Here is a 57,671-nt window from a genome sequence, read left to right as displayed (position 1 = left end):
CCACATCTTTGTATCGAAATAAACTTTTAACCAAAAATCGATACCATGAAAAATCTTATTTATTTACTAGTACTTCTTATAGTAACAAATTCAAATAGTCAGACAAGCTATAAAGCATTGCCAAAAAAAGCAAATTATAGCTTCTTGACAGATAGTTTAAAGATTGACGAGCAATTAGAAAAATACAAACTTGCCGGATTCAGTCTTGTAGTTTTTGAAAATTACGAAATTGTATATTCAAATCAATTTGGTGTGAAATCAATAGATTCTAAAGAAAAAATAGACCAGAATACTGCTTTTTCTACAGCCTCAATTTCAAAACCAATCACGGCGCTTGTTTGTTTTATGCTTGAAGAGAAAGGACTAATTAATTTAGATGATCCAATTGAGCCTTTCTTAAAACGCTGGCATTTGCCAAAAAGCAAGTTTACTGAAAATAACAGTCCAACATGGAGACAATTTCTAAATCATACCGCTGGAACAAATCAGGGAGGTTTTGAAGACCATTATGAAGGAGAAGGAATCCCGACATTAAAACAAAGTCTTTTAGGGCAGATCCCAAGATATGACAAAGAAATAGAATTTTTGTTTACGCCAGGTACTAGTTGGGAATACAGTGGTGGTGGTTATACAATTATTCAAATGGCATTAGAAGACACGTTTAATAAATCTATGGCGGAGCTTGCGGCAGCATATGTTTTTTCGCCTCTTGGCTTGAAAAACACTACAATGATTCAGCCAAATGAAAGTGGCTTTCCAACAAATGTAGCTCTGGTTCATGATAAAGATGGAAAAGTAATTAAAACAGGTTTGCCAATTACACCACAAGTTGGACCATCAGGAATGTGGTCTACGCCAACTGATTTAGCGAAACTTGCCATCGAAATGCAAAATGCCTTACGCAATAAAAACAACAAAGTGATTTCTCATAATGTGGCAAAAAAAGTAACAGCAGTAACCGCTCTAAAAAATGCTGTTGGAGGCTGGAGTTACGGATGGCAAAAGTCTTTTGGTTACAATAACTATGAATGGTTTTGGTGTAACGGTTCCAATACCGGAGTCGGTGGTACTGTTGGTGCTACCATGACAGATGGAAATGGCTTTGTATTTTTTGCTAATGGAGAAAAACCCAATCGTTTTCCTGTAATGGGTCAAACTCAAAAAACGATTCTGAAGTTGATGAATTGGAACAATGAAACAACTACCGAAAGCATTCAGGAAATGCCTTTGTCTCTAAAAGAAAAACTAATTGGAACTTATGACGATTTTCTTTATGGACAGGGAGTAGAAACCAAAATAGTAGAAAGAAATAATCGCCTTTATGTTGAATCTATGCTATTGGAACATTTTAAAGGGAAAAATGATAATGAGTTGGTGTATTTGAAAAATGGTTTATTTAAAATTATTGATTATCCAAACTTGTTACAATTTGAATTTATTGATGGAAAAGCAACTACTGTAAATTTGATAAGAGGGAATCTGAATACTAAAGTTGAACTTATTCGTAAAGAAAAATAAATAATTCTGAAATCAGGTTATATCAGAACAAGCCAATAATAAAAAAGCACTGAAATCAATCATTTTCAGTGCTTTTTTGATTCTTTATAATTTACTTACGTTATTTCAATTGAGTAGTATCTACTCTTGTTGGAGTATCTTTTCCACTAATAATCGAAGAAGAACTTAAGGCAATTGATTTTATTATTTGGGTCATGTTATCAATATCTAACGTTTCAAATTCATCATCGGCTGTGTGATACGTTAGTTCATTATCCATTTTTGAAGTAGAAATGGTATGAGCAGGAACTCCAAGCTTAGCTAAAGTAGCGTTGTCTGATCGGTAAAATAATTGTTGGTCGGGATAAGGATCTGAATAAAATGTAAAATTTGTTCCTTTTAAATTAGTTTGTAAAATGGAGCCCATATTCGACTTTTCGAAGCCTGTAATGTAAGCAGAATTTTTACCCCATTTCGATTCTGTTCCTATCATTTCAATATTGAACATCGCAATCACTTGTTCTGGCGCAAGCTGTTTAGAAAAATATTTGGCTCCATAACCACCTATTTCTTCAGCTACAAATGTGGTAAAAATAATAGTACGTTCGTTATTATTTAGTTTTTTAAAATATTTTGCAAGCATAATTACTGCTGTTGTTCCAGCGGCATCATCATTAGCACCATTATAAATAGAATCTGTTGCAGGATGCGCAGCACCTTCTTCGGGAGAGCCTACTCCTAAATGATCATAATGCCCTGAAAAAATCACATACTCATTTGGTTTAGTTTTTCCCGGTAATATTCCAACAACATTATTCAATGTTTTTTTGGAGATTGTATTCGTTAATTCAACAGAAAAAGTGGTCGCTTCTACGGTACCAAAAACAAATATAATCGTATTGTTTCCAGGATTAGAATTTATTCTTTCAATATGCTGAATATTCGGTAAAACATTTGCAAATGAAGGGTCAACTAGTACCAAAAGATTTTTGGGACTTTTATAATACTCGTTAAATTTCTGGCCAATGTTATCCCCTTTATTGATTTTTACAATAGAAATATCGCTTTTTTCGGTTAGAGAAACTTGAGGAAGGTATGAGAATGTTACAACTTGATTATTATTTATTTCTTTGCCATCAATAGTAATTTTTGAAGAAAGGGCGCTAGAGGCCGTCATCGAAAATTCTTGTCTGTAATTCGTTGCTGCATTGAAAGTTTGCAGACCAATTGCTTTAAACTCTGATTCTATAAAGGCTGATGCTTTGTCAATACCGGGAGTAAAAGTTCTCCTACCCTGCATATCATCAGCTGAAAGTATTTTCTCTATACGAGTTACTTCCTTGTTCGTAATAATTTTATCAATCGATTGTCCCTGTACATTAAAACATTGACTTAGAACAAACATACTTACAATAATTTTTTTCATATTTTACTTTTATAAATAACATTTTGGTTAAACCAAAAGTACATTAATTATTTGCAAAAAAAATGGTTCTGTCGCATCTGCCAGAATCAAATACAAGAATTTAAGTAATTTAAAAGTTAGCCACCTGCTGACAAAAGTGTCCTACTCGTGAACGTAAAGATCTACAAAAATATAGCATAAAAAAAACTCCTTAATTTCTTAAGGAGTTTTTTGGTGGGCGATGATAGCTTGTTCCGATTTTTCATCGGAAGGTTCGAACCCCCGACTACTTCCGATGAAAAATCGGAATGCTCTGAACCAGCTGAGCTAATCTTTTTTAGAAATCAGTCCTTGAATTTTGATTCTACTTTTCCATGATTTAATTTCTAATTCTCTTCCGTGTGCAAGTTCTTTGGTTTCATAGTTTTCTGTGTAAACAACTTTCCAATCATTTACATTTCCCGTAAAACTTTTACTTTTTTGATTATGGCGAATAACTCTTTCTTCCAGATTAGAAGTAAAACCGATATAGAATTTATTCTTGCTTTCGCTAAATAGAATGTAGACAATGAATTCCATGAGTTTATAAAATAAAAAAACTCCAAAATCAAATGACTTTGGAGTTTTTAGAAATTGGTGGGCGATGAGGGGTTCGAACCCCCGACCCCCTCGGTGTAAACGAGGTGCTCTGAACCAGCTGAGCTAATCGCCCTATTTTACTAGGTTGCTATCATTTCGTGATTGCGAGTGCAAATATACGCTAGTTTTCGAGTTCTGCAAAGAAAACACACTAAAAATTTAAAGTTTTTTTAATGTATTTTCTATCTCATTGGGGTAGAATTTGTTATGGGCATGAATTTTTAGGTTAAATTTCTATTTTGATAACGACGGAATGTTCCTGTAGATGTAATCACTGTGTTTTCCGGTAAAAGATTTTTCCAACTCATCAAAAAAAGCATCGGCATCTTTTTCATTAGGCCAGGTCGATTTGATCAGTTCGTCTATTTTTTCGCTGGATTTTTCTAAATCGGCCAAAGAATCATAGAAAAATGCCTCCATAAAATCAGTGCTGTTAGAGCCCCACAAATGTCTAAAAGGATAATAAGCTTTTATAAAAGGATCTTTGAAGGTGATTTTTTCATTAAACTCTTTTACATTTTTTCCCTTACCTTCCATGCTCATTTGAGATTTTCTAAGATAAACAATCATTGGTTTTTTAGTTTGGTCTTTATAAGGAATTTCACCAATAGAAGTAATGCTTTGGTAGATTTCATCGGAGTGCACGGGAGTGTAGAATTTTTCATATTTGTCGAAAAAAGCAGTTCTGGCTTTCTCATCCGGCCAGCCTTTTTTGGTCAGATCATCGCTTATCGTTTTTGCTTTTTCAATATCATCCCAACTTTTGTAGACATTCACCAGAATAACCTCGGTATTGTCATCTGTATAATAATGGGTCATGAGTTCTGAGCCAATGATTAGGTCGTTTTTGCTGGTTACTTTATCAAAGTATTCCTGTTCAGCTGCTTTCCAATCTTTTGCTTTAACATCCATACTGCGATGCAAAGTTGTCATGGTAATAATTACGGGTTTTGCTTTTTCTTCTTTTTCTTGTGCGTTGCCAATGACGCACCCCAGGGTCATGCATAGAACGAGCCCCAGAAGTGTACTTCTTGTTTTCATGATTTAAATTTGTATTGGTTATTAAAAAACTGAACAAATTTAAAGTATTAATAAACAGGTGGTTACGAAATAGTTGTTTAATCGATAAACGTTAATTTTTGCTGTTTAACGGCAGTTCTGCGACTACAAAAGTGCTTCCGCCAACATAAATAAAATCATTTTTAGAGGCATTTTTCTTTGCTTCCGCGAAAGCGATTGCAACAGACTGGTATTTTTCGCCTCTTAAATCATATTTTTCTGCAGCTTCTTTTAGAATTTCAGTTGGTAAACCACGAGACGAATCGGGTCTGCAAAAATAATATTTTGCTTTTTTAGGGAAGAGCGGTAAAATAGAATCCAGGTCTTTATCATTAACAACACCCAAAACAATATGTAAGTTTTCAAAAGTCTCTTTCTGAATCTGATTCATCACAACTGCCAATCCATGTTTGTTGTGTGCCGTGTCGCAAATGATTTTCGGGTTTTCACCAAGCTGTTGCCATCTTCCTTGTAAGCCAGTATTCTTTACGGTATTTAATAAACCCTTTTTCAGGTTATCAACAGAAACTTTAAAATCAGTTTGTGAATTTAAAACAACAACAACCTGTTGAACCGTTTTTTTATTATGAAACTGATAATCGCCCAACAAATCAGAAGGAAAAACTCCGGAAATTAAATCAGCAGCAAAATAAATCGGCGCATTGTTTTCTTTCGCTTTAGCTAAAAAGACAGCTTCCGTTTCCTCCGTATATTCTCCAATTACAACCGGAACATTTGGTTTTATAATTCCGGCTTTTTCTCCGGCAATCGCAGTAGGTGTATTGCCTAAAAACTGTGTATGATCCAAATCGATGTTGGTAATGACCGAAACCAAAGGCGTGATAATATTCGTCGCATCCAATCTTCCGCCCAAACCAACTTCAATAATAGCAATATCTGTTTTTTCAGAAGCAAAATAATCAAAAGCCAAACCAACAGACATTTCAAAGAAACTCATATCATTGGCTTCAAAAAAGCTTTTATGTTTCGCTACAAATTCAATAACAAAATCTTCAGAAATATCCTCCCCGTTGATTTTGATTCGTTCCCTAAAATCTTTTAGATGAGGTGAAGTGTACAGTCCAACTTTATATCCCGCTTCCTGCAAAACCGAAGCCAGCATATGCGAAGTCGATCCTTTACCATTGGTTCCGGCAACATGGATACATCTTAGCTGATTCTGTGGATTATCAAGATGAGCCGCCAGTATCTTAATATTGGTCAAATCTTCTTTGTATGCCGAAGCGCCTTGAAGCTGATACATCGGGAGCTGATTAAACATCCAGTTTGTGGTCTCTTGATAGTTCATTTATTTTATATAAAATGGTTGCAGATTGAAATAATTTTCGTTTTTTTTAGTTTTATAAGGGAGTGAAAATTATCTTTATTGCAAATTTCAAATATTTTTTACAATTAATTATTAAAAACCAGAATTAATATATGTTTAGTTTTATTCAACAACAAACAGATACCATTGCAAATGCCGCATCTAACGTAGTAATCGAAAAAATTGCACCAAATACCGAAATCTCAGTTTTAGGATTTATCTTAAAAGGAGGTTTTTTCCTGATTCCAATCGCTATCCTATTATTCTATACTATTTATATCATTTTTGAACGCTATTTATACATCAGCAAAGCGTCTAAAATTGACAGCCGATTAATGCAGGATGTTGGTGATAAACTAAACGCAGGAAATATTGAATTGGCCAGAACAATTGTAGAAAGAAGTGATACTGCTGCAGCAAATATTCTAAAAGAGGGTGTATTAGTTATCGGAAGACCAATTGCTGAAATTGAATCCAACATGGACCGCGCTGCCGATATTGAAATTGGAGAAATGGAAAGACGTTTAGGACATCTTGGGCTTATTGCCGGTATCGCGCCAACGCTTGGTTTCATCGGAACTATTTCTGGGGTTATCAAGATTTTCTACAGCATCTCAGTTACAGAAAATATTAGTATCGGAAACATTTCCGGAGGTTTATACGAAAAAATGATCAGCTCAGGTTCTGGATTAATTGTAGGTATTATTGCGTATAGTGCTTACCATTTATTGAACGAAAAAATTGATGATTTTGCCTTAAAAATTCAGAAACAGATTTTAGAATTTGTCAATATAATTCAAAGAGCATAAGCTATGTCTATTAAGAGAAAAAGAAGATTTCATGCCGAAGTGGCGACGTCATCCTTAAGTGATATTATGTTTTTCTTGCTGTTGTTTTTCCTTATTATCTCAACGCTTGCAAACCCTAATGTTATTAAAATGACTTTGCCAAAAGCGAAATCAAATGAAAAAACAAACAAACAGCTAATCAGCTTATCTGTTACAGAAGATAAAAAATTCTACATCGACAAAGAACCCGTTGATTTCGAAAACCTCGAAACCAGTTTAATGACTAAAATTGGAACAGACAAAGATCAAACCGTTGTCGTTCGTATTCCGTTCAACCTTCAGGTACAGGATTTAGTTGATGTATTACAGATAGGAGTGAAGAACAATTTGAAGTTCGTAATTGCTACAAGTCCTAAGTAGATGTATCATTAGGGCGTGACCACAATAAAAAAATGGGCCAATCAGCATAACGTTGATTCGCCCATTTTTTTATTGTGGTCGGGCTATCCGCGCTACTTCGGTAGCTTGCTCCTATCCCTCACGCGGAGAAAAGAGAGTATAGAGTATAGAATATAGAGCATAGAATATAGAGTAAAGAGGCAAGATTAAAGATTACAGGAAAGTAGCCTAAAGTAAGTCATTGCGAGGAAAGAAGCAATCTCACTAACATTTTTATCGTCTTGTTTGTCATTCCGAGGAACGAGGAATCCCCGCAAGTAGCTCCGCACAGAAAAGTAGCCAATCTTTGTAGAGCTTCTTGCGGGGATTTCTCCTCCGTCGAAATGACAACTGAGCGAAACTCTGAAACCTAAAAAAAAAATCAAACGCGATATTGTCATTGCGAGGAACAAAGCAATCTCTCTAAAAATGTAACACAATCTTGTCATTCCGAGGAACGAGGAATCCCCGCAAGTAGCTCCGCACAGAAAAGTAGCCAATCTTTGTAGAGCTTCTTGTGGGGATTCCTCGTTCCTCGGAATGACAAACTGGGCGAAAACATAAAACTTTAAAAGACATTGAACCTGATGGTTTAACGCAATATTGTCATTTCGACCGAAGGGAGAAATCACATAAAGTAAAGACATACGTACGTCGCTCCCTAGTGTGATTTCTCCCTTCGGTCGAAATGAAAAAAAACGAATAAAAAAGGCTTTCTGAAGTATTTCAGAAAGCCTTTTTTATGTTATTATAATTAGTGTAAATCTGTGAAATCCGTGTTTTAATTCAAACTAAAATTATAAGTAATAGTTCCCGTTTGTTTTGCCGGGGCATTGCTGTCGGCATCCCATTTAGTGTTCATAGCGGCCATTTTAGCCTGTTCTCTTAAACATTTAGCAGCAATTGTAGTTCCTTTTACTCCTGGAACGGCACTGATAGTATTACCATTTTTATCAACTGTAATTTGTACAACAACTGTACCTGTTTCGTTGCTGCAGTCGCTATTTGGTTTGGGTTTCGAAAGTGCTTTTCTACCATTTAACGAATACCCCGATCCGCCGCCAGAACCTCCGCCGCTTCCGGCTCCGTAACCACTTCCGGTACCAATGCCATTTCCGGTTCCGTTTCCACCACCTGTTCCGCCACCAGAACCTCCGCTGCCGTAATAACCATTAGAACCTAAACTTCCGTTAGCTTTTCCTTTGTTTCCTGCCACTTTATCATCTCCGTCTCCGCCTTTGTTCGATCCTTTCATAATGCTCGATAAAGCATCGTTGGTAGAATTCGAAACTTTAGGTTTTTGCGGAACTGGTTTTGCTTCCGGTTTTACAACTGGAGTTGGTTTTTTAGGTTTTTCCTTTACGGGAATAACGACATCATTAGCATCATCTGCAGTATTTTCCTGCGTTATGATTGCTTCCTCCGGAGTTGATTTTGCCGGAGTTGCTTTTGCCTGGTTTTTTACGTTTAAAACTTCGCTTTTATAATTGGCTCCAGAGCCCAAATCACTGTCTCCAAAATTCACGGTCAAACCACCGCCACCACCGCCTTCAGCAAGTGCTACGTTGTTTTCCGGGTTGTATGGAGGCCAAAAGCGTATAAAAAACAGTAATACTAAAATGACTGCATATATCGCCGTGGTGAGTAGTAGAGATTTCTTTTTATCTGAAGAAATAGTGGAACTCATTATGATTCTGAATTTTGTATTGTATCTTATTAAAAACGTTTAAAAGTACTAAAAATTGTTTACAATGAAAGGGCTTGAATGATTTTATGAAAAGGAGGGTTAGCTCGCAGATTTGGCAGATTGAGCAGATTTTTAATTTTATATGAATCTGCGCAAATCTGCTTAAATCTATTTAAATCTGCGTGAAATTCTAACCACAAACCAAAATCTGCTCAATCTGCCAAATCTGCGAGAGAAAAATTAATCGAAAAGCAGTAAATCATTAAAATCTGTGGCAAAAAAAAACGAGCCAAAGATTATTTGGCTCGTTTAAAAGAAAAGTATAAAAAAATTACACTAATTGTTTCAATGCAATTTCAAAAGCAGTTGCACTAATGTTTGTTTTTGATGGATTCAAAGCGTGAGCCTTAACAATCGCATTTTTTATAATTTCTGAAGTATCATTAAAGATCGCCTCATCCGTCATTTGCACTTTTTTCTCCATGAAATAAGCAAAAACTCTCGCCATTCCACAGTTTGAAATAAAATCCGGAATCAAACTTACTTTATGATCTACTTCTTCCATGATCGATCCAAAGAAAATTTCCTTGTCAGCAAAAGGAACATTCGCACCACATGAAATAACTTCTAATCCGTTTGCGATTAAGCTGTCAATTTGAGTTTGCTGTACCAATCTTGAAGCAGCACAAGGCGTGAAAATTTCAGCACCAATAGTCCAGATTTTAGAATTGATTTCTTCAAACGGAATCATATTCTCGGCAACCAATTTGTTTCCGTCTTTATTTAAAAACAACGTTCTGATTTCTTCAAAAGAAAAACCTTCTTCATTGATTAATCCACCATCGCGATCAATAATTCCGATTACTTTGGCTCCCATTTCAGCTAAATAAAAAGCAGCAGCAGATCCAACATTTCCAAATCCCTGAACAATTGCTTTTTTTCCTTTAATATCTCCACCATAAGTATTGTAGAAATGACGAACCGCTTCGGCAACGCCATAACCTGTAATCATATCGGCAACAGTATATTTTCTGGTTACGTCTGGTGAGAATTTAGGGTTTTCGATTACCTTGATAACACCTTGACGCAATTGACCAATTCTATTGATTTTATCAGCTTCAGTTGGTTTGAAGTGTCCGTTAAAAACACCTTCCTGCGGATGCCAAACACCACATTCTTCCGTCATCGGAATAACTTCGTGAATTTCATCAACATTTAAATCACCACCCGTTCCGTAATAACTTTTTAACAAAGGCGAAACCGCTTTGTACCAACGTTGTAAAACACCTTTTTTACGAGGATCGTTCGGGTCAAAATTAATTCCAGATTTAGCGCCTCCAATTGCAGGTCCGGAAACTGAAAATTTAACTTCCATTGTTTTAGCCAAAGAAAGAACTTCGTTCATATCCAGGCCTTTTCTCATTCTTGTTCCACCTCCTGCGGCTCCTCCACGAAGTGAATTAATTACTGTCCAACCTTCTGCTTCTGTTTCAGAATCTTTCCAGTTAAAAACAATTTCAGGTTCTTTATTTTCAAATTGCTGTAATAAATCTTTCATTTTGTTGTGATATGTTTATTTTGCGTAAAAGTATAAAATAGAATAATGCGAATAATGTATTTTGATGCAATTTTATTTAAAGAAAAAAAGAAAGCCGAAAACATAACGCTTTCGGCTTTAAAATTTTATGATTACAGGAGATTATATTCCTAATAAATGCTTTTTTAGATTTTCGTCAACTGGTTTGTCAGATAACCAGATTCCGAATAATGCTTTTTTGAAATCAAATCCAGGAACTTTTCCTTTTACAACTTCATTTTTAATAACGTTTACCGTTTGGTCAAATGGATTGTACCATAATACAAAAACGTCTTTTTCTGTAATTGGATCGCTTAAAAGTGTTTTGAATTGTTCAATTCTTGGTCTCAATTCTTCCAGATTGCTTCCGGCAGATTTTTCAAAACCGGCGTTCATGGCTTTTGTTAATTTGTTTGAAGAAACCATAGAAGAAGTAATTTCAATTCTGATCGCCATTTCAGTATCACTATCAATAATGAATTTTGGATCCTGACTTAACTGCGATAAATATAGGGCCTGAACGTAAACTTCTAACCACATTTTTGATCTTCCGCCAGCACCGTTAAGTTGCATTGTTTTATTTTGTACTTCAATTTTTCTTGGAACAGTTACGCCATTAACTTCTAATTGAGTTTGAGCAGAAACTGTCGAAAATTGTAAACTTAAAAGGAGTGTAAGTGCAAGTAAAGTCTTTTTCATAAGCTGTCGATATAATAATTTTTAGGCAAAAATAATGTTAATTTCTTAATATTGAGTTGTTAAACGGCATGTTTTTTTATTTGATATTTTTATTTTTTATAACGTATAAGATTAGTAATCAAATTAGTAAGAGTAATTTTACGTACAATTACCTGTTTTAAGAAGTGTTTAGCCTTTTTTTGGTCATTTTTTTACTAAAACTTTTTAGTAAAGCACTTTTTATGTGCAATTTTATTCTTAAATTTTAGAGAAAACATTGCGGACTTTATGCTTACAGGCTTAAAATGCAATAGTATTACGAAAACGTTATCGTAATTGTTGCTGATCTATTAATTTTATATGCATGCATTGTTAATTTAACTTTTAAAAATTATCTTTGAAAGCCTTTTTGAAGAAAAAATGGCAAGGAAAAACAAAAAACCACTGACCTAACCAAAATGCTGAATTTTGGTTTCAAAAAACAATAAAATAAATTTAGACTATGGATTTCAATCTTACCGAAGAGCATTTAATGATTCAACAAGCCGCCAGAGATTTTGCCCAAAACGAATTGTTGCCAGGTGTTATTGAGCGTGACGAAAAACAAATTTTTCCGACCGAGCAAGTAAAAAAAATGGGGCAATTAGGATTCATGGGAATGATGGTTGATCCTAAATACGGAGGAAGCGGACTTGATGCTATTTCATATGTAATTGCAATGGAAGAAATTTCTAAAGTTGATGCATCAGCTTCAGTTGTAATGTCTGTGAATAACTCTTTAGTTTGTTGGGGTCTACAGGAATTTGGAACTGAAGAACAAAAACAAAAATATTTACCAGGTTTGGCGTCTGGAGAAATTCACGGTGCTTTTTGCTTAAGCGAGCCAGAAGCAGGTAGTGATGCCACTTCTCAAAAAACTACTGGTATTGATATGGGCGACCATTATTTAGTAAACGGAACAAAAAACTGGATTACAAACGGAAATACAGCTTCTGTTTATTTGGTGATTGTGCAAACGCATCCGGAGAAAAAGCACAAAGGAATTAATGCTTTGATCATGACGAAAGACATGCCAGGATTTTCAATTGGACCAAAAGAACAAAAAATGGGAATCCGTGGTTCTGATACTCACTCTTTAATGTTTAGTGATGTAAAAGTTCCAAAAGAAAACAGAATTGGTGAAGATGGTTTCGGATTCAAATTCGCAATGAAAACGTTAGCTGGAGGTCGTATTGGAATTGCATCTCAAGCTTTAGGAATTGCCTCAGGAGCTTACGAACTGGCTTTGAAATATTCTAAAGAAAGAAAAGCTTTCGGAACAGAAATCTGCAACCACCAGGCAATTGCTTTTAAATTGGCAGATATGGCAGTTAATATCGAAGCGGCACGTCATTTATGTATGAAAGCGGCTTGGGATAAAGACCAACATAAAAATTATGACGTAAGTGGAGCAATGGCAAAATTATTTGCTTCGCAAGTAGCAATGGACACGGCTGTTGAAGCAGTTCAGATTCATGGTGGAAACGGTTACGTAAAAGAATATCATGTTGAACGTTTTATGCGTGATGCTAAAATTACTCAGATTTATGAAGGAACTTCTGAAATTCAAAAAATCGTAATTTCAAGATCAGTTATCGCAGGATAATTTTAGATCATTTTATATAAAAAATGCCCTTTCAGCTTTTGGCTCGAAAGGGTTTTTTTATGAAATATTTTTTTTACTCTTCAGAAGTTTATACTTTTAAACCAACTACTTAGCCTTCTAAAAATTTAAATCATGAAAAAACTTTGCTTTCTTCTTTTTCCGTTAGTTTTATTAAGTTGTAAATCGAATCCTTCTACGACAACCGAAAAGGCATCCCAATCAGATTCAAAACCTTTAGCAATTTCGTATAAAGTTAAAGAATCAGATGTTTCAGATTTTTTAAAATATCTTTCTTCAGATGAATTAGAAGGCCGTGAAACAGGGACTAAGGGAATTGAAAAGGCGGCCGTGTTCTTAGAAGATTTCTTTAGGAAGAATAATGTAAAGCCTTATTTTAAAACGTATCGCGATACTTTGGCCAATTTTAAATCGCCAGCATATAATATTGTCGGGGTTTTAGAGGGAACAGATCCGGAGTTAAAAAAGGAGTTTGTAGTTTTAAGTGCGCACTATGATCATATTGGTATAGAAAAAAAACAACAGGCTGATGTAATTAATAATGGAGCAAATGACGACGCTTCCGGCGTAACAGTTGTTGCAGAAATGGCTAAATATTTTGCAGAGACAAAATCAAATAAACGCAGTATTCTTTTTGTGTTTTTTGCAGGTGAGGAAAAAGGATTATTAGGTTCCAAAAGTTTAGTGCCGAAACTTCAAAAGCTTAATTTTAATTTATATACCCAATTGAATATTGAAATGGTGGGTGTACCAATGAAAAGAGATTTCCTGGCTTACGTAACAGGCTTTGATAAGTCTAATATGGCAGAGAAAATAAATGAATATACCGGAAAAAATACGATTGGTTTTTTGCCAAAAGAAGCAGAGTATAAGTTGTTCTACAGATCTGACAATTATTCCTTTTATGAAGCTTTTAAAAAACCTTGCCAATCGATAAGTACTTTTGATTTCGAAAATTTTGATTTTTATCACCATGTTTCTGATGAATTCAAAGTGATGGATATTCCGCATATGACTTCTTTTATACAGGAATTATTGCCGGCTGTAACCCAAATTTCGTCAACTCCAACAGAGGAAATTACGATGAAATAATAATCTTTCTTTTTATTGGATTTGCTTACTTTTGCTTCATGAAATAGCTACGATTCCAAATAAAAAAGGGAACTCAGAATGGCGATTCCATATTCCATTAAAAAAGAACTATTATCTCCATATGAAAAATATTATCGTTACCGGAACAAGCAGAGGAATTGGATATGAATTGGCTTTGCAGTTTGCGAATGCCGGACATCAGGTTTTGGCTATTTCCAGAAAAATACCTCAGACGCTTTTAGCGCATCAAAATGTTACTTGTCTTTCAGTTGATTTATCTGATGAAACTGCTTTGCAGGAAGTGGACAGTTTTCTTTCATCAACCTGGAAAAAAGTAGATGCCGTTGTACATAATGCTGGTGCTTTATTATTGAAGCCTTTTGCAGAAACTACTCAGGCCGACTTTGAAAGCATTTATAAAGTAAATGTTTTTGCAGTAGCTAATCTTACCAGAATTTGTTTGCCTTATCTTCAAAAAGGAAGCCATGTCGTAACAATTAGTTCAATTGGAGGTGTACGCGGAAGTTTAAAATTTGCAGGATTAGCTGCTTACAGTTCTAGTAAAGGCGCTGTTATTACCCTAACCGAATTGTTAGCCGAAGAATATAAAGAACAAGGAATCTCCTTCAATGTTTTGGCTTTAGGTTCAGTTCAGACAGAAATGCTAAACGAAGCTTTCCCAGGTTATCAGGCGCCAATTTCTGCAGAAGGAATAGCAGCTTATATTTATGATTTTACCTTGAATGGCAATAAATATTTTAATGGAAAAGTGTTAGAGGTTTCTTCGACCAATCCATAAATTCCATTATTTAACCCCAAACCTTATAACCAAACTAATGAAAAAAAGAATCCTGATTCTTGTAATTGTATTACTTACCGTTTTTTCTAATCAGAAGGTTTCCGCTCAGTCCTATAAATCAGAACATCTGAGTTTTTATAATTTTGTTTTTCCTGATTCCTATATTCCTAAAGGTTATAGAACGTACACGGTAAAAATGAATCTTTCCAACAGACCAATTGCTATTTTGATTGATGGTGAAAAAAAAGGAGGCAGGGGACCGCTTTCCTATAATGAATTTTTCAAGGAAGAATATTTAGTTCGCCCACTTTCGGGTACAGAAACAGAGATTAATTATAAAGGAGAAGTTATTCCTTCAATTGCTGATTTAGGATATAGAAATCCGTCTTCTGCTAAAGCTGAAGATCACCTTGTTCTTGATGTTCTTATTGATCATATTGCCTATGCTGCAGAAATACAAGAAACGAAATCGGCAGAAAAACCTTTTGGATATGAAATGTATTACCAATATAATGTCTTTTTTAAATTTAAAAATAGTGTTACTGATGCTGTAGTTTTAGAGAAATCGTTCTTTGTTAAGCAGAGAATGAGTGCTACCAGCGCATCTCAAGGAACTATTTTCAATTTTAAAACAAGACCGGAAGCCGTAAATTATTTAACTGAAAATGCAGATAAAAATCTTATTTACAATGAACTTGTAACCGATATTCAGCGCTATATGAAAAGCAGGGTTGTCTCATGGGTGGGAGTTGCGTACTATCAGGATACTTATCTTTTTTCAAGAATTTCTAAAGAAGATAAAAATCCTCTATTTCAAAAGTTAAACCAGGATGTTGATGCTATGGAAAGCTGGTCTAAATCAAAGCCTGAGCCTACAGTTGACGATGCACTTTTAGCTTCAAATACTGACTTTATTGAAAAAAATAATTTGATAATTCAAGACAATTCAGAAGCTTTTCATGGTGACGTAAATTTACGGGACTATAAAAATTTTATAAATAAAAAACGAATTTTTACTGATTTCATTCTAAAAATGGATGGCTATTCTAAACAGTTAGACGCAAGCGATAAAGGACAAAAAGCGGCTATTTGGGCGTGTTATATCAATATTGCTTCAAGCTTCGCTGTTTTAAATAATTATAAGAGTAGTTTAGAATTTCTTGAAAAAGCACGTTCTTTAGATTATCAGGAACGTAAAGTACAAGAAGTTGAAAAAGAAATAAAAGACAAGCAAGCAAAACTAAATATTTTCTATGCTGCTGATGGTGCTGTCAAAAATGATGTAAACAATAGTTATATAAAATATCTAAACTTATAATACGATTCATTTTTGTAGTGGTTTACAAAATGTTTTGTCTGATTAAATCGCTATGAATAAAATGTTTTCTTAGATTTGTTTTTTGATATATTAATACGTAATCGATTTGAACGAAACTTTAGCAAGATACATCCCCGAACATGCCGTAAAGCCTGTTTTTGAATTGATTGTTGCCAATCAGGTTCATCTTAAAATTGTAAATGAGCGCCAGACGCGTCATGGCGATTACAGACGCGGACTTAGTGGTAAACATGAAATTACTGTAAATGCCAGTCTCAATAAATATCGTTTTTTGATTACCCTGATTCATGAAATTTCGCATTTAGTGGCTTTTGAAAAGTTTGGAAGAAACATCAAGCCACACGGAAATGAATGGAAATTTACTTTTCAAAGAATGATGGTTCCTTTTATCCGGCCTGAAATATTTCCGGGACATTTATTGCCATTGTTAGCAAGGCATTTTAAGAACCCAACAGCAAGCAGTGATACCGACACTACTTTGTCTCTGGCTTTAAAACAATACGATGCTGGAAATGATAAAAACTACGTTTTTGAAATTCCCTACGGAAGCGTTTTCAGAATTAAAAATGGTAAAATATTTAAGAAACTTGCGGTTCGAACAAAACGTTTTGAATGTATTGAAATCAGCTCCGGTAAAACTTATCTATTTAATCCAAATGCTGAAGTTGAATTAATCAATATTCAATAAAAAATTCCAAAAAAGAAATCCCAAATTCCAAACTGCAAGAAATTTCAATAAAAAAATCCAAATTCCAATCTTAGTAAAAATTGGAATTTGGATTTTTTTAATATTGAAGTTTTCCAAGTTATTGGAATTTGGAATTTTTTATATTGGAATTTAAAAAGGTTTTATCCTTTTAAATAAGCTTCTCTTACTTTTTTAAACAGGTTTGAAGAGTAAACAAACTTAACAATATCTTTATTATCCGTTCTAAAGATTTCTTCTTTAGTTCCCTGCCAGGCTTTTACTCCTTTTTTTAAGAATACAATATTCTCTCCAATTTCCATTACAGAGTTCATATCGTGCGTATTGATTACCGTTGTAATATTATATTCTTCAGTAATTTCCTTAATCAAATTATCAATCAAAGTTGAAGTGTTTGGATCTAAACCAGAGTTTGGTTCATCACAAAACAAATATTTTGGATTATTTACAATCGCACGTGCAATCGCTACACGTTTTTGCATTCCTCCAGAGATTTCCGAAGGTAATTTTTTATGTGCGTCAACCAGATTTACTCTTTCTAAAACAAAGTCAACACGCTCTTTAATTTTAGCCCTGTTGTCGTTGGTGAACATTCTTAAAGGAAAAGCAACATTTTCTTCAACTGTCATCGAATCAAATAAAGCACTTCCCTGAAAAACCATTCCGATTTCCGTTCTTAGTTCTCTTTTTTCATCCGGATTTAAATCAGAATAAATACGTCCGTCAAATTCAATTGTACCAGAGTCTGGCGCGTGAATTCCTAATAACGTTTTTAATAAAACAGTTTTCCCAGATCCACTTTGTCCAATTATTAGGTTGGTTTTTCCAGTTTCAAAAACAGTCGAAACGCCTTTTAAAACTTTACTGTCGCCAAATGATTTTTCTATGTTTTTTACTTCGATCATTATCCTAATAGTAATTGAGTTAATATATAATTGAAAAGAATAATACAAACAGATGTCCAGACAAATGATACTGTACTAGCCTTACCAACTTCAAGTGCGCCACCTTTCATGTAATATCCGTGAAAAGATGGAATGGTCGCTAACAACATTGCGAAAATTAGCGTTTTAATAAAAGCATATGTAATATGAAAAGGAATAAATTCCATTTGAGCACCCTGAATAAAGTCCTGACTAGTTGAAAATCCACCATATGCACAAGCCAGCCAGCCACCAAAAATACCCAGAAACATACTAATTCCGATTACGAACGGATACATTAATAAGGCTACTATTTTTGGAAAAACAAGATAGTTTAAGGAATTAACTCCCATAACCTCTAAAGCATCAATTTGTTCTGTAACACGCATTGTACCAATACTTGAAGTGATATAAGACCCCATTTTTCCGGCCATAATTACCGAAATAAAAGTAGGAGCAAACTCCAGAATTACAGATTGACGTGTAGCAAAACCAATTAAATATTTTGGAATTAATGGGTTCGTTAAGTTTAATGCCGTTTGGATAGCCACAACTCCTCCGATAAAAAAGGAAATAAAGCAAACGATACCAAGAGAGTCGATTATTAAGTCATCGATTTCTTTGAAAATCAATTTTTTCATAACAGACCATTTAGTCTGTTTATTGAAAATTTCTTTCAGCATTAAAAAATATCTTCCTATTTGAGATAAATAACGAATTAGCATCATAGTTTTTGAAATATTGGCTAAGGTAAAAAGAAGTTACGAGTTTTGGGTTATGAGTTTTGGATTTTCGCCTGTTTTCCGAATCAAATTAACTTTTCTTTCATTTTTTTGAAACGATAATTTCGGATAAATTTGCCTTGTTCAGGGGTAACTAATAAAGGAGTTTTTGCTTTTTTGGCTTTCCAGAATCCTTTTATGTAGTCCAAAAATAGGAAAGGTTTTTTCTTCATCATCGCCAGTTTTGCCGAAGCAATTGCCGTAATCCAGAAACCGTATCCTAAAGTATAAAAAGCTTCTCCTTGTTTGTAACGTGCTGTTTTATTGTAATTGGCACCTGTTGGTTTAAGGTGTTTTACATGTAAAGATTCATCTGTAACGACTTTCCAATCGTAATATTTACACAATAATTCGTCTACCGTGTCCCAACCCATAGCAGGTTTTAAACCTCCAATTTGTTGAAATGTTGCTTTTCTATACGCTTTCAAAGCACCGCGAATATGATCTTTATCAGTTAGGTTTTCTAAAACCCAATCGCCATTTTTTTCGATGTAACAAAATCCGCCCACCATTCCGATTTTTGGATCGGATTTAAAGTGTTTTATGATTGTTTCGAAATAGTTGGGAGGGAAAATTAAATCACCGTCAATTTTGACAATTATATCGTATTCAGAATCTAAAGTTTCAAAACCTTTTTGAAAAGCCTGAATTACCTTGCTTCCCGGCATATGAATCGCATCTGAAGTCTTGTTTACCACAGAAATATACGGATTGTCTTTAGCAAAACCCAAAACAACTTCTTCTGTTTTATCTGTAGAATTGTCGTTTACTACGACAATTTTTGAAGGTAAAACCGTTTGTGAAACCAAAGATTGCAGGGTCAGCCCGATTAAATCCTGTTCGTTGTGAGCCGGTATAACAATATAGTACTTCATAAATTTCATTTTAAATTCCAAATTATTTAAAAATAAATTCCAATCTTTAAAAACTCCAAATTCCAATCCTTACCGATATGGTTTAAATTGGAATTTGGATTTTTTTTTGAAATTTTCCAAATAATTGGAATTTGGGATTTAAATATTGGGATTTTGTTTAGGCTTTTATTTTCTCAGCGTAAACAATGTAATATCTGTTGGTAAAACTTCTTAAAAACGGACGAAGACCAAACTTTTTAACGGGGTTTGTCCATTTTTGTCTGTCGATGATTTTCCAGCCTGTTTTTTCTAAAAGCCAGTCTAATTGCCAATCTTCGAATTCATGATAATGTCTGTCCCACATATCCGTTTTAGAACGATATGCCGGAGAAAACCATAAACGCATCGGGATTGAAATTAAAAGCTTGTCGGATTTAATTTCGCTTAAAATTGTAAATGGATTTAATAAATGTTCAAAGATTTCAAAAGCCGTTACAACATCCTGGTTATCTGTTTTGAAAACGTTTTGATCCAAATCTAAATCTTCGCCAGTAGTATTTTTTACTGAATAACCAGCTTCTTTCATGATTTTCGAAAACGGATTTTCAACTCCTAAATCAAGGATTGTTTCAGAGGTTTTGATATGCTTTTGTAAAAATTCTAAAGTAAGTTTGAATCTTTTATTTGGAAACGTTTTTTCGTACATAGTCTTTGCGAGGAACGAAACAATCTCTCGTTCTTAATTTTATATTAGGTCGCAAATATACAAAGATTACTTCTTTTTTGCGTTTTTTAATTCGAATGAAAAAATGAAAAGTCCGCATTTAAAATGTTGTTTTTAAATGCGGACTAGATTTCTTTTATGTAATTTGATTGTAGCTTCATAGAAGCGTAATATTTATAGATAAAATGGCATGGTCAATTTATTAAAGCTCCATCGGAGCGATATTTCTAATTGTCAGATAACGCTCCAATGGAGCTTTTCCTGAACCGCATTTATTATTCTATAAACATGGCGTCCCAATGGGACTTCTTAAATTGGACTTAGGATTAATGTCTATATACAAAAGCATTAACGTTCATTCCGGCTCCAACAGAAGCAAAAATGATAACGTCGCCTTTGTTGATTTCATGACCTTCGATTTTTCCTTTTAGGATTAAATCGTATAAAGTTGGAACAGTTGCAACACTACTATTTCCTAAATCATGAATACTCATTGGCATGATGTCTTTAGGTGCAGTCTTGTCGTATAATTTGTAGAAACGCTCGATAATCGCTTCATCCATTTTTTCGTTTGCCTGGTGAATTAAGATTTTCTTCACTTCGTCAATTCCGATACCGCTTTTATCTAAACAGCTTTTCATGGCACACGGAACCTGGCTCAATGCAAATTCGTAAATTTTACGACCGTACATTTTAATGTATTTGATATCCGGATCTAAATCTGGATTGTATGATTTACCGAAGTATAAAAAGTTGGCTTCATCATTAGCGAAAGTAGCACTTTCGTAAGATAACAAACCAGATTCGCCTTCAGTTCCTTCTAAGATTGAAGCTCCTGCGCCATCAGAATAGATCATGGAGTCACGATCGTGATCGTCAACAACCCTTGATAAAGTTTCAGCTCCAATAACTAAAACTCTTTTTGCCATTCCGGATTTGATGAATGCATTAGCTTGTAAAACACCTTCGATCCAGCCCGGACATCCGAAAAGAATATCGTAAGCCACACATTTAGGGTTTTTGATTGCCAATTTGTTTTTTACACGAGTTGCTAAACTTGGTAAAATATCGGTTTGATGGGTTCCTGATTTTACATCTCCAAAGTTATGGGCAAAAATGATATAATCTAAAGTTTCGCGATCGATTCCTGCGTTTTCAATTGCTTTTTCAGCAGCGAAAAAAGCTAAATCTGAGGCGTTATGTTGAGTTTCGGCATAGCGTCGGTTTTCGATTCCGGTGATGCCTTTGAATTTTTTGATTACAACTTCATTTGGGTAGCCAAAAGGAGTTCCGTCTTCATTTAAAAATACATGTTTGTCAAAATCAGTATTGCTTACTGCCTTATTCGGAATGTAACTTCCGATACCTATTATTTTTATTTTCATTATTCCTTAATTATCCAATAAATTTATTGCTAAATTATATAAAAAATTATGATAACTATCATAAAAAATACTATGCATGCATATAATTATCAAATAATAATTATTTGTGAGATATATTGTTAATTTTTTAATGAAATTTAAGTTTTACCGAGATTTCAAACGTTTGAAATGAGATTTTGAGGAAAGTTTTTTTTGTTTCAGGTTTCAGGTTTCAGGTTTCTCCATTGCGGTAATTTCACAAAGTATGTCATTCCGAGGAACGAGGAATCCCCGCGAGAAGCTCGACAAGGATTGGCTATTAGGAACGGAGCTACTTGCGGGGATTCCTCGTTCCTCGGAATGACAAACTTACTGTTTTCTTTGATTAGACCATTTGAGAACTTGATGAAAATATAAACGATACTCTTCTTCAAAACCTGTCGTTTCTTCCGCGTGAGGGATAGGAGTAAGCTACCGAAGTAGCATGGATAGCCCGACAGTATTTAAGAAAAGGCCTCATAAGCGCAAAGTTGATTAGGCCTTTTTTTAAATACTGGCACGCACTCATTATGATTTTAGATTTTAGGGATTTTAAAATTGGGATTTAAAAAAGAAACCCGACAAGTCTTAAGACCTGTCGGGTTTTGATATAATTAGAAGAACTTATTTCTTAGTTTTCCATGTAAGCTTCGATTGGCGCACAGCTACAAACTAAATTTCTGTCACCGTATGCATCGTCAACACGACGAACTGATGGCCAGAATTTATTATCAGCAATGTATTCTAATGGGTAAGCCGCTTTTTCTCTAGTGTAAGGGAAAGCCCAGTTGTCAGTAGTTAACATTGCTAATGTGTGAGGCGCATTTTTTAATACGTTGTTTTTATCATCGGCTGTTGCAGCTTCAATCTCTTTTCTGATTGAGATAAGAGCATCACAAAAACGATCTAATTCTGCTAAATCTTCAGATTCTGTAGGTTCAATCATTAAAGTTCCTGCTACCGGGAAAGATACTGTCGGTGCGTGGAAACCGTAATCCATCAAACGTTTTGCGATATCACCAACTTCGATTCCGTTTTCTTTAAATGAACGACAATCTAAAATCATTTCGTGAGCAGCTCTTCCACATTCTCCTGTATAAAGAATTGGGTAGTGTCCTTCGAAACGCGCTTTCATGTAGTTAGCATTTAAGATAGCATGCTCTGTAGCACTTTTTAATCCTTCAGCACCCATCATTGTGATGTAGCCGTAAGAGATTAAACATACTAAAGCAGATCCGTAAGGTGCAGATGAAATTGCTGTAATCGCTTGTTCGCCACCTACTTTTAAGATTGGGTTTGTTGGTAAAAACGGAACTAATTTTTCGTTCACACAGATTGGTCCAACTCCTGGTCCACCACCACCGTGAGGAATAGCGAAAGTTTTGTGCAAGTTTAAGTGACAAACGTCAGCGCCAATTGTAGCAGGATTTGTTAATCCAACTTGCGCGTTCATATTAGCACCATCCATATATACTAATCCGCCGTTGTCGTGGATTAATTTTGTGATTTCAATAATTGAAGATTCGAAAACTCCGTGAGTAGAAGGATATGTTACCATTAAACAAGATAAATCATCTTTATGTTCAATCGCTTTTTCTCTTAAATCTTCTACGTCAATGTTTCCTTCCGGAGTAGTTTTAGTAACGATGATTTTCATTCCGGCCATTGCTGCAGAAGCAGGATTGGTTCCGTGAGCTGATGAAGGAATTAAACATACATTACGGTGGCTATCGCCTCTTGATAAATGGTAAGCGCGAATCGCCATTAAACCAGCATATTCTCCCTGAGCTCCTGAATTAGGCTGTAATGTTGTTCCGGCAAAACCAGTAATTACATTTAATTGCTCTTCTAATTTTTTAAGCATTGTGATATAACCTTCCGCTTGTTCTACTGGTGCAAAAGGGTGAATGCTGTTCCAGTTTGGCATTGATAAAGGCAACATTTCTGAAGCTGCGTTTAATTTCATCGTACAAGAACCTAATGAAATCATCGAATGGTTCAACGATAAATCTTTACGCTCTAATTTTTTGATGTAACGCATTAACTGACTTTCTGAATGATGATTGTTGAAAACATCATGCGTTAAGAAAGAAGACGTTCTTTCTAATGAAGCAGGTAATTGACTTGCTTCAGTTAATTCAGAAACGGTAAAAGTTTCTTTTCCTAAAGCTTCAGCAAAAATTGATATAATTTGATTGATGTCAGCAATTGAAGTTGTTTCGTTGAATGAGATAGAAATGGTATCGGCATCAACATAGAAGAAATTTACTTCGTTTTTCTCCGCTACGGCTTTTACTTTTTGAGCATCTGCTTTTACCAGAATAGTATCAAAGTAAGCTGTGTTAGTTTGGTAAACACCCAATTTATTTAAAGCTTCAGCAGTAGTAACCGCTGATGCGTGAACTTTACCTGCAATATATTGTAATCCTTTTGGTCCGTGGTATACCGCATACATTCCTGCCATAACTGCAAGTAAAACCTGAGCTGTACAAATATTTGAAGTTGCTTTTTCACGTTTAATGTGCTGTTCGCGAGTTCCTAAAGCCATACGTAAAGCGCGATTTCCGTTTACATCAATAGAAACTCCGATAATACGACCTGGCATAGATCGTTTGTATTCTTCTTTAGTTGCAAAAAAAGCAGCGTGAGGACCACCGTAACCCATTGGTACACCAAAACGTTGAGTAGTTCCAACCACTACAGCTGCTCCCATTTCTCCCGGAGAAGTTAAAGTAGCTAATGATAAAATATCAGCAGCAAAGGCAACTTTGATTTCATTTTCTTTTGCTTTAGCAACAAAAGCAGTATAATCATTTACCTGACCATATTTTCCTGGATATTGTACAATGGCTCCGAAGAACTCATTTGAAAAGTCAAAAGTTTCGTGGTTACCAACAACTAATTCAATTCCAACCGGAGTTGAACGTGTTTGTAATATCGATAAAGTTTGAGGTAAAATTTCTTCAGAAACGAAGAATTTGTTTGTATTGTTTTTCTTTTGATCACGTGTACGAACGTCAAATAATAACGCCATCGCTTCTGCTGCAGCTGTACCTTCATCTAATAAAGATGCATTGGCAATTTCCATTCCTGATAATTCAATAACAGTAGTTTGGAAATTTAAAATAGCTTCAAGACGACCTTGAGCAATTTCTGCCTGATAAGGTGTGTAAGCGGTATACCATCCTGGATTTTCGAAGATGTTTCTTTGAATTGGAGCCGGAACGATAGTTGGGTGATAACCCAAACCAATATAGGATTTGAATACTTTATTTTTCTTCCCTAGTTCCTGAATATGATTTGCGAATTCGTACTCTGTCATTGCAGGATCTAAATTCAAAGGCGCTTTTAAACGAATATCGTCTGGAAGGGTTTCATAAACAAGTTGTTCAATCGATTCCACTCCAATGGTTTTTAACATGTGTGGAAGATCTGTTTCTCTCGGGCCAATGTGTCTTAAAGCAAAAGCATCTGTTCTCATTTGTAGCTATCTAGTTTTTTAAAGGCAATGTAATTAGCAAAGTAAATTCCCAATTAGGTAAGAATTACAAGGGTTTATTACATTATATAGTAAATGTGTTGTTTTTTGTGGCGCAAAATTAAGTATTATTAATAATTTAATGGGTATTTTTAACTTCAATTTTTATGAAATTTATAACCAAAGAGTTGATTTGTTACCAATTGATTAGATTTGAGATATGAAATTTTTGAAACAGATATTAGATTTTTACCTCAATAGCAGTATTCATGTGGCTTTATCGTGTTATGCTTTGGTCAGGGTTACGTTTCATGTATTTCATATTCAGTATGATGAAGCAATGGCTTTGTTCGTTTTTTTTGGAACAATTGTAGGATATAATTTTGTTAAATATGATGCATTAGTCCGTGTTAAAAAAAATCCGATCGGAATTCAGCTGAAAATTATCGCCGTTTTGAGCTTCATTTCACTCGTTTTAGTGGGCTATTATTTTTTCCATTTAAAGCGAATTACGCAAATTGTTTCGGTTGGAATATTTTTAATAACCGCACTTTATACCTTGCCGTTTTTTCCAAACAGAAAAAATGCGAGAAACTGGGCAGGCGTAAAAATTTATATTGTGGCCCTTTGTTGGGTAGGAGCGACGTTGGTTTTGCCTTTGATAAATGCCGAAATTCCTTTTACGACGAACTTTTTTATCAAATGTATTCAGCGATTTGTATTGGTTTTTGTACTGATTTTAGTTTTTGAAATTTTAGATTTAGCGAATGATGATCCGCATTTGCAGACTGTGCCCCAGACTATTGGTGTGAAGAAAACTAAAATTTTAGGATTTTCGCTGTTAGTTCCGTTTTGGGTTGTGGGAATATTGTCATTTGATTTTCATGATTTGATCATCAATCTGATAATGGTCGTGATGCTGATGTTGTTTATTCTGTTTGCAAACCCGAATCGTTCTAAATATTATACTTCTTTCTGGGTGGAGAGTGTTCCGATTTTTTGGTGGCTGATGATTGAGTTTCTTTAAGATTTTTAATTCTATATTTGAAAACAAATACCACTATATGCAAAAGGATGTCTCCTTTTTTGGAATGAAGTTTACGCAACTGCAATTTATTTTGTTTTTCTTCGGATGGATGTTTTTCCTGGCTTTTATCTGGCCATTTATTATAGGTTCTTATCTCGGAATGTCGGTTTTGATATGCGGACTTTCTATTCTTTTTGTTGGTTTGCTTAACCGGTTATTTGGTTTGTTGCTGCTTGTTTTTTATTTTGTAAATAAATCACTTATTAGATATTATCAAAATTTCATGATGGTTCTTACTTCTATTTTGGCTACCTGGATTTATAGTTTTTTTGTGCCCATGAATTTATACACTTACATGGCGCATCTTTTGGTTAACACTTTTACTGTTTTTTTAATCCATGATTTTTTCTTTAAAAAAGGCGGTATCGAAGATGAGATTATCAGTTTAGATGATAATTAGATTTCACAAACTTCCTTTAGGATTTTATTTCTTTCCAAAAGAAATTGAGTCAAATGTTTTTCCAGAAATAAAATATCAAATAGTTCTCCTAAAATTCCAAACGGTGTTTCATATTGCAATTTGTCTTTCATTATTGTAAAACCGTTTTCTTCTTCAAAAAAATGCTCGTGTTTGAAAGAATTGAATTTGCCACGCTCCATTTCATCTACAAAATAATCATGCAGATTCATAGTTGTAATTCTGCTTTTGTGGGTCAAATAAAAGCTAAAATGTTTTCCTTTCCATGTTACCGTTTCGTTTAAATTTATTAATCCTGATGTAACGCCGGCAATTGCTTTTTCATTTGATTTGCTTGCAGATTGTTGGTGAATGTCGATATTTCTTGATGCGTCAAAAACGGTTTTTTTTGATGCTTTTATTTTTGTTGTGAGGTTTATGGTTGTCATGATTAGTTGGTGTGTTGCAAGTCCCGGAGGGACGACATGTTTATAGATTTGCAGGCATTTAGTGTTAAAACCCCAGCGGGGTGAAATGTTTTAGGACTAATTAAAAAGCGCTAATGTCGCTCCGCTGGAGCTTAAATTAACGACGCATTTTTATGATTTTCTATAAACATTTCACTCCGATGGAGCTGCCTGAAAATAATAAATTATTTGCTTAATAGATTTTCAAAAGCTTTGTCAAGATTTCCAAACTTAAATTGAAACCCATTCTCTAAAAGTCGTTTCGGAATCACATTTCTACTTTTCAAAACCAATTCCGTTTCTGTGCGAATGAAGAAAGATCCGATTTCGAGAAAGAATTTACTCATCGGAATTCCGAAAGGAAAACCAACTGCTTTTCGAAGTTTCATCATAAAATTTGCATTTCTAATTGGCTCTGGAGAAACAACATTTATTACTCCAATTATTTCCTTTTGAAGAATAAATTCAATTGCATTGGCAAAATCTTCTTCATGAATCCAGCTTATAAACTGATTGCCTTTTCCTTGTTTCCCTCCAAAACCAATTTTTGCTAACGTTTTTAATGGAATAAAAGCGCCTCCTTTTTTTCCTAATACAATTGAAGTACGCAAAGCGGTTTTTAAAGTATCTGTGGTTTCAGTTTTAAAGAATGCTTTTTCCCAGGAAAGGGCAACATTGATGGAAAAGTCATTTCCGATTTCGCCATCAATTTCATCCATTTGTTTATCCAAAGAAAAACGATAAATAGTTGAAGTTGATGAATTCAGCCAGTGTTTCGGTGGATTTTGACAGTTTAAAACGGCTTTGTTTAAAATCTTTGTGCTTTCAATTCGAGACAATAAAATCTCTTTTTTGTTTTCTTTGGTATAGCGGCAATCAACAGATTTTCCGGCAAGATTGATTAAAACGGTGGCATTTTCTAATTCTTTTTCCCAACCAGAAAATGTTCTGGCATTCCAGTTTACATATTTGATTCCGTCAATTGTTTGCGATTTTCCGCGAGTCAGAATTACAATTTCTTCAAATTTATTTTTGAAGTGATTCACTAAAACTTGTCCTAAAAACCCTGTTCCGGCTGCGATGATGAGTTTTTTCATTTTATAAATTTAAGATAAATACTAAAGCAATAATTCTGTAAAGAACCCAGGTAAAACATAAATAAAAGGGAAGTTGTAGTACTTTAACTCTTCTAAAATGTTCTGCAAACATGATGAAAACAGTGATTCCAAACCAGCCTAAAATTAAAAACTGCGGAAGATTAACAAATTGACTTAGAGTTAAAATTGGAACTAAAATCAAAGATCCCATTAAAGAAATCGTCATTAAATTTCCGGCATAATTGATTATTGTTTTTTTATCCATTTTTAAAAGAAATAAACTTTGAAAAACAATCTGTCCGAAGGCTAAAATGAATTCTCTTAAAATACTTGTTTTCGGTACATTCGGAATCAAATTAGAAAAACCAAATAAAACAATAGTTGTAATCGTTAAAGCAAAACCGATGAAAATAAAGCGGTATTTATAATTAAAATCAGGAGTACATTGCAGTTTGTTTTCTGTTTTTGCATTTCCCGGAATAATCATTTTTCTATTATAAGAAACAAAAGAATACATTTTTGTCAGAATGAAATGAATAGGCTTAATCGTCGCGATTTTTTCAATTAACGGAAATGAAAAACCGATGACTTTTATTAGACTATCAATCCCGTAAGTAACCGTTTTAGTTTTATTATCAACCAAAGCAATTTCATTTGGCGCTCGTTTTAAATCGACAAAACTTTGTTCTTCTTGAGATAACTGGCAATAAGATTTTCTTCCATTTTCATCTAGCATACCGCTTTTTACAAAGCCTGTGGTGTATAAACTGCAAAGCGGACAATCTTCATCATAAAGTAAGGTTTGGTTTTCGAGCGTTTTCATAATTCCTGATTTTATAGATTAATAATAAAATTCTAATGGTAAGCTTCTTCTAAAACAAGAGTTGTTTCGAGTTTTCGTTTGTTTTTAACTTTAATATCAGATCCTTTTGCGAGGAAAACAGAAGTTGGATTTGTGTTTTGTAAAAATTCGAAATCCTTGCCGTACGTTTTTCTAAAATCGATAGCAACATTATAATTTAAAACCTCAAATTGTTCCCATCTTGGATGTTGAACTTCATATTCAAAAGTGGTTTCCAAATCAATTTTGGTGTAACCGAAATAATGTTCGGTAATAAATTCTGCTTCAGAATCAATTGCTATTTCTATTGGATTTTTTTCAGTTTCGAGCTGAATGCTATTCCAGTTTTCATCCTTTTTCCATTGATAAATAAAAGTTTTGCTGTTTTCGTTTTCAATGATTTCATGTCTCATTTTTTGAGTTTCATAATTTTCCTGATACAAAGTATTTGCAATAAAAGTGATGGCTTTTTTAGGAACAATTTCTTTGATGAAAACAACGCCGCGTTTCCATTCGCCATTTTCAAAACGTTTTACATAAAATCTCAGGTTAACTTCTTCAAAATTGATATGAAACGGAACCTTCAATCCCAAAACTTTGGTGTTTTTAAACATAAAGCCAACTAAGCTTACATAACATTTGTTATTCCATAAATCTATTTCAGTACCGCTTGGAAGATATTTTTTTAATATTTCAGCAGCAACTTCATAATTGAAAAGTGCTAAGTTTTTCCATTCTGCTTTTAAGAAGTTCATTTGTGTGCTTTTTTATAGATTAGTATTGTAAGATGGAATGCAAGAATTGCTGGAATTGCATAAAAGAAGTAAATTTTAAAATCATGTTTTGGTAAATAGGGATTGATGCATATCATAATGAAGAATAATAGTACTCCAATTATATACCATTGAAGACTTTTGTCATGAGGTTCATCGATCAGCATACATCCTCCAATGGTTACTTGAAACAGTCCGGTAAGTACGCTGAATAATAAACCAAATACTATAAGATCTATAATTTGTAAAAAAGCTAATAGAAAAATAATTGCAGGGATACCGACAAAAAAATAGTTGAGATAATTAATATTTTTCATAGTTATTGTTTGTTTTAAACTTTCAGAAAAAAATGAAAGTTTTAATTAAATTTTTTTACTTCATGATTTTTAGAACCAAACGGCCTAACCAGTTTTCATTGAATTCTGTCATTTTATCTAACATATTATCTGCTTTTAAAACAAAGTCATACAATTTAGAAGTCTGATCTACAAAGTGTTTTTCTTCTGCCGAATTGCTGGCGTCAATTGTAGAAACTTCCTTTAAGATTTTAAGCGCAGGTTTGATTTCTCTTTTGCTTCTTTCTCTTGCGATTTTTACAGCTAATTCGTCTAGATCTTTTTCGGCAGTAAAAAACTCTCTTCTTTCTCCGGCCTTGTATTCTTTATAAACAATGCCCCAATCCATTAAAGCTCTTAGATTCATGCTGGCATTTCCGCGGGAAATTTGCAACTCGTCCATAATGTCTTCCATCGAAACGGCTTCGTTCGAGACCATTAATAAAGCATGGATTTGCGCCATGGTTTTATTAATCCCCCATTGAGAACCTAATGCTCCCCAGGTTTGTACGAACTTATTTTTTGCTTCTTTGAATTCCATGAAACAAATGTATATAAAAGTTTTTAAACTTTCAAAAATAAATGAAAGTTTATTTGAAAAGAATTTAATTAGATGTATTTTCTTATATTTGTATATACGTTAAAATATAAAAATGGAAAATTATTTTGAATTTAAAGGATACAACGGAAGCGTAGAATTTTCAGAAGAAGATAAAGTCTTTTTTGGAAAAATTCAAGGAATTAATGATGTAGTGACTTTTGAGGGAGTTTCGATAATTGAACTTCAAGAAGCATTTCAAGAATCTGTCTTAGATTATTTGGAAGTTTTAAACTAAAAAAGTCCGAAGTACAAATTACTTCGGACTTTTTTTACCGTTTATCCTCTTTAGAGTAATTAGAAACCCCATTAATATCAATCGGATTTCCTAAAAATCTTGGTTCTCTATCTCTCAAAACATCTAAAAAAGATTTAAAAATCGAACCGTATTCTCTAAAACAAACATATCTGTATCCCGAATATTCTCCTTTGTTAGCCGAATATCCAACCGATTTAATTCCGAGTTTTTGTCCAATGTAAATGGCTCGGTTTAAATGATATTCCTGAGAAATTAAAGTTGCTTTTTTGATATTGAAAATATGTTTTGCACGATACATAGTAGAGTAGGTATCGAAACCAGCATAATCAATAAAGATTTTAGTTGTATCAACTCCATGAGTGTAACAGTACTTTTTCATTACCGTTAATTCATCATATTCTTCACGGCCATTATCTCCTGAAAGTAAAATTTTATTGATTCGTTTTGCCTTCCATAATAAAATACCGGCATCAAGTCTGTCTTTTAAATACTTACTCGGCTGATCTCCTCTAATGCCGGCTCCAAAAATAATTCCAACATCGTTTTTAGGAAACCTTCTAAGCGAATGATGAATGTTCTTTTTGGTCGAAGATTTTACGTAGTAATTTACAGAAACAATAGCAATTAATCCTAGAATAAAAAGATAAGCGAGTATTTTTAAATATTTTTTCAAGTTGTATTTTGTAAGATTAGGATTAAAAAAATGAACGAAGATAATTAAAATGATTTGTAATATTTGAATCAAGATTGAATAAAAAATCCGAAGTAAAAATACTTCGGATTCATATTTAATATTCTAAGTTGTCTAATGATCTAAGAAGTCTAAAATCTATAAAAGTCCCGCACGTTTCAACAAAGCTTCCGGTTTTGGTTCCTGACCTCTGAAACGTTTGTATAAAATCATCGGATGTTCTGTTCCTCCTTTTGAAAGTACATTGTCTTTGAATTTTGTGGCTACATCTTTATTGAAAATACCTTTTTCCTGAAAATATTCAAAAGCATCGGCATCCAGAACTTCAGCCCATTTGTAACTGTAATATCCAGAAGAATATCCACCTTGGAAAATATGTGAAAAAGCGGTACTCATAGCATTTTCTTTTACATCCGGATACAATTGTGTATTCGCAAATTGTTCGGTTTCGAAAGCTTTTAAATCAGTAATGTTTGTTGGATCTTGTCCGTGCCAAGCCATATCTAAAAGTCCAAAACTCAATTGACGCAAAGTTGCCAGTCCTTCCTGAAAACTAGCACTTTCTTTAATTTTTTGTACATATTCAATCGGAATAATTTCTCCGGTTTCGTAGTGGTTTGCAAACAAAGCCAAAGCTTCCGGTTCGTAACACCAGTTTTCCATAATCTGACTTGGTAATTCTACAAAATCCCAAAAAACAGAAGTTCCGGATAAACTTGGATAGGTTGTGTTGGCCAACATTCCGTGTAAACCATGTCCAAATTCGTGGAATAAGGTCGTCACTTCATTAAAAGTCAACAACGAAGGTTTCGTTTCTGTTGGTTTTGTAAAGTTGCAAACGTTCGAAATATGTGGTCTTTCATTTACGCCATCTTTTATAGATTGATGTTTGAATGAAGTCATCCAGGCACCATTTCTTTTTCCTTTTCTTGGGAAGAAATCGGCATAGAAAATCGAAACTAAATTGTTATCAGCATCTCTTACTTCATAAGTGGTAACTTCTTCATGGTATTTATCGATGTCAAAAACTTCGGTAAACGTTAATCCGTATAATTTTTGGGCAACCGTAAAGGCTCCGTCTAAAACTTTTTCTAATTGAAAATAAGGCTTCAGTTTTTCATCATCTAAATTGAAAAGCTGTTGTTTTAATTTTTCAGAATAATAAGCGCCGTCCCATTTTTCTAATTGTTCGATTCCGTCTAGTTTTTTCGCGAAAGCAGTCAATTCTGCAAATTCTTTTTGAGCTGCAGGTTTTGCTTTTGCTAATAAATCATTTAGGAAAGAGAAAACTTTCTCCGGACTTTCGGCCATTCTTTCTTCCAAAACAAAATGAGCGTGTGTTTTATAACCTAATAAATTGGCTCTTTCAAAACGAAGTTTAGCAATTTTCAGGACATTTTCCTGATTGTCAAATTCGTTATTCTGAAATGCTTTTGCGCCAAAGGCAATAGCCATTTTTTTGCGTAATTCACGATTATCTGCATAAGTCAAAAACGGAACATAACTCGGATGATCTAAAGTGAAAATCCAGCCTTCTTTTTCTCTTTCTTTTGCTAATAATCTTGCAGCTTCGATTGTTCCTTCGGGTAAACCGGCTAAATCTTTTTCATCTGTCAAATGCAATTCGAAAGCATTGGTTTCGGCCAAAACATTTTCGCCAAATTGCAAACTTAACTTCGATAATTCTTTGTCGATTTCACGCAATTGATCTTTTTTATCTTCCGGTAAATTCGCTCCGTTTCGGGAGAAACTTTTATATTTTTTATCTAAAAGCGTAGTTTGTTCCGGACTTAAATTCAGCTTTTCTTTTTGCTCGTAAACGGCTTTTATTTTAGTAAATAAAGCAGCGTTCAAAGTAATGTCATTTCCGAATTCAGACAATAAAGGCGAAACTTCCTGCGCGATTTTCTGCATTTCGTCACTCGTTTCAGCCGAATTTAAATTGAAGAAAATGCTAGACAAACGATCTAAAATATCTCCCGCAAAATCCATGGCTACAACTGTGTTTTCAAAAGTTGGTGCTTCGGGATTATTTACGATGGCATCAATTTCGGCTTTAGCCAAAGCAATTCCTTCCTGAAAAGCAGGAACGTAATCTTCGATTTTAATTTGCGAAAATGGTGCTGTATTATGTTTGGTATTGAATTTTGAAAGTAAAACACTCATTATGATATACTATTTTTTATTAATTGAAGTCAAATTTTTTGAATTCCAAAGATAACACTTTATAAAAATTTATTGGGCTATTTGAAATTGATTGCAGGCATAAAATCCTCTTAAATTGTGTTATAGATTTGTTATTTATTGCTGTAGCAGATATTAAAAGCGTAAATTGAAAAAATAGATTAGAATTATAAAATACTAATCGTAATTATAAAAATTAAAAGATGAATTATCAAGTTGTAATCAAGAATATAGATACCGTAAATGAAGTAGAAGGATATTGGTCAGATGAAGATTTTGTTGTTTTACTGCAAAAATTCAATTATCCGGATGGAGCTACAGCCGAGAAAAGCAGTTTGCCGGAATTATTAGAAATGGCCATTTCGGATTATGAACCTAACGAAGCTGCACAGATTGTGTTAGAATATAAATTGGGAGATGAATTAAGTGCAGGACAAATTGAGCAAATATCCAACAATATGTTGATTGATAAAGTATGTGAAGAATATCCGGAGATACACATGCAAGGCAGATTATTTCATGTAAATCAATTGCTTTTTAAAGCTTACAATGGGAAATTTCCAAATGCAAAAGCGTCTGTTGTTCATTTTTCTATGACACCAACTAATGGTGAAGTACAAAAACTGACAGCGGAAAATATATTGAAGTTATTGAATAATGGTTTGTCTGATAGAAACCTGATTAAAAGATTATTTGAAGAGCAAATGTCTAAAAATATTCAGTTTCCGGAAGCAGAAAGTATTATCTGGGAATTGACAACAGAAGATAATGTTAATTATGATTTGGTTACTTCAGAGAATTGGATAAATAAGGATGATGTAACAGCGTCTGAATTTGAATCTGTTTTGGAAGAAGTTGAAGATGAGGCGTAATTTATAAATTTTTATTTCACAGAGACTCGCTAAAAAAGCACAGAGATTCACTAATTTTTTTCTTTAATAATAAAATTAAAAAAATCTTCGTGAATCTCTGCGTTTTATCTTTGTGTATCTCTGCGGAATAATCTATTTATTCAAACCTTCAGCTGCTTTATTAACAGCCGCTTTCAATTCTTCTTTGTAAGCAATAATAGTATCAAGTACTTTTTTATCATGACTTCCGATGATTTGCGCAGCTAAAATCCCGGCATTTTTTGCCCCGTTCAAAGCAACAGTTGCAACAGGAACTCCGCCTGGCATTTGCAGAATTGATAAAACCGAATCCCAGCCATCAATTGAATTGCTTGATTTTACCGGAACTCCAATTACAGGAAGCGGTGACATTGAAGCTACCATTCCAGGTAAATGCGCTGCACCTCCAGCTCCGGCAATAATTACCGAAATTCCACGAGTGTGCGCATTTTTACTGAAATCGAATAATTTTTCCGGTGTTCTGTGTGCCGAAACGATATCTACGTCAACTTCAATATTAAACTGTTTTAATATGTCGATAGCATCCTGCATGACTGGCATGTCAGAAATACTTCCCATTATGATGGCTACTTTGCTCATGTTTTTGTTTTATTTGTTTCAAGTTTCAGGTTTCAGGTTTTTCACTGTGACGGAAAAACGAAACTGAAAACTGTTTATTTTGTTTAAGTTTCAAGTTGTAAACTGCGACTGCCACTGAAAACTAATTACTGATCACTCTAATAGTATTCTTAACTTCCTCTGCAATTCTTCTGGCTTCAGCCATATCTTCATTTACAATCGTTACGTGGCCCATTTTTCTGAAGGGTCTTGTTTGTTTTTTACCGTAAATGTGAGGCGTAACACCGTTCCATCCTAAAATGGTTTCGATATTTTCGTAAACTACATCTCCGGAAAAACCTTCGGCACCCACTAAATTTACCATAATTCCGGCAACTTTGCTATCTGTGTTTCCTAACGGAAGATCCAGAATAGCGCGTAAATGATTTTCAAATTGCGAAGTATAACTTGCTTCAATAGAATAATGACCAGAATTGTGTGGGCGAGGAGCAACTTCATTTACTAAGATTTCATCATCGTTAGTTTGAAACATTTCAACTGCTAAAAGTCCAACATGATTGAATTTTTCCGAAACATTCAAAGCAATTGCCCGGGCTTTTTCTGCAACTTTTTCGTCGATTCTTGCCGGACAGATTACATATTCTACCTGGTTGGCTTCTGGATGAAATTCCATTTCAACAACCGGATATGTTTTTATTTCTCCTGATGGATTTCTGCAAACAATAACGGCCAATTCATTTTTGAACGGAATCATTGTTTCTGCAATACATTCAACATTTGGTAAACTGTCTAAATCAGAAACCTGACGAATTACTTTTACACCATTTCCGTCGTAACCAAATTCGGTACATTTCCATACGAAAGGCAATTTTAAATCATTGATTTTAGATTTTAGATTATCTAAATTTTCAAATCTTTCAAAAGGTGCAGTTGGGATATTATTTTCTGCGTAAAATTGTTTTTGGACTCCTTTATTCTGAATTCCTTTTAAGGTTTTTGGAGAAGGATACACTTTTAGGCCTTCATTTTCTAATTGCGTTAAAGCTTCAAGATTAACCAATTCAATTTCGAAAGTCAAAACATCAACTTGTTTTCCAAAATTGTAAACCGTTTCATAATCCATTAAATCGCCCTGAAAGAATTTGTTGCAGGCAATTTTGCTCGGAGCTTCGTCACTCGGATCTAAAACATAAGTTTGTATGTCAAATTTTCGTGTGTCAAACAAAAGCATTTTGCCTAATTGTCCACCGCCTAATATTCCTAATTTAAAATCAGAAGAAAAATAATTCATTGTTGTGTGTTTGTGATGCGCAAAGATACTTTATAATGATTGAATTGGAAAATGCTATTTTATTTTCTTCAAAACTTCGCGTGCAACCGCTTTATATGCAGCAGAATGATCGCCATAATCTTTGTCGAGAATAATTTTTAGTTCAGGATGAATCCAGTCGTAATAATTTCCTAAAACATATAAAGTTCTTATCGAATAGGCTTTTGTTGCCACTTTTACATCATTTATCAGCCAGTCAAAAGACGTTTCGATGCAATCCTGAAGATTAGTTTCAGAAAGAACAATGCTGTTTTCATCTTTTTTATAATGCGATTTTACTAAAAGCTGCGTCACTTTTGCAATGGGACGAATGGCGCTTTCATCTTTTAAATTCTTCAAATTAGAGAAGAAAAAATCAAGATGAGGCTGAAGCCAAATCAATTCTTCATAAGATACAAATTCTAAAATCCAACAAGCTTTGTGGTTGTTTTTGTCAGATGGAGAAAAACAAATCGAAACTAATTCATAAAAGAAACGGGGATTTTCTAAAATTTCCTGCGCCACTTTCAAACGGTTTTCCCGGTAAGCACTAACGTAATCCAGTTTCTTTTGTAGTTCAGATATCATCTTTGATCGATTTAATTCTGTGACTAAAATAAGTAATTTAAAGAGATGTTTCCGTAGCAATTTACAGGAAGACCTGGGTAATAATATCTTGGAGAAGAAGTTCCAACGGGAAGTGCATTTGGCAAAATTAGAGAGGCATATTTTTCATTGGTCACATTGTTAATTCCAAAAGCTAAATTGGTAGTTAGATTATGTAGAATTTCAAAACGATAACCTGTTTTCAAATTGACAATATTATAAGAATCGGAGAAAGCCGAATTAGCATCGTTCATCGGAATATCATCTACAAATTGATAATCGGCATTAAAATAAATTCCAAAACGGGTATTTAAAATTAATCCGGCATTGACTTTATTGGCAGGAACTCCAGTTAATTTATTTCCTGAATAATCATTTCCGCTATCGACGAATTCTTGAAATTCATATTTTCCGATAGATGCTCCAACATAAGAATTCAGATTAAAAAGTCGATTAATTTGCCAATTGTGTTTCAACGTAATTTCAATTCCTTCATGCAATGTTTTTCCGGCATTTACGCCTTCATACTGATCATCGCCAATTCTTTTGGCTACCAATAAATCTTTGATTTCCATTCGGTACAAAGCAATTTCAGTGTAAAGATTTTTGTTGAAGAAATAGAATTTTCCGCCCAATTCAAAATTATAACCGTTTTCAGGTTTAATATCCGGATTGATGGTTCCGTTGCTTGTCAAAGTTTCTTCGGTTGCGGGTAATGAAAATCCGCGACTTGCTGAAAAATATAATGTCTGTTCTTGATTTGGTTTGAATAATAAAGAAAGCTGAGGCGAAAAGATGCCGTCATAACTGTATTTTTCTGTTGCAATTTTTTGCGGAAGAAAGTTCGTCAGTTCAAAATGGGTTTCATTATAATTTAAACCGAATTGAAGTTCCAGTTTTTCAGATAGCAATGATCTGATTTGCGAAAAAATATTGTAAAAATGTCTTTTCTGATCGCTTTCCGTTAATTGATTTCCTTGCAAACTACCTTGTCCGTTGTTTTGTTTGTAAAGATTTTCAAAAGTATTTCCGTTGTAATTATCGGTAAAATATTCCATTCCGAAAATGAATTGATTTTTCAGTTTTCCAATTTCGAAATTCCCTGAAAATTGCGTTCTTGCTCCGGTTGCAAAAGTATATTGGCGCAAAATATCGAAAGGTCGCGGTTCGTTGCTGTCTTTATAATTAATGAAAACGGAAGTTGAATTATTCAGATTATCCGTAATCTTAAAATCATAACCCAATCCTGCCAAAGTTGATTTGTATTCTTTAAATCCTTTTGAAGCCACCCATGTCGGCGCACCCAATTGCGGATTCGAATCGTAAACTTCTTTACTGATCGAACTCGGAATAAAAGCTTTTAAATAAGTGTAATTGGTAAAGTAAGTCAGTTTGCTGTATTGTCTTCTGAATAATTCTCCGGCAAGCGTAAATCCTTCTCGTTTATAAGAACTGTTTTCGCGCCAACCATCACTTTTAAGATTGTGATAACTTAAATTCAAACTTGAGTTTTTCTCATTTAAACTATAACTCAAAGTATTTTTCAATAATCCAAAAGAACCAAAAGTGGAACTTATTCCGGCCGTCTGTCCTTTACTTTTAGAAAGTTGAGGCGAAATCAAAATCGCACCACCCAAACCCGCGCCATAAATACTCGAAAGTGGTCCTTTGATAATTTCAATTTGGTTGAGGTTCTCCAAATCAATATCATCAATAACCGTTTCACTATTTCCTGAAGTCAACGGAATACTGCCATAAAAAGCTCTGATTTTATTGGTTCCATACGGCGTTCGAGCACCAATTCCACGAATCGAAATTCGGGTTGTCGTAAAATTGGAAGATTGCATAAAAACTCCTGGAATTGTATTGACAACAGTTGTTATATCTGTAGCATTATTTTGCATCAGTTCTTTTTTGGATAAAATGCCAATAGAAGCCGGCGCGTTCTGCAAACTGTCATTAATATGAAAGGAACTGATAATAACTTCTTCCAGTTTTTCTGTTTTCACAGAATCAATAGATTTGCTTTTTCCTTCCTGCGCAAAAGTGTTTTGGAAAACAATTAGTACAAGAAGTAAAAAGCAATATTTTTTTAAAAGCATAAAAAGACAGTTTAGTTTTTGAGCTTAATTTTTAAACACATAGAAACATAGTTATGGTTTGCGTATAAAGGCGTTTCACTTGTTTTAAAACACATAGCTATGTGTCTTTTTGCAAGTGAAACGCCTTTTTTTAAGTTCCCAGAATACTATGTTTCTATGTGTTTAAATTATTGCCAAAGAGTTGGAATTTGGTCCCGAAGCTTCGGGATGAATTTTGGAATTTACTTATTAGCTGTAACCTTCCAAATCGTATTTCCGCTATCATCATTGACCAAAAGTGATCCGTCATTCATAACCGTAACCGCAACCGGACGTCCATAAACTTCAGCTTTGTCATTATCAGAAATAAAACCAGTCAAAAAATCCTCTGGTTTTCCTGAAGGTTTTCCGTCTTTAAATGGAACGAATAAAACTTTATAGCCTGAGATTTTAGAACGGTTCCATGAACCATGTTGCCCAACAAAAGCACCGTTTTTATATTTTGCCGGAAATTTATCTTTAGTATAAAATGCCAATCCCAAAGAGGCGGTGTGAGCGCCAACCGGAACATCTGGAACAATTGCTTTTTCGACTAAATCTTTGCGTTCGCCTTTCATTCTTGGGTCAGGAATATTTCCGAAATAAGAATACGGCCATCCATAAAAACCATCTCTTTTTACACTCGTAATATAATCCGGAACTAGATCGTCGCCCAATTCATCACGCTCGTTAACGGCGGTCCAAAGTTCCTTATTTACTGGATTCCAGTCCATACCAACCGGATTTCGAAGTCCCGAAGCATAGATTTTTTCGCCGGTTCCGTCGGGATTAATTTCGAGAATATCGGCACGGCGAACTTCTTTATCAATTCCGTGTTCCGCAACATTACTTCCAGAACCTACAGAAACATAAATTTTTGATCCATCGCCATTCGAAATTATATTTCTTGTCCAGTGATTGTTGTAACCTCCGGCAGGAAGTTCAAGGATTTTTTCGCCTTTGGTTTCTAGTTTTAACGGATTATTTTTATAGGGATATTTGTATAAACCATCAGTGTTGGCAATGTAAAAAAAGTCTTTTAGAACAAGCATTCCAAAAGGTTTGTTTAGGTCTTTTATAAAAACTTCACGGGTTTCAAATTTTCCATCTTTGTCTTTATCTCGAAGTACGGTAATTTGATTTTTACTGGTTCTCGTTCCACTTTCTACAACAAAAATATCATCGTTTGGTGCGATATAGGTCCAACGCGGGTTTTCAAAACCATCTGCAAATTTCGTAACGGTAAAACCTTCCGGCGCGGTTGGTGTTTTGCCTTCCGGCCAGCCTATCACTTTACTATTTTTTGATGTAGATTCCGTTGCAAAAGGCGGAGGCAAAGTCAGGTCTCCAATTGCAGTTTTTACAACAGTTGGCGGTTGTTTTGCCAGGGCTTCTTTTTCTTCTTTTTTTACTTGTCCCTGACAGGCCGTCATTACGGTTAATAACGACAGGGATAATAATTGTATCGTAGTTTTCATTGTCTTTTTGAGTTAAAATTTTAATAGACAACAATTTAATAAAATTAAAAATGACCTTAACAAAAGATTTGTAAATATTAAGTGATATTTAACATTCTTAAAAAAGTCATCGTATCCACATAATTTGATACGAACAATTTGGTTGTAATTCTGTATCTTTGCGCATTATTTTAAAATCAAAAATAATGATACAACTTCACGATAAACAATTTGTTCCGTTTATTTCGGCTAAGGAAATTGATTTTGCTTTAACCAAAATAGTTGCACAGGTAGAAGATGATTTTGGAGATGATACTCCAATTTTTATTGGCGTTTTGAATGGTGCATTTATGGTTGTTAGCGATTTTCTGAAAAAATACCAAAAACCATGCGAGGTTTCATTTATCAAAATGGCATCTTACGAAGGTACTGAAACGACTAATGTTGTTAAAGAATTAATTGGAATTAATCAGGATCTTTCAGGTAGAAGCGTGGTAATAATTGAAGATATTATCGATACCGGAAATACAATCGAAGAATTAAAACATTTGTTTAAACAACAAAATGTAAAGCATTTTAAAATTGCGACTTTGTTTTTTAAACCTGAAGCGTATAAAAAAGACATTAAAATTGATTACATCGGAATCAGAATTCCAAATAAATTCATCGTTGGTTATGGTTTAGACTATGACGGTTTAGGAAGAAATTTGAACGAAGTCTATAAATTGGCTGAATAATATTAAACAAAACACAACTATATATTCATTTTAAACTTCTTACATGAAAATAAGAAGTCAAGTAACACTCACATTATGATTAACATCGTTTTATTTGGAAAGCCAGGAGCAGGAAAAGGAACTCAGGCAGAATTTTTAAAAGAGAAATACAAATTAACACATCTTTCAACAGGAGATATTTTTCGTTTTAATTTAAAAAATGATACAGATTTAGGTAAAAGAGCAAGAGTTTTTATGGACAATGGAGAGTTGGTTCCTTGCGAAGTTACAACTGCAATGTTAATTGATGAAGTGAACAAACATTTAGATTCAAACGGATTTTTGTTCGACGGTTACCCAAGAACTTTAGATCAGGCTGAGGCTTTAGATAAATTTTTACCAACAATCGGATCAAGTGTTACGGCAACTATTGCATTAGAAGCTGACGATGAGATTTTGGTAGCTCGTTTGCTTGAAAGAGGAAAAACAAGCGGAAGAGTAGATGATCAGGACGAAGAAAAAATTCGTGTAAGATATCAGGAATACAACGAAAAAACAGCTCCATTAATTGGATATTATAAAGCACAAAATAAGTTTCATGCCGTAAACGGTATCGGAACTATCGAAGAAATTACAGAGAGATTAACGTCAGTTATAGATAATTTGTAGAAGCTATTCCAGCTGTACGTTTCAAGTCCTCGCTAAAAAAACTATTTTTCTAACCATAAAACGAGCTTCCTCCGGTCGCTGTTTTCTGGCAAGAAAAATTAGTTTTTTTAGCTCCGGGCTTTACTCTTCCATCTGGGCTAAAAAAGCATCATGATTACAATTATATTTAACGACCAAATAAATAACGAACAAGCCACAAATTGGAAATACTAATAATATTTTTTCTAATACTATTAAACGGAGTTTTCTCGATGTCAGAAATCGCATTGATTTCGGCTAGAAAAAACAGACTCGAAACTGCCGCGAAAAAAGGGAATAAAAGCGCCAAAATAGCACTTGATTTAGCTAATTCTCCGAATAAGTTTTTATCAACAGTGCAAATCGGAATTACCTTAATCGGAATTTTAACTGGTATTTACAGTGGGGATAAAATCACAATGGACGTTGAGGCTTTTGTTGCAGGATTTGCCGTTTTGAAACCCTATGCACATTCAGTTGCAGTGGGAATTGTAGTTGTAGTTTTAACCTTTTTCTCTTTGGTTTTAGGAGAATTATTGCCAAAAAGAATTGGATTAAATTACCCGGAAGCCATTGCAAAAGCGGTAGCATTGCCAATGAAAATAGTATCTATTATTACGGCTCCATTTATTTGGTTATTAACTTCTTCAACTGATTTTTTGTTGAATGTTTTACAAATCAAACCCTCAGCAGACGGTAAAGTAACCGAGGAAGAAATTAAAGCCATTATAAAAGAAGGAACCGAAGGCGGAGAAGTTCAGGAAATTGAGCAGGATATCGTGGAGCGTGTGTTTCATATTGGAGATCGAAAAGTAAACTCGTTAATGACCCACCGTAAATCGGTAGATATGTTGCCATTAAATGCCGATAAAGACAAAATCAAAACATTGGTTTTAGAAGATTTGCATACGGTTTATCCGGTATACAATGACAACTACGATGATATTGTTGGAATTGTAACGCTTAAAAATATATTCGCCAACATTGAAAGCGAGCATTTTGATTTGTCAGCTATTATGACAGATCCTCCTTATTTAATGGAGCAGACAACGGCTTACAAAGCGTTGGAAAATTTCAAAAAAACAGGAGTACATTATGCTTTGGTTTCTGATGAATACGGGGTTTTTCAGGGAATTATTACCTTGAATGATATTTTGGAAGCTTTAGTGGGAGATGCATCAGATTTTTATAAAGATGAATTCCAATTAATAGAAAGAGAAGATGGTTCATGGCTGGTTGACGGACATTATTCATTGCACGATTTCCTAACGTATTTTGAGTTAGACGAATTGACAAATGATTACGAAGTAAACACCGTAAGCGGAATGATTATGACGGAGCTTTCACATATTCCAAAAGAAGGTGAAAAATTATATTGGCAAAAATTTGTGCTTGAAGTTATAGACATGGATGGCGTAAAGATTGATAAAGTATTAGTAAAAGCTCTAAAAGAGTAGAGGGAAATTTGTTTCAAGTTTCAAGTTTCAAGTTTCTGACGTCCTGTTGAGTAACTTGAAACCTGAAACCTGAAACTATATATAAACAAGGAAAAATGACAGAAGGAAATTTTGTAGATTACGTTAAGATATATGTTTCATCCGGAAAAGGAGGAAAAGGATCTACGCATTTACATAGAGAGAAATTTATTGAAAAAGGAGGCCCGGACGGTGGTGATGGTGGTCGCGGTGGACACGTATATTTAGTGGGGAATAAAGGTTTGTGGACATTATTTCACTTAAAATTTGCGCGTCACATTAAAGCCGGTCACGGTGGAGATGGAGGAGGAGACCGTAGCACTGGTGCTGATGGAGATGATAAATTTATTGAAGTACCTTTAGGAACTGTCGTAAAAGATAAAGAAACCGGAGAAACTTTATTCGAAATCACCGAAGATGGAGAAAAAAGAATCCTTTCTAAAGGTGGAAAAGGTGGTTTAGGAAACTGGCACTTTAGAAGTTCAACGAACCAAACACCACGTTATGCACAACCAGGTTTGCCCGGTGTAGAAATGGACGTAATTCTGGAACTTAAAGTTTTGGCTGATGTTGGATTGGTAGGTTTTCCAAATGCTGGAAAATCAACTTTATTGTCTGTACTGACTTCTGCAAAACCAAAAATTGCCGATTATCCGTTTACAACTTTAAAACCAAACTTAGGAATTGTAGCTTACAGAGATTATCAATCTTTTGTAATTGCTGATATTCCCGGAATTATTGAAGGTGCGGCTGAAGGAAAAGGTTTAGGCCATTATTTTCTGCGTCATATTGAACGTAACTCAACTTTGTTGTTTTTAGTTCCGGTTGATACTCCGGATATTAAAGCAGAATATGATATTTTGGTTAATGAGTTAACAAAGTATAATCCGGAAATGTTGGATAAAGAACGTCTTTTAGTAATCTCAAAATGTGATATGCTGGATGATGAATTGAAAGCTGAATTGAAAGTTGAACTTGATGTCGCTTTCAAAGATATTCCATACATGTTTATTTCATCAGTTGCTCAACAAGGTTTAACTGATTTGAAGGACAAGCTTTGGAAAATGCTTAACGATTAAAAGTCTTAAAATATTTTTAAAAGGCGTTCTGTTTTCAGAGCGCCTTTTTTATTGGTTTCAATGTTAAATTCGTAAAATAAAGATAAAAACAGAGTATGATATTTATTTTATGAATGTATAAAACGAAATAATTGCGAAAATGCGTTATATTCGCAAGACTAAACAAAATAATATGAAAAAAATAGTTTTATTCTTAACCATGTGTCTTATGGCTTTTCCTGCAAGAGCTGACGAAGGAATGTGGTTTTTGATGTTTATCGAAAGATTGAACCATAGAGATATGGAAAAAATGGGCTTGCAATTAACAGCCGAAGAAATTTACAGTATCAATCATCATAGTCTAAAAGATGCGATTGTGCAGTTTAATGGAGGTTGTACAGCTGAAATCGTTTCTAAAGACGGATTAGTTTTAACAAATCACCACTGTGGTTACAATGCAATTGCTGAACTTTCTACAGCAGAACAAAATTATTTGAAAGATGGTTTTTGGGCAAAAGAAAGAAGTGCCGAAATGAAACCAAAATCTTTATACGTTCGTTTCTTTGTTCGTATGGATGACGTTTCTAAAAGAATTTTGTCAAAAGTAAATAATACAATGACAGAGACTGAAAGAAACAAAATCATTCAGCAAGAAATTGCTTTGATTGAAAAGGAAAATAACGAAGGTGGAAAATATACCGTTTCAGTTCGTCCTTTCTTTCAAGGGAATGAATATTATTATTTCGTTTACCAGGATTACACAGACGTTCGTTTAGTAGGAACGCCACCGGAAAGTGTTGGTAAATTTGGAGGAGACACTGATAACTGGGAGTGGCCTCGTCAAACAGGAGATTTCTCTATGTTTAGAGTGTATGCTGATAAAGCTGGAAATCCTGCAACGTATTCAAAAGAAAATGTGCCTTTACAGCCAAAGCATTATTTGCCTGTAAGTATTAAAGGTGTCAAAGAAAATGATTTTGCGATGATTTTGGGTTATCCAGGAAGAACAAATCGTTGGATGCCAGCGGGCGGAATTGAGCAAAACGTAAAGTTTGCTTATCCTGCTTGGGTTGAAGGTGCAAAAACCGGAATGGATCAAATGAAAAAGTATATGGACAAAGATGCAACAGTTCGTTTGCAATATGCGTCTAAATATGCTTCAACTGCAAATTACTGGAAAAACCGTCAAGGTATGATTGATGCTTTGACTAAAGCCGGAACTGCAGAAACAAAATCGGCTCAGGAAGATAAATTCTACGAATGGGCTGCTAAACCTGCTAACAAAGAAAAATACGAAAATGTAATTCCGACGATTAATGATTATTATAAGGAAACGAACTTAAAAGCGCGTCATGATAATTATCTATCTCAAGTTTTACGTACTTCAGGTTATGCAACTGCTCCGGCAAGTTTAGGAAATGCATTGATTGCTTATTATAATGAAAACGATGCTAAAAAAGCGGAGATGTTACCTAAGATCAACGCTATGATCGATAATATTTATGGTGATTTTTATGCGCCGCTTGAAAAAGATGTGTTAACTGCACAATTGAATTTATATGCTGCTAAAGCTGCAGAATATGGTTTAGCACCACAAGTTGCTAAAATGAAAGCAGCAAATAATGGCGATTTCACAGCAGACGTTACTAAAGCGACTGAAATAAGTTATTTCACATCTAAAGAAAAAGTATTGGCATTTATGGCTGATCCAAAACCATTAGCAATTGTACACGATCCGTTGTATATTATTTCTAATGATTTGATGACAAAATACCGCGCTAAGACAGACGATCAGGCAAAAGCTGATGACGGTTTTGCAATTGCTTACCGTAAATTGGTTGAAGGTTTAAGAGAATCAAAATTGAATGCAATTCAGTATCCTGATGCTAACTCTACTTTGAGACTAACTTACGGAAAAGTTCGCGCTTTGCCGGCTGATCCACGTAATGATGCTAAAATCAACAACTATACTACAATGGAAAGTATGGTTAAAAAGTATAAAGCAGGAGATCAGGAATTTGATTTACCAGCGCGTTTGTTAGAATTAAACAAAGCAAAAGATTTTGGTCAATATGCTGATAAAGCAGGTTACATGCCAGTAAACTTCTTGACTGATAATGATATCACAGGTGGAAATTCAGGTTCTCCGGTTCTTAACGGAAAAGGAGAATTAATCGGAATTGCTTTTGATGGAAACATTGAAGCTATGGCTGGAGATGTTATTTTCGATCCTAAATTGCAAAGAACAATCAACGTAGATATTCGTTATGTACTTTGGATTATCGATAAATATGCAGGAGCAAAAAATATTATTGATGAATTGACGATTGTAAAATAATCTGAATTTATTTATAAAGTAAACCCGATAGATTTTAATCTATCGGGTTTTTTTATGCGCTATTATTAATTTTAAATCTTTAAATAGAGTAGTTTAGATTTAATTTGCTTAAAATTTATTGTATCTGAGTAGTAATTATGTCAATTTTAGAATCTAATTTTTGAAAATCTTTATCATTGGTTACAACTTTATAATTGTTTCTTACCAATTCAGTAATATAGGAATCATTAAAATCAACAGTATCAAAATCTTTTAAAATATTTTCTATATTAATTCCATTAAAAAAATCTGAGATTAGATGAATATTTGGAAGTTCTAAAATTGATTTTAATAGACTTTTGGTGTTCTGAATACTATTTTTGTATTCTTGTGTTATTCCAAAATCCTTCTTAAAATCTTTATTCTCAGCAAAGTTGTTCTTGGTTTTCCACTGTTTGAAATCTAATCTTAATAGAACATTAGCAAATTCAGATAAAATCATTGAGGAAATGTAAATTGGAATTTCTCGCTGCAAAGATTCTTTAAATAATTTTGAATATTCTTTTTGATCTTTTGGTTTATAGTTAGCTAGATTTCCAAATAATAATAACCAAACATTTGTGTCAAAAAAAAATTGGTCAGTATAAACAATTTTGTAAGTTTCTATATTAATCGTTGCCATTTATCGCATCATTAGAGTTTTTTTCAAAACTTTCTTTGTTTGCAAAATATTCTTTGGCTCTTTCAGTTACTTTTTTAAATAAAATTTTATCCTCATCAGCAACATTTGTCAATTTCAAATAAGGTGCAATCTCTTCACTTTTGTATTTGCTATATAGTTGACCTATTGCTGCATTTAAAAAAGCAGTAGTTAAGACGATAATTTCAGAAAAATCTAATTTAGTTTTTTTCTGTTCTTCAAGATTTTTGTCTAAAAGGTTAAAAACTAAGTTTCCATCATCAGTCGTAACAGCAAAGTTTCCACCAATAACTTCGTTAATTTTTATATTTCCCATTGTAATTACCATAAATAAAGTGTGCAAAGTTAAAAAATATTATCCAAATCTATCTCTTCTTTAAGAATATATTCATTTGTATCTGATAAATTAAATTCTAAATTAGCAATTGTGCCATGAAAGGTGAAATTTAGATTTTGTTTAAATACAGTTCCTTTTCTCAATTCCCAATATCCATCAGAAGAAATTATTTGAATTTTACCATTGTTTAATTTTATAAAATCAAAAATTATAGCTAACCCTAATCCACCGGAAATTGTACCTGTTTTTGTTGTGTTTTTGTCTTGTGTCGCCCATTCTATACAATCGCTACCTGACCAGTTTGTTTTGTTATAATTATTTACATTGTGTTTAATGGTTTGTCCCATATCCACAATTGTTATATCAAGCATTTTTTTACTTGGAAAGTATTGCCCGCAAGTATGTATGTTTTTACATTCACCGTGAGTTCTTGCATTTTCATATAGTTCGAAAATGCTTTCATTAATTTTTTTGCTTAATAGTTTTGAAAGTTTAGGAAAGCCCTGCTTTTTTAATATTTCATTATCAATATATGATGAAAATGATTTTCCTTGTTTATGACTAAATGTTTTATAATCAAGTTCTGTATTATAAGTTTCAAATGGTTTGTGAACTCCAAATTTTGTTAAAAAACCATTTCTTGATAAGATATCTTTTGGGTTTTTAATATTTATTAGAGAAATTTCATTTCCTTTATTTTCTAACTCTTCAATCATCGCGCCAAAAATAGCACACAAGTTTGCTTCAAACCAATTGTTATACCTAAAGTCTATTTCTATTTTACTATCACGAATAGTTGACATTTTTTCATAAAAATGTATTAATGTTTCGTAACCAATGACTTCCGAAGTTATTTTTTTAGGAAAATCTATTTTCATTTCAAACATAATAACTGGCTTTATATTTTTATTTTCTTCGACAAAGCATGAATCTTATATTTGACTAAAATAAAGGTTTATTCTTTATTATATAGAAGAATGTTAGTTATTTATTTTAACGATTTTTTAATTCACCTTTACTCGAATCCCTTTAGTATGACTTGAAAATTCCGGAGCATACATACTTTCAATTGTTGTAATTCCGTTCGAGAATTCTCCGCTGTTATTTACTCTAATATCATATTCTAATACATAAGTTCCTTTGTTGATTCGGTCAAAAAAGAAATGAGTTGCAGCGTCTTTAGTACTCATATAATATCCTAAACGATCTTTGTATTGATATTCTGAAAGTACATTTACAGGTTCAAAACAAGAAGCTCTCATATCTTTTAAGTGAACATATTCTGTATCTTCTTTCGAAGTAATAATCAATCTTACTGTAACTAAGTCTCCCGTTTTTAAAGAATTTTTTGATGTAATTCTTTCTAATTGATCACCTTTCATAGAATTCTTTTTTAAATATAATTCTTTCGAAACGAATAAAACACCTCCTGAATTAGTTTTGATTTTATCTAAATCTTCAAAATATTGCCAGTACACACCACCAAATCCAGGAACTTTTGATTTGTTCTGAATATTTATAGAAGCCATTTCTTTTTTAACTTCATCAGCTTTCCAGTTCATTTTGATATATCCGGTTTCTGCTTCTTTTTCGTTTTGAGATAATTTTTTAGTCAGGATTTTTTGATCTCCAATTTTAATAATGGTATTGTCTTTTACAGAAAGCCAATCATTTCCTTGCATTAATAAAGCATAAATGGCTTCGGTAGTTGATTTTGTAGTAGGCCAGTTTTTGGTCTGTTTATTTTTTAACAACCAGACTTTCATTGCATCTACTGATTTGGTATCGTGATTCACTTCGGCGAAAGCCTCAATCAACAGAGCCTGAGTTTCAATTGGAGCCTGATACCAGTACCAGCCTGCTTTATTGGCAATCCAATACATTCCCCAATCTTCATTATTAGAAGAAGTTTCTTTTAAACTTTCAATAATTTTTTTAGCCGAATCACTTTCTCCAAAACGATTTAAAGCTAATGCAGCTAAACCTTTTTCGTAAAGAGAATACGAAAGCCAATCTTTTTTAGCCGTTTTCAAATACAATTTAGTTGCCTTTTTTAAAGTATCTGAAAGCGGATATTGGTCTACATAAAAACTTCTGGTATATAGATAGTGCAAATCAGAATAAGGATTGATCCATATAAGTTTATCAGTTGCTTTTAAGTTTTTCGTCTGACCTTTATAATATTCCAGGAATTTATTATCCAGAAACGGAATTCCGGTTTTGGCAATTGCATCAATTTTTGTGTTAGTATCTTCTCTTTTATTCAGTTTGGATAGATGACCTAAGCCAGCCAGAATATGTCGGGTAATGTATTCGCTTTCGTTGCCTCCGGTAAACCATGCAAATCCTCCGGATGGATTTTGCTTTTGTTTTAATTTCTCGAAAGTAGCTTCTTGCGAAGTTTTCATTTTTTCTAAATCAAATAGAAGTGCTAAATTCTTTTTCTTTTCGTCTTCACTTTGGGCATCATTTAGCCAAGGCGTTTCGGCCAAAATAATCGATTTTAATTCTTCGTTTTCTTCTAATTTTGAGTTCAATTTTGCATTTTTTCTCCAGTCTTCAAAAACAGTTGCAATCTTCGGATTACTAGAAATAATTTCTGAAGCCAAAGCATTCGAATAAAAACGGGCAAAAGTCTGTTCAGCACACTCATGTTCGTATTCCATTAAATAAGGCAAAGACTGAATCGCAATCCACGTCGGATTTGACGTATATTCCAATGTAAACTGATGGTTTCTTAAAGTCGAAGAAGTATTGTTTTTTAGATTCTCAAACGTATATTCTTTCGTTGAATTCTCACGAACCCAAATCGGAATACTTTCTGTAACCAGCATATTGTTCGTTAAAACCGGAAGTATATTTTCTTCTCCATCAGAGAAATCGCCAGATTTTGCCAAAATTTTATATTGAAGGCCTTGCAAACCTTCCGGAATTGAAATCGTCCAACTCGCCGTTGTATTTCCGAAAGCACCAACATTGAAATTTCGAACATTTTTTGTGTTCCCCATTTTAACATCAATTGGCTGCATGGTTACAGCATCAAAAAATTGCAAGATTGCGATTCCACTTTTTGCTTTATCAGTAACATTCGAAATTTTAGCTGAGATAACGATAGTATCTTTCTCTCTAAAGAAGCGAGGGAAATTCGGCAATAGCATTAATTCTTTTTGAGTTACTACACTTTTCTCCAAATAACCTGAAACAGCATCTTTGTTGTGTGCCAATAATCGAAGTTTCCAAGCCGTTAAGGCTTCCGGTGAAGTAAAATTGAAGCTTACTTTTCCGTTGGCGTCTGTTTTTAAATTAGGTAAAAAGAAAGCAGTTTCAGACAGGTTTTTTCTAGCTTTCACTTGGGTTAAGGCTTCAAGGGCTTTTTTGGTTGTTATGATTATGACGCCGTTTGCTGCTCTGCTTCCGTAAATTGCAGTTGCTGCCGCATCTTTTAAAACATCCATTGAAAGAATGTCTGCGGGATTTATGTTTTTAATGTCCACAACAATTTCTCCATCTACAATATAAAGTGGGTCTAGCCCACCTATGCTTGCCTTACCTCTGATTTGAATTCCTGGAGCTCGTCCAGCTAAATAAGCTGGTGCTGCTGCCGTATTATAAACTTGATTATCTTCCTGAACTACTGCAGCCGCAGCGCCAACTCCAACAGGCTCATCAACAGTTAAAACAGCATCAGGATCTCCTTTAATAGTTTCACTACCTACTTTTTTATCTTTAATTTCTGCTATTGTTAAGCCCAGTGAATCTCCATATCGACTATCGTAAAAATCAAAGCCAAACCAGTTTAATTTTGTTTCTTCTTTATAAAATTTACTAAATGTTAGATCTTCATCCAGGTTTTCTATTGAAGCATTTATTTTTTCAAATCCTAAACCAGATTTAAGATTGGAGGAATTGTAGCGGTAATTATTGATATTTAAAATATTCCAATCTCTCTCAGTAAACTGATCTAAAGAACTATCATACATTGATGCTAACACTTCTGCCTCAGTCTTAGCGTTGATGGATTTTAATTTAAAAGACCATTTCTCAGTACTTCCAGGTTCGATCTTATTTCTAAAACTTTCAACAATCAATTCTAGTTTAGATTCCGCCGTTTTTAAAGGAACGTCTATTTCATCATTAAAAATTTCGTTCTCAAAAATGCTTTGAAAACCCAAACGCATTGCTTTTTCAAATTCTTTTTTTAGCGGAATTTTGATTGTTACTTCATTGTTTTGTAAATGATAGGTATTTTCAAAATAGATCTGATTCCCATAGTTTCCGTTTGTAGTTATATAAAGATCTGGAATTACAGAAGAAAGTTTGACTTCGACAAAACCGTCTTTTTTAGGATCACTATTAATTTGTTCGGCAGTAAATAATTTACCCGGATTAAACTTGTCTTTGCTTTGTTTGATTTCAAAAGTTGAAACAGATTCTATAGGATTATTAAAAGTATCTTTTGCCGAAAAAACAATTTTATAATTTCCGGATTTATAATTCGAAATAAAATCTAAAGCTATTTTTTTGTCTTTTTCGGTATCTATTTTCTTTGAGAATAATAAAATTTCACTTTTTTTATCAGTTTTAATTTCACGGATTTCATAAGGAAATAATCGTTCAAAATCAGAGGTTGAAATAGTTTCGATTTCTGGTTTTGGCCAAACTTGTTCTTTGAATTTATTTCTAAATGGAGCGACGAAATACAATTTAATTTCACCTTTAGCAGCTAAAAATTCTCCGTTTAAGTTGGAACTTGTGAGGATGATCTCATTTTTGTTTTTAGTTTCAATGCGATCTGGAATACTTGCATTGATAATCAAATCATGATAACCTACTTTTACTATGGTTTCTGATGTGTGGGTTTCTCCATTAATATCAGTAACATCAGCCGTTATTCTGTAATTAAAAACAGGCAATTGTTCTTTTATTGCATTTTTTGAAGGTTTGGCTATAAATTCAATGACAAATTTCCCGGAGGCATCTGTTTTGGTTTCGCCCGTTGCAATAGTTTCATTTTGTTCCTGTCCGTAATAATTTCTAAAATAACTTGTAAAACGATTTACAGTATAAGTCACTTTTGCATCAGAAATATTGCTACCTGCAAATGCTTTTGCTGTTCCGTTTACTTTAATCGACTGATTTACTTGAAAGCTCTCTTTTTTAGGATCAAAATCTACTTTAAATTTTGGACGTTTGTATTCTTCAACTCTAAAGTTAATTCCAAAACTTTCAAGGATAACAGTTTTCCAGAACGATTCGCTGGCTTTGTTCTTTGTATAAATGTCTCCTGTTGCATAACCTTCAGGTCTTTTAACATAAATATTGAAATTACCGGTTAAGCCATTTTTTGGTAAAACGAATTCTCCGTAAAATGAACCAAATTCATTTGTGGTAATTTCAAATTCTTTAAGATTTTGATAATTAGCATCTTTAAGTATGATTGTAAAAGGAGTATTGGCAACAATGCTTGTTTTGTTTTCTTGCTTTTGAATTGCAATTCCTTTGTAAAAGACAGTTTGTCCCGGACGGTAAATCGCCCGATCCAAATAAAATTCGACTTTAGCGGTTAAAATCTTCTTTTCGTTAGTGGTATATTGCTGAGTATAGCGAATATAATTCCGGTCTGGTAAAATAGTATCATTCTCTAAGGTAAATTCAATTTGATCATTGTAAGAGTAGTTATTCTTTCCAATATAGGACGCTAAACCGTTTGAATCTGTTTTAAGTGTATAATATGATGATTTTATAGATACATTTTCCAGAGGTTTTCCTGTTTTTCGATCTATAACCTGAAAGTTTTCTTTGTTGTCTCCTTGTGAGGCCAGAATACTTAAATTTGAAACTGTCATAGTTTCATGTGCAAAAGCTTTTTTGTCTTTTAATCCGGAATCGCTTTCAAAATAAACTAAATAGCTTCCTGTTTCTAATTGGGGTAGGAGAACTTCTGTGGTATATTCAAAATAATCTTTTTTGTTTTGAAGCTGATAATCTTGGGTAGCAATTTTACTTTGGGATTTTATAATTACCTCAGTTAAACTATCTTGTTTAAGAATTAATTCTGAGGCTGAAAATTTTTTTAGGGTCTTTTGATCTATTTTGTAAAATGATATCTTTAAGTTATCAATGTTTTTATAGTTGATAAAAGCTCTGGTATTTTCTTTATTATAACTGTATTTTTGAAGGCGGACATCCAATGATTTAGCAACAACGTTTTGTTTTTGCTGTAGAGCACTTTGAGCTGCGTTAGTTTTATCATTGATCTTTATAATATTGTCATATATTTTGACAGCCTCAACTTTATAATCAGGATGTAATTCTTTTGAAGCTTGAGTAAGTAGAAGCTCAGCCTTTTTTAGGAGAATTTTTTGTGTAAGAATTGTGTCATTGGTCTGTTGTTGAAGTTCATTCAAGTACTTGTTTAAATCCTCAATAGATTCTGTTATAAAATCACTGCAAAATGTAATTCGGTTAAATTGATTTTCCAAAGAAGGATTACTTAATTCTAACTTCTGATATAAAGTTATAACCTTTCTAAGGTTCTCATCTTTTATAAAATTCAAGTCAAGTTTCAAAAATGTTTCTGAACTTCCTAATAGTTCATTTTTATGTACTGCGATTTCGCTATTTTGTATTTGCCATCGTTCTATTTTTTGAGTAAAAAACTCGATATTTTCTTTTAGCAGATAATTGTATAAGTTTTCGTTTTTTAGTTTCTCTAAAGACAAAAAATCAAAGATTGCCTGATAATTTGTGAGTGGAGTAGTTTTTAGAATTGATTCGTTTTCTAATGTTTTTTCGAGAGTTGCAAGAACTTCTTTTTCGGCTGTAAATTCAGTTGGCGGACTAATATAATCCTGAGATGAAGGAATTTCAACACTATCTGCTACAGCATATGCCGCTTCTTCTACAACTGTTGCAGCACTGTCAATAACCATGACAGCATAATCATAATTAGAGTAATTACTTAAGCATTTCGCATAAATCAAATTCAAAATTGCTTTTGATGGAATTGAAACCCGATTAATATCGGTTTTAAGATTTTTTAAGATCTTTGTCTTTGCATTTTCATCAACAACCTGAAGATATTTTGAGTGATAAAAAAAGCATTTTATCATTTGAACTTCATCTTTCCTGTTTACCGCTTTCTTGTAGATTTGGTCAACGATTTTGTTTGCTGATTTTATTTTACCTTCATTTTCATAGGATGCAACTTTAATCCATTTTTTATCCGTTTGTTGTGCAAATAAGGCTGTGGTGAATAATAAGAAAACAAATAAGATACTTTTCATAAGTCGATTGTAGTATATAGAGTGCGGTTTTGTCTAAAAGGTTGGGAAAACTATTAAAATAATTTTCGTACAAATTACTAATTTATCTCTAAAAGCAAATGATGCATTTTATATTTCCTTATTTTTGAAATATGAAAAAGCTACTACTTCTTTTTTTATTTCTGCCAATTGTAATTTGGGCGCAATCTAATTTTGAAAAAGCTGAAAAGTTATTTCATGCAAAAAAGTATAAAGAAGCTGAAGTGATTTTTCAGGAAAACCTAAAGTATTATCCCAATGATATTAAAACGCTCGAACGTTTGGCTGATATTTTTTCAGAAGAAAAGCAATGGGAAAAGGCAGCATCCTATTACAAAAAGCTGAAAGAGCTAAAGCCAACAGAGGCCGATTATTTCTATAAATATGGTGGCTGTTTGGGAATGAGAGCGATGGAGGTAAATAAATTCAAAGCTTTCGGAATGGTTGATGATATGAAAGCCGCCTTTGAAAAAGCAATTATTTTGAATCCGAAACACATTCAGGCCAGATGGGCATTAATAGAATTGTATTTACAATTACCCGGAATTGTTGGAGGCAGCGAATCAAAAGCAAATGCATATTCAAGTGAATTAGCCAGGATTTCACCCGTGGATGGTTATTTGTCGAAAGGAAGAATAGACGAATATTTTAAACGTTATGCATCGGCAGAAAAAAATTATTTGAAGGCAAATGAAATTGGCAAATCAAAAGTCACTTTTCAAAAATTATATAATTTATATTTGAACAAATTAAAAGATCCTAAAAAGGCCCAGGAATTGAAAAGAAAATTTGAGGCTTAAAGGCAATAAAAATTGGAATTTAATGAAAACACATTTCATCGCAATAGGCGGGAGCGCTATGCATAACTTGGCATTAGCATTACATAACAAAGGATATCAGGTTACAGGAAGTGACGACGCTATTTTTGAACCTTCAAAATCAAGATTAGAGAAAAAAGGTATCTTACCTGCAGAATTAGGTTGGTTTCCTGAAAAAATTACTGCTGATATTGACGCTATTATTCTTGGAATGCATGCGAAAGCAGATAATCCGGAATTGCTAAAGGCGCAGGAATTAGGATTGAAAATTTATTCCTATCCTGAATTCTTATATGAGCAATCTAAAAATAAAACCCGTGTTGTAATTGGTGGTTCGCACGGAAAAACAACCATTACTTCGATGATTTTGCACGTAATGCATTATCATAATATTGAAGTTGATTATATGGTGGGAGCACAATTGGAAGGTTTTGATACGATGGTGCATCTTACTGAAGAAAATGATTTTATGGTTTTGGAAGGTGATGAATATTTATCTTCTCCAATAGACAGACGGCCAAAATTTCATTTATATCAACCAAATATTGCTTTAATTTCAGGAATTGCCTGGGATCATATTAATGTGTTTCCAACGTATGAAAATTATGTTGAGCAATTTGAAATTTTCATTCAAAAAATTACCAACGGAGGTATTTTAGTTTACAACGAAAATGATCCTGAGGTGAAGCGTGTTGCTGAAGCAGCAACAAATCCAATTCGCAAATTATCTTATCATACACCGGAATATACAGTAAGTGATGGTGTGACTTTATTAAAAACTCCGGAAGGCGATATGCCAATTGAAGTTTTTGGAGCGCACAACTTAAATAATTTGGCCGGGGCTAAATGGATCTGTCAAAATATGGGCGTTGATGAAGCTGATTTCTATGAAGCAATTGCAAGTTTTAAAGGAGCTTCAAAACGATTAGAAAAAATTGCGGAAGGAAAAGGAAAAGTAGCTTACAAAGACTTTGCACATTCACCTAGTAAAGTGGCAGCAACAACTAAAGCCGTTAAAGAACAATATCCAAACCGAACTTTAGTTGCTTGTTTAGAATTACACACTTACAGCAGTTTAAATGCTGAATTCTTGAAAGAATATGAAGGAGCATTAGAATATGCAGATGTTGCTGTAGTTTTCTATTCTCCTGATGCAGTAAAAATTAAGCAATTGGAAGAAGTGACTTATGAGCAAATTGCCAATTCTTTCAACAGAAAAGATTTGATTATTTATACGAATCCTACTGAATTCAAAGAATATTTATTCAACCTAAATCTTGATAATTCTGCACTTTTATTGATGAGTTCAGGAAATTACGGAGGTTTGAATTTTGATGAAGTTAAGGAGTTAATGAGATAATTAGTCAATTATAAAATTAGATAATGTGCCGATTGCAGTTTATGCAGTTGGCACTTTTTTTTAAAAATTATCTAATTGACACATTATCTAATTATCTAATTTGTATAGCTATAATGCCCGACGATTTTATATTCGAATAAACAATCTTCTAATACTTGTCCTCCACCAACATTATGCACGATTAAATTTCGTTGCCCGTCTTTTGATTTTTTGCTGGTTACGATTCCGATGTGAGGTAATTTATCATTAATCATCCAGGTTACTAGTTCTCCTGTTTTATAATCTTTTCCATTTTGGGTTACTGGTAGTTTTGTTCCTTTTCTTTCAAAAAATACTTCTAAACTCGGAACTC

At 33.7% G+C, this 57,671-nt stretch carries 50 protein-coding genes and 2 tRNA genes (1 of these 52 cut by a window edge); 19 read left to right on the top strand and 33 right to left on the bottom strand.

The window, feature by feature from the left end:
• Positions 1-45 precede the first annotated feature (45 nt).
• Positions 46-1,518, top strand: a complete 1,473-nt coding sequence (locus tag BUA98_RS18475; protein WP_072974909.1) for a serine hydrolase domain-containing protein — start codon at positions 46-48, stop codon at positions 1,516-1,518.
• Positions 1,519-1,618: 100 nt separating this feature from the next.
• Here BUA98_RS18475 and BUA98_RS18470 read toward each other — a convergent pair whose 3' ends face one another.
• The 6 genes from BUA98_RS18470 to BUA98_RS18450 form a co-directional block, all read right to left on the bottom strand.
• Positions 1,619-2,923 (bottom strand): M20/M25/M40 family metallo-hydrolase, encoded by a 1,305-nt coding sequence (locus BUA98_RS18470; RefSeq protein WP_072974907.1) that lies wholly within the window; start codon positions 2,921-2,923, stop codon positions 1,619-1,621.
• 246 nt (positions 2,924-3,169) lie between these two features.
• Positions 3,170-3,231, bottom strand: a tRNA-Lys gene (locus BUA98_RS22420).
• The gene (locus BUA98_RS18465; protein WP_072974906.1) at positions 3,230-3,481 is read right to left on the bottom strand and encodes a GIY-YIG nuclease family protein; all 252 of its coding nucleotides are present in this window, start codon (positions 3,479-3,481) and stop codon (positions 3,230-3,232) included. Before BUA98_RS18465 ends, BUA98_RS22420 begins: the two co-directional genes overlap by 2 nt.
• A 55-nt stretch (positions 3,482-3,536) precedes the next feature.
• A tRNA-Val gene (locus BUA98_RS18460) sits at positions 3,537-3,614 on the bottom strand.
• Between the two features lie 161 nt (positions 3,615-3,775).
• Positions 3,776-4,582, bottom strand: coding sequence for a hypothetical protein (locus BUA98_RS18455; protein WP_072974904.1), 807 nt, complete (start codon positions 4,580-4,582; stop codon positions 3,776-3,778).
• Between the two features lie 91 nt (positions 4,583-4,673).
• Entirely contained in the window at positions 4,674-5,909 is a 1,236-nt protein-coding gene (locus tag BUA98_RS18450) for a bifunctional folylpolyglutamate synthase/dihydrofolate synthase (RefSeq protein WP_072974903.1), read from the bottom strand.
• Between the two features lie 131 nt (positions 5,910-6,040).
• On the opposite strand from BUA98_RS18450, the gene BUA98_RS18445 reads away from it, so the two are divergent.
• Entirely contained in the window at positions 6,041-6,736 is a 696-nt protein-coding gene (locus BUA98_RS18445; protein ID WP_072974901.1) for a MotA/TolQ/ExbB proton channel family protein, read from the top strand.
• Between the two features lie 3 nt (positions 6,737-6,739).
• The gene (locus tag BUA98_RS18440) at positions 6,740-7,135 is read left to right on the top strand and encodes an ExbD/TolR family protein (RefSeq protein ID WP_072974900.1); all 396 of its coding nucleotides are present in this window, start codon (positions 6,740-6,742) and stop codon (positions 7,133-7,135) included.
• 799 nt (positions 7,136-7,934) lie between these two features.
• On the opposite strand, the gene BUA98_RS18435 is transcribed toward BUA98_RS18440, so the two are convergent.
• From BUA98_RS18435 to BUA98_RS18425, 3 genes are all read right to left on the bottom strand, one after another.
• Complete coding sequence (locus BUA98_RS18435) at positions 7,935-8,840, bottom strand: energy transducer TonB (RefSeq protein WP_072974898.1); 906 nt, start codon at positions 8,838-8,840, stop codon at positions 7,935-7,937.
• 331 nt (positions 8,841-9,171) lie between these two features.
• On the bottom strand, positions 9,172-10,398 hold the full coding sequence (locus BUA98_RS18430) for a Glu/Leu/Phe/Val dehydrogenase dimerization domain-containing protein (RefSeq protein WP_072974896.1): 1,227 nt from the start codon (positions 10,396-10,398) through the stop codon (positions 9,172-9,174).
• A 141-nt stretch (positions 10,399-10,539) separates the two neighbouring features.
• The gene (locus BUA98_RS18425) at positions 10,540-11,115 is read right to left on the bottom strand and encodes a chalcone isomerase family protein (protein ID WP_072974894.1); all 576 of its coding nucleotides are present in this window, start codon (positions 11,113-11,115) and stop codon (positions 10,540-10,542) included.
• A gap of 481 nt (positions 11,116-11,596) precedes the next feature.
• On the opposite strand from BUA98_RS18425, the gene BUA98_RS18420 reads away from it, so the two are divergent.
• The 5 genes from BUA98_RS18420 to BUA98_RS18400 all read left to right on the top strand — a co-directional run bounded on the left by BUA98_RS18420 (position 11,597) and on the right by BUA98_RS18400 (position 16,675).
• Entirely contained in the window at positions 11,597-12,739 is a 1,143-nt protein-coding gene (locus BUA98_RS18420) for an acyl-CoA dehydrogenase (RefSeq protein WP_072974892.1), read from the top strand.
• Positions 12,740-12,871: 132 nt separating this feature from the next.
• Positions 12,872-13,849 (top strand): M20/M25/M40 family metallo-hydrolase, encoded by a 978-nt coding sequence (locus BUA98_RS18415; protein ID WP_072974890.1) that lies wholly within the window; start codon positions 12,872-12,874, stop codon positions 13,847-13,849.
• 121 nt (positions 13,850-13,970) lie between these two features.
• On the top strand, positions 13,971-14,648 hold the full coding sequence (locus BUA98_RS18410; protein ID WP_072974888.1) for an SDR family NAD(P)-dependent oxidoreductase: 678 nt from the start codon (positions 13,971-13,973) through the stop codon (positions 14,646-14,648).
• A 37-nt stretch (positions 14,649-14,685) separates the two neighbouring features.
• Positions 14,686-15,966 (top strand): hypothetical protein, encoded by a 1,281-nt coding sequence (locus tag BUA98_RS18405; protein WP_072974886.1) that lies wholly within the window; start codon positions 14,686-14,688, stop codon positions 15,964-15,966.
• Positions 15,967-16,072: 106 nt separating this feature from the next.
• Positions 16,073-16,675 (top strand): SprT-like domain-containing protein, encoded by a 603-nt coding sequence (locus BUA98_RS18400; protein WP_072974884.1) that lies wholly within the window; start codon positions 16,073-16,075, stop codon positions 16,673-16,675.
• A gap of 161 nt (positions 16,676-16,836) precedes the next feature.
• Here the strand turns inward: BUA98_RS18400 and BUA98_RS18395 are convergent, their stop codons facing one another.
• The 6 genes from BUA98_RS18395 to gcvP form a co-directional block, all read right to left on the bottom strand.
• Positions 16,837-17,598, bottom strand: coding sequence for an ABC transporter ATP-binding protein (locus tag BUA98_RS18395; protein WP_072974882.1), 762 nt, complete (start codon positions 17,596-17,598; stop codon positions 16,837-16,839).
• The gene (locus BUA98_RS18390) at positions 17,598-18,344 is read right to left on the bottom strand and encodes an MlaE family ABC transporter permease (RefSeq protein WP_072974880.1); all 747 of its coding nucleotides are present in this window, start codon (positions 18,342-18,344) and stop codon (positions 17,598-17,600) included. The genes BUA98_RS18395 and BUA98_RS18390 overlap by 1 nt, the downstream gene beginning before the upstream one ends.
• 80 nt (positions 18,345-18,424) lie before the next feature.
• Entirely contained in the window at positions 18,425-19,273 is an 849-nt protein-coding gene (locus tag BUA98_RS18385) for a glycosyltransferase family 2 protein (RefSeq protein WP_072975011.1), read from the bottom strand.
• Between the two features lie 157 nt (positions 19,274-19,430).
• Positions 19,431-19,958, bottom strand: a complete 528-nt coding sequence (locus tag BUA98_RS18380) for a class I SAM-dependent methyltransferase (RefSeq protein WP_072974878.1) — start codon at positions 19,956-19,958, stop codon at positions 19,431-19,433.
• A 344-nt stretch (positions 19,959-20,302) separates the two neighbouring features.
• The gene (locus tag BUA98_RS18375; RefSeq protein ID WP_072974876.1) at positions 20,303-21,361 is read right to left on the bottom strand and encodes a 3-oxoacyl-ACP synthase III family protein; all 1,059 of its coding nucleotides are present in this window, start codon (positions 21,359-21,361) and stop codon (positions 20,303-20,305) included.
• A gap of 649 nt (positions 21,362-22,010) precedes the next feature.
• Entirely contained in the window at positions 22,011-24,860 is a 2,850-nt protein-coding gene (gcvP, locus tag BUA98_RS18370) for an aminomethyl-transferring glycine dehydrogenase (protein WP_072974874.1), read from the bottom strand.
• Positions 24,861-25,077: 217 nt separating this feature from the next.
• Between gcvP and BUA98_RS18365 the strand changes: the two genes are divergently transcribed.
• Together BUA98_RS18365 and BUA98_RS18360 are read left to right on the top strand one after the other, a co-directional pair.
• Positions 25,078-25,884, top strand: coding sequence for a hypothetical protein (locus BUA98_RS18365; RefSeq protein WP_072974872.1), 807 nt, complete (start codon positions 25,078-25,080; stop codon positions 25,882-25,884).
• A gap of 37 nt (positions 25,885-25,921) precedes the next feature.
• The gene (locus tag BUA98_RS18360) at positions 25,922-26,344 is read left to right on the top strand and encodes a hypothetical protein (RefSeq protein WP_072974870.1); all 423 of its coding nucleotides are present in this window, start codon (positions 25,922-25,924) and stop codon (positions 26,342-26,344) included.
• On the opposite strand, the gene BUA98_RS18355 is transcribed toward BUA98_RS18360, so the two are convergent.
• The 6 genes from BUA98_RS18355 to BUA98_RS18330 all read right to left on the bottom strand — a co-directional run bounded on the left by BUA98_RS18355 (position 26,341) and on the right by BUA98_RS18330 (position 30,395).
• Positions 26,341-26,790, bottom strand: a complete 450-nt coding sequence (locus BUA98_RS18355; protein WP_072974868.1) for an SRPBCC family protein — start codon at positions 26,788-26,790, stop codon at positions 26,341-26,343. The two genes, BUA98_RS18360 and BUA98_RS18355, sit on opposite strands and share 4 nt — an antisense overlap.
• A 203-nt stretch (positions 26,791-26,993) precedes the next feature.
• Positions 26,994-27,905, bottom strand: coding sequence for a TIGR01777 family oxidoreductase (locus BUA98_RS18350; protein WP_072974867.1), 912 nt, complete (start codon positions 27,903-27,905; stop codon positions 26,994-26,996).
• Position 27,906: 1 nt separating this feature from the next.
• Positions 27,907-28,728, bottom strand: coding sequence for a thiol-disulfide oxidoreductase DCC family protein (locus tag BUA98_RS18345; RefSeq protein WP_072974865.1), 822 nt, complete (start codon positions 28,726-28,728; stop codon positions 27,907-27,909).
• A gap of 32 nt (positions 28,729-28,760) precedes the next feature.
• Complete coding sequence (locus tag BUA98_RS18340; protein WP_072974863.1) at positions 28,761-29,501, bottom strand: YqjF family protein; 741 nt, start codon at positions 29,499-29,501, stop codon at positions 28,761-28,763.
• Complete coding sequence (locus BUA98_RS18335) at positions 29,498-29,836, bottom strand: hypothetical protein (RefSeq protein WP_072974861.1); 339 nt, start codon at positions 29,834-29,836, stop codon at positions 29,498-29,500. The genes BUA98_RS18340 and BUA98_RS18335 overlap by 4 nt, the downstream gene beginning before the upstream one ends.
• 55 nt (positions 29,837-29,891) lie before the next feature.
• A complete protein-coding gene (locus BUA98_RS18330) occupies positions 29,892-30,395 on the bottom strand; it encodes a GbsR/MarR family transcriptional regulator (RefSeq protein ID WP_072974859.1) in 504 nt (167 codons plus the stop codon).
• Positions 30,396-30,507: 112 nt separating this feature from the next.
• Here BUA98_RS18330 and BUA98_RS18325 point away from each other — a divergent pair, with 112 nt between their 5' ends.
• Positions 30,508-30,690: a hypothetical protein gene (locus BUA98_RS18325; RefSeq protein WP_072974858.1), complete on the top strand. Its 183-nt coding sequence runs from the start codon at positions 30,508-30,510 to the stop codon at positions 30,688-30,690.
• A 34-nt stretch (positions 30,691-30,724) separates the two neighbouring features.
• On the opposite strand, the gene BUA98_RS18320 is transcribed toward BUA98_RS18325, so the two are convergent.
• Both BUA98_RS18320 and BUA98_RS18315 read right to left on the bottom strand, forming a co-directional pair.
• Positions 30,725-31,384 (bottom strand): SanA/YdcF family protein, encoded by a 660-nt coding sequence (locus BUA98_RS18320; protein WP_072975009.1) that lies wholly within the window; start codon positions 31,382-31,384, stop codon positions 30,725-30,727.
• Positions 31,385-31,540: 156 nt separating this feature from the next.
• A complete protein-coding gene (locus tag BUA98_RS18315; protein WP_072974856.1) occupies positions 31,541-33,568 on the bottom strand; it encodes a M3 family metallopeptidase in 2,028 nt (675 codons plus the stop codon).
• A 221-nt stretch (positions 33,569-33,789) separates the two neighbouring features.
• Here BUA98_RS18315 and BUA98_RS18310 point away from each other — a divergent pair, with 221 nt between their 5' ends.
• Complete coding sequence (locus BUA98_RS18310; RefSeq protein ID WP_072974855.1) at positions 33,790-34,458, top strand: hypothetical protein; 669 nt, start codon at positions 33,790-33,792, stop codon at positions 34,456-34,458.
• A 132-nt stretch (positions 34,459-34,590) separates the two neighbouring features.
• Here BUA98_RS18310 and purE read toward each other — a convergent pair whose 3' ends face one another.
• The 5 genes from purE to BUA98_RS18285 form a co-directional block, all read right to left on the bottom strand.
• The gene (purE, locus tag BUA98_RS18305; RefSeq protein WP_072974853.1) at positions 34,591-35,076 is read right to left on the bottom strand and encodes a 5-(carboxyamino)imidazole ribonucleotide mutase; all 486 of its coding nucleotides are present in this window, start codon (positions 35,074-35,076) and stop codon (positions 34,591-34,593) included.
• A 121-nt stretch (positions 35,077-35,197) separates the two neighbouring features.
• Positions 35,198-36,346: a 5-(carboxyamino)imidazole ribonucleotide synthase gene (locus BUA98_RS18300; protein WP_072974852.1), complete on the bottom strand. Its 1,149-nt coding sequence runs from the start codon at positions 36,344-36,346 to the stop codon at positions 35,198-35,200.
• 54 nt (positions 36,347-36,400) lie between these two features.
• Positions 36,401-36,952: a hypothetical protein gene (locus BUA98_RS18295; protein ID WP_072974849.1), complete on the bottom strand. Its 552-nt coding sequence runs from the start codon at positions 36,950-36,952 to the stop codon at positions 36,401-36,403.
• A gap of 23 nt (positions 36,953-36,975) precedes the next feature.
• Complete coding sequence (locus BUA98_RS18290; RefSeq protein WP_072974848.1) at positions 36,976-39,072, bottom strand: TonB-dependent receptor; 2,097 nt, start codon at positions 39,070-39,072, stop codon at positions 36,976-36,978.
• Between the two features lie 221 nt (positions 39,073-39,293).
• Positions 39,294-40,568: a PQQ-dependent sugar dehydrogenase gene (locus BUA98_RS18285; protein WP_072974846.1), complete on the bottom strand. Its 1,275-nt coding sequence runs from the start codon at positions 40,566-40,568 to the stop codon at positions 39,294-39,296.
• 185 nt (positions 40,569-40,753) lie between these two features.
• On the opposite strand from BUA98_RS18285, the gene hpt reads away from it, so the two are divergent.
• The 5 genes from hpt (at position 40,754) to BUA98_RS18265 (ending at position 46,821) form a co-directional block, all read left to right on the top strand.
• Positions 40,754-41,284, top strand: coding sequence for a hypoxanthine phosphoribosyltransferase (gene hpt / locus BUA98_RS22570; RefSeq protein WP_244279227.1), 531 nt, complete (start codon positions 40,754-40,756; stop codon positions 41,282-41,284).
• 75 nt (positions 41,285-41,359) lie between these two features.
• Entirely contained in the window at positions 41,360-41,932 is a 573-nt protein-coding gene (locus tag BUA98_RS22565) for an adenylate kinase (RefSeq protein WP_026982979.1), read from the top strand.
• 200 nt (positions 41,933-42,132) lie between these two features.
• Positions 42,133-43,407 carry a hemolysin family protein gene (locus tag BUA98_RS18275; protein ID WP_072974844.1) on the top strand — a complete coding sequence of 425 codons (1,275 nt, stop codon included), beginning with the start codon at positions 42,133-42,135 and terminating at the stop codon, positions 43,405-43,407.
• Positions 43,408-43,502: 95 nt separating this feature from the next.
• Positions 43,503-44,504: a GTPase ObgE gene (gene obgE / locus BUA98_RS18270; protein WP_072974843.1), complete on the top strand. Its 1,002-nt coding sequence runs from the start codon at positions 43,503-43,505 to the stop codon at positions 44,502-44,504.
• Between the two features lie 172 nt (positions 44,505-44,676).
• A complete protein-coding gene (locus BUA98_RS18265) occupies positions 44,677-46,821 on the top strand; it encodes a S46 family peptidase (protein ID WP_072975007.1) in 2,145 nt (714 codons plus the stop codon).
• 115 nt (positions 46,822-46,936) lie between these two features.
• Here the strand turns inward: BUA98_RS18265 and BUA98_RS18260 are convergent, their stop codons facing one another.
• From BUA98_RS18260 to BUA98_RS18245, 4 genes are all read right to left on the bottom strand, one after another.
• On the bottom strand, positions 46,937-47,482 hold the full coding sequence (locus tag BUA98_RS18260) for a PIN domain-containing protein (protein WP_072974841.1): 546 nt from the start codon (positions 47,480-47,482) through the stop codon (positions 46,937-46,939).
• Positions 47,469-47,816: an STAS-like domain-containing protein gene (locus BUA98_RS18255; RefSeq protein ID WP_159433479.1), complete on the bottom strand. Its 348-nt coding sequence runs from the start codon at positions 47,814-47,816 to the stop codon at positions 47,469-47,471. Before BUA98_RS18255 ends, BUA98_RS18260 begins: the two co-directional genes overlap by 14 nt.
• A 29-nt stretch (positions 47,817-47,845) precedes the next feature.
• The gene (locus BUA98_RS18250) at positions 47,846-48,724 is read right to left on the bottom strand and encodes an ATP-binding protein (RefSeq protein ID WP_072974838.1); all 879 of its coding nucleotides are present in this window, start codon (positions 48,722-48,724) and stop codon (positions 47,846-47,848) included.
• 117 nt (positions 48,725-48,841) lie between these two features.
• Positions 48,842-55,123 (bottom strand): alpha-2-macroglobulin family protein, encoded by a 6,282-nt coding sequence (locus BUA98_RS18245; protein ID WP_072974836.1) that lies wholly within the window; start codon positions 55,121-55,123, stop codon positions 48,842-48,844.
• A 131-nt stretch (positions 55,124-55,254) separates the two neighbouring features.
• On the opposite strand from BUA98_RS18245, the gene BUA98_RS18240 reads away from it, so the two are divergent.
• On the top strand, positions 55,255-55,941 hold the full coding sequence (locus tag BUA98_RS18240) for a tetratricopeptide repeat protein (RefSeq protein WP_072974834.1): 687 nt from the start codon (positions 55,255-55,257) through the stop codon (positions 55,939-55,941).
• Positions 55,942-55,963: 22 nt separating this feature from the next.
• A complete protein-coding gene (locus BUA98_RS18235) occupies positions 55,964-57,319 on the top strand; it encodes a UDP-N-acetylmuramate--L-alanine ligase (protein ID WP_072974832.1) in 1,356 nt (451 codons plus the stop codon).
• 95 nt (positions 57,320-57,414) lie between these two features.
• Here BUA98_RS18235 and BUA98_RS18230 read toward each other — a convergent pair whose 3' ends face one another.
• Positions 57,415-57,671, bottom strand: the end of a protein-coding gene (locus BUA98_RS18230) for a DUF1287 domain-containing protein (protein ID WP_072974831.1). Its footprint extends 370 nt past the window's final position; 257 of the gene's 627 nt are visible here — the last part of the coding sequence; its start codon lies beyond the right edge, outside the window — the gene reads right to left on this strand; it ends in the stop codon at positions 57,415-57,417.

This window comes from Flavobacterium saccharophilum, from assembly GCF_900142735.1.
Taxonomy (GTDB): domain Bacteria; phylum Bacteroidota; class Bacteroidia; order Flavobacteriales; family Flavobacteriaceae; genus Flavobacterium; species Flavobacterium saccharophilum.
The sequence above is the reverse complement of the archived record's forward strand: the minus strand, read 5'-3'. Positions and strand labels throughout refer to the sequence as shown.

What these genes read in the sequence shown, in the direction of transcription:
- BUA98_RS18475 (WP_072974909.1), top strand. Translation starts at nt 46, where the DNA reads ATGAAAAATCTTATTTATTTACTAGTACTTCTTATAGTAACAAATTCA.
- BUA98_RS18470 (WP_072974907.1), bottom strand. Translation starts at nt 2,923, where the DNA reads ATGAAAAAAATTATTGTAAGTATGTTTGTTCTAAGTCAATGTTTTAAT.
- BUA98_RS18465 (WP_072974906.1), bottom strand. Translation starts at nt 3,481, where the DNA reads ATGGAATTCATTGTCTACATTCTATTTAGCGAAAGCAAGAATAAATTC.
- BUA98_RS18455 (WP_072974904.1), bottom strand. Translation starts at nt 4,582, where the DNA reads ATGAAAACAAGAAGTACACTTCTGGGGCTCGTTCTATGCATGACCCTG.
- BUA98_RS18450 (WP_072974903.1), bottom strand. Translation starts at nt 5,909, where the DNA reads ATGAACTATCAAGAGACCACAAACTGGATGTTTAATCAGCTCCCGATG.
- BUA98_RS18445 (WP_072974901.1), top strand. Translation starts at nt 6,041, where the DNA reads ATGTTTAGTTTTATTCAACAACAAACAGATACCATTGCAAATGCCGCA.
- BUA98_RS18440 (WP_072974900.1), top strand. Translation starts at nt 6,740, where the DNA reads ATGTCTATTAAGAGAAAAAGAAGATTTCATGCCGAAGTGGCGACGTCA.
- BUA98_RS18435 (WP_072974898.1), bottom strand. Translation starts at nt 8,840, where the DNA reads ATGAGTTCCACTATTTCTTCAGATAAAAAGAAATCTCTACTACTCACC.
- BUA98_RS18430 (WP_072974896.1), bottom strand. Translation starts at nt 10,398, where the DNA reads ATGAAAGATTTATTACAGCAATTTGAAAATAAAGAACCTGAAATTGTT.
- BUA98_RS18425 (WP_072974894.1), bottom strand. Translation starts at nt 11,115, where the DNA reads ATGAAAAAGACTTTACTTGCACTTACACTCCTTTTAAGTTTACAATTT.
- BUA98_RS18420 (WP_072974892.1), top strand. Translation starts at nt 11,597, where the DNA reads ATGGATTTCAATCTTACCGAAGAGCATTTAATGATTCAACAAGCCGCC.
- BUA98_RS18415 (WP_072974890.1), top strand. Translation starts at nt 12,872, where the DNA reads ATGAAAAAACTTTGCTTTCTTCTTTTTCCGTTAGTTTTATTAAGTTGT.
- BUA98_RS18410 (WP_072974888.1), top strand. Translation starts at nt 13,971, where the DNA reads ATGAAAAATATTATCGTTACCGGAACAAGCAGAGGAATTGGATATGAA.
- BUA98_RS18405 (WP_072974886.1), top strand. Translation starts at nt 14,686, where the DNA reads ATGAAAAAAAGAATCCTGATTCTTGTAATTGTATTACTTACCGTTTTT.
- BUA98_RS18395 (WP_072974882.1), bottom strand. Translation starts at nt 17,598, where the DNA reads ATGATCGAAGTAAAAAACATAGAAAAATCATTTGGCGACAGTAAAGTT.
- BUA98_RS18390 (WP_072974880.1), bottom strand. Translation starts at nt 18,344, where the DNA reads ATGATGCTAATTCGTTATTTATCTCAAATAGGAAGATATTTTTTAATG.
- BUA98_RS18385 (WP_072975011.1), bottom strand. Translation starts at nt 19,273, where the DNA reads ATGAAGTACTATATTGTTATACCGGCTCACAACGAACAGGATTTAATC.
- BUA98_RS18380 (WP_072974878.1), bottom strand. Translation starts at nt 19,958, where the DNA reads ATGTACGAAAAAACGTTTCCAAATAAAAGATTCAAACTTACTTTAGAA.
- BUA98_RS18375 (WP_072974876.1), bottom strand. Translation starts at nt 21,361, where the DNA reads ATGAAAATAAAAATAATAGGTATCGGAAGTTACATTCCGAATAAGGCA.
- gcvP (WP_072974874.1), bottom strand. Translation starts at nt 24,860, where the DNA reads ATGAGAACAGATGCTTTTGCTTTAAGACACATTGGCCCGAGAGAAACA.
- BUA98_RS18365 (WP_072974872.1), top strand. Translation starts at nt 25,078, where the DNA reads ATGAAATTTTTGAAACAGATATTAGATTTTTACCTCAATAGCAGTATT.
- BUA98_RS18360 (WP_072974870.1), top strand. Translation starts at nt 25,922, where the DNA reads ATGCAAAAGGATGTCTCCTTTTTTGGAATGAAGTTTACGCAACTGCAA.
- BUA98_RS18355 (WP_072974868.1), bottom strand. Translation starts at nt 26,790, where the DNA reads ATGACAACCATAAACCTCACAACAAAAATAAAAGCATCAAAAAAAACC.
- BUA98_RS18350 (WP_072974867.1), bottom strand. Translation starts at nt 27,905, where the DNA reads ATGAAAAAACTCATCATCGCAGCCGGAACAGGGTTTTTAGGACAAGTT.
- BUA98_RS18345 (WP_072974865.1), bottom strand. Translation starts at nt 28,728, where the DNA reads ATGAAAACGCTCGAAAACCAAACCTTACTTTATGATGAAGATTGTCCG.
- BUA98_RS18340 (WP_072974863.1), bottom strand. Translation starts at nt 29,501, where the DNA reads ATGAACTTCTTAAAAGCAGAATGGAAAAACTTAGCACTTTTCAATTAT.
- BUA98_RS18335 (WP_072974861.1), bottom strand. Translation starts at nt 29,836, where the DNA reads ATGAAAAATATTAATTATCTCAACTATTTTTTTGTCGGTATCCCTGCA.
- BUA98_RS18330 (WP_072974859.1), bottom strand. Translation starts at nt 30,395, where the DNA reads ATGGAATTCAAAGAAGCAAAAAATAAGTTCGTACAAACCTGGGGAGCA.
- BUA98_RS18325 (WP_072974858.1), top strand. Translation starts at nt 30,508, where the DNA reads ATGGAAAATTATTTTGAATTTAAAGGATACAACGGAAGCGTAGAATTT.
- BUA98_RS18315 (WP_072974856.1), bottom strand. Translation starts at nt 33,568, where the DNA reads ATGAGTGTTTTACTTTCAAAATTCAATACCAAACATAATACAGCACCA.
- BUA98_RS18310 (WP_072974855.1), top strand. Translation starts at nt 33,790, where the DNA reads ATGAATTATCAAGTTGTAATCAAGAATATAGATACCGTAAATGAAGTA.
- purE (WP_072974853.1), bottom strand. Translation starts at nt 35,076, where the DNA reads ATGAGCAAAGTAGCCATCATAATGGGAAGTATTTCTGACATGCCAGTC.
- BUA98_RS18300 (WP_072974852.1), bottom strand. Translation starts at nt 36,346, where the DNA reads ATGAATTATTTTTCTTCTGATTTTAAATTAGGAATATTAGGCGGTGGA.
- BUA98_RS18295 (WP_072974849.1), bottom strand. Translation starts at nt 36,952, where the DNA reads ATGATATCTGAACTACAAAAGAAACTGGATTACGTTAGTGCTTACCGG.
- BUA98_RS18290 (WP_072974848.1), bottom strand. Translation starts at nt 39,072, where the DNA reads ATGCTTTTAAAAAAATATTGCTTTTTACTTCTTGTACTAATTGTTTTC.
- BUA98_RS18285 (WP_072974846.1), bottom strand. Translation starts at nt 40,568, where the DNA reads ATGAAAACTACGATACAATTATTATCCCTGTCGTTATTAACCGTAATG.
- hpt (WP_244279227.1), top strand. Translation starts at nt 40,754, where the DNA reads ATGATACAACTTCACGATAAACAATTTGTTCCGTTTATTTCGGCTAAG.
- BUA98_RS22565 (WP_026982979.1), top strand. Translation starts at nt 41,360, where the DNA reads ATGATTAACATCGTTTTATTTGGAAAGCCAGGAGCAGGAAAAGGAACT.
- obgE (WP_072974843.1), top strand. Translation starts at nt 43,503, where the DNA reads ATGACAGAAGGAAATTTTGTAGATTACGTTAAGATATATGTTTCATCC.
- BUA98_RS18265 (WP_072975007.1), top strand. Translation starts at nt 44,677, where the DNA reads ATGAAAAAAATAGTTTTATTCTTAACCATGTGTCTTATGGCTTTTCCT.
- BUA98_RS18260 (WP_072974841.1), bottom strand. Translation starts at nt 47,482, where the DNA reads ATGGCAACGATTAATATAGAAACTTACAAAATTGTTTATACTGACCAA.
- BUA98_RS18255 (WP_159433479.1), bottom strand. Translation starts at nt 47,816, where the DNA reads ATGGGAAATATAAAAATTAACGAAGTTATTGGTGGAAACTTTGCTGTT.
- BUA98_RS18250 (WP_072974838.1), bottom strand. Translation starts at nt 48,724, where the DNA reads ATGTTTGAAATGAAAATAGATTTTCCTAAAAAAATAACTTCGGAAGTC.
- BUA98_RS18245 (WP_072974836.1), bottom strand. Translation starts at nt 55,123, where the DNA reads ATGAAAAGTATCTTATTTGTTTTCTTATTATTCACCACAGCCTTATTT.
- BUA98_RS18240 (WP_072974834.1), top strand. Translation starts at nt 55,255, where the DNA reads ATGAAAAAGCTACTACTTCTTTTTTTATTTCTGCCAATTGTAATTTGG.
- BUA98_RS18235 (WP_072974832.1), top strand. Translation starts at nt 55,964, where the DNA reads ATGAAAACACATTTCATCGCAATAGGCGGGAGCGCTATGCATAACTTG.